This is a genomic window from Stenotrophomonas sp. AG209 (genome assembly GCF_003550055.1).
GTDB lineage: Bacteria > Pseudomonadota > Gammaproteobacteria > Xanthomonadales > Xanthomonadaceae > Stenotrophomonas.
In genome coordinates this window covers 2391761-2447890 of record NZ_QXDB01000001.1, presented here as the reverse complement: position 1 = coordinate 2447890, position 56130 = coordinate 2391761, and the positions used below count along the sequence as shown (strand labels likewise).

50 protein-coding genes and 1 tRNA gene (2 of these 51 only partly in view) are annotated in these 56130 nt (G+C 68.2%); 29 read left to right on the top strand and 22 right to left on the bottom strand.

The annotated features are described in order from the left end of the window. The 10 genes from DFO63_RS11320 to DFO63_RS11275 form a co-directional block, all read left to right on the top strand. On the top strand, positions 1 to 1647 hold the 3' portion of the coding sequence (locus tag DFO63_RS11320; protein ID WP_119006922.1) for a hypothetical protein. 729 nt of this gene lie to the left of the window's left edge; 1647 of the gene's 2376 nt are visible here — the last part of the coding sequence; the start codon falls outside the window, past its left edge; the stop codon is at positions 1645 to 1647. Positions 1648 to 1700: 53 nt separating this feature from the next. After that, positions 1701 to 2951, top strand: coding sequence for an NAD(P)/FAD-dependent oxidoreductase (locus tag DFO63_RS11315; protein WP_014038928.1), 1251 nt, complete (start codon positions 1701 to 1703; stop codon positions 2949 to 2951). Further along, on the top strand, positions 2939 to 3496 hold the full coding sequence (locus tag DFO63_RS11310) for a DUF3261 domain-containing protein (RefSeq protein ID WP_014038927.1): 558 nt from the start codon (positions 2939 to 2941) through the stop codon (positions 3494 to 3496). Before DFO63_RS11315 ends, DFO63_RS11310 begins: the two co-directional genes overlap by 13 nt. Then, positions 3493 to 4677 (top strand): beta-ketoacyl-ACP synthase, encoded by a 1185-nt coding sequence (locus DFO63_RS11305; RefSeq protein ID WP_101766300.1) that lies wholly within the window; start codon positions 3493 to 3495, stop codon positions 4675 to 4677. The genes DFO63_RS11310 and DFO63_RS11305 overlap by 4 nt, the downstream gene beginning before the upstream one ends. Further along, on the top strand, positions 4674 to 5129 hold the full coding sequence (locus tag DFO63_RS11300) for a hypothetical protein (protein WP_014038925.1): 456 nt from the start codon (positions 4674 to 4676) through the stop codon (positions 5127 to 5129). The genes DFO63_RS11305 and DFO63_RS11300 overlap by 4 nt, the downstream gene beginning before the upstream one ends. Beyond that, positions 5126 to 5857, top strand: a complete 732-nt coding sequence (locus tag DFO63_RS11295; protein ID WP_049447005.1) for a 3-ketoacyl-ACP reductase FabG2 — start codon at positions 5126 to 5128, stop codon at positions 5855 to 5857. Before DFO63_RS11300 ends, DFO63_RS11295 begins: the two co-directional genes overlap by 4 nt. Further along, positions 5857 to 7095 carry a beta-ketoacyl-ACP synthase gene (locus DFO63_RS11290; RefSeq protein WP_014038923.1) on the top strand — a complete coding sequence of 413 codons (1239 nt, stop codon included), beginning with the start codon at positions 5857 to 5859 and terminating at the stop codon, positions 7093 to 7095. The genes DFO63_RS11295 and DFO63_RS11290 overlap by 1 nt, the downstream gene beginning before the upstream one ends. A 61-nt stretch (positions 7096 to 7156) precedes the next feature. Then, positions 7157 to 7597: a hypothetical protein gene (locus DFO63_RS11285; RefSeq protein ID WP_032960605.1), complete on the top strand. Its 441-nt coding sequence runs from the start codon at positions 7157 to 7159 to the stop codon at positions 7595 to 7597. 160 nt (positions 7598 to 7757) lie between these two features. Continuing rightward, on the top strand, positions 7758 to 8018 hold the full coding sequence (locus DFO63_RS11280) for a YcgL domain-containing protein (RefSeq protein WP_014648833.1): 261 nt from the start codon (positions 7758 to 7760) through the stop codon (positions 8016 to 8018). Further along, positions 8011 to 11349 (top strand): ankyrin repeat domain-containing protein, encoded by a 3339-nt coding sequence (locus DFO63_RS11275; protein ID WP_049447016.1) that lies wholly within the window; start codon positions 8011 to 8013, stop codon positions 11347 to 11349. The genes DFO63_RS11280 and DFO63_RS11275 overlap by 8 nt, the downstream gene beginning before the upstream one ends. Before the next feature lie 124 nt (positions 11350 to 11473). Here the strand turns inward: DFO63_RS11275 and DFO63_RS11270 are convergent, their stop codons facing one another. Further along, positions 11474 to 13252, bottom strand: a complete 1779-nt coding sequence (locus DFO63_RS11270) for a monovalent cation:proton antiporter-2 (CPA2) family protein (RefSeq protein ID WP_101766297.1) — start codon at positions 13250 to 13252, stop codon at positions 11474 to 11476. Positions 13253 to 13593: 341 nt separating this feature from the next. On the opposite strand from DFO63_RS11270, the gene mgtE reads away from it, so the two are divergent. Beyond that, positions 13594 to 14964, top strand: a complete 1371-nt coding sequence (gene mgtE / locus DFO63_RS11260; protein ID WP_014038917.1) for a magnesium transporter — start codon at positions 13594 to 13596, stop codon at positions 14962 to 14964. 133 nt (positions 14965 to 15097) lie between these two features. After that, on the top strand, positions 15098 to 17824 hold the full coding sequence (locus DFO63_RS11255; RefSeq protein WP_014038916.1) for a bifunctional acetate--CoA ligase family protein/GNAT family N-acetyltransferase: 2727 nt from the start codon (positions 15098 to 15100) through the stop codon (positions 17822 to 17824). 24 nt (positions 17825 to 17848) lie between these two features. Here DFO63_RS11255 and DFO63_RS11250 read toward each other — a convergent pair whose 3' ends face one another. Further along, complete coding sequence (locus DFO63_RS11250; RefSeq protein WP_014038915.1) at positions 17849 to 18229, bottom strand: YbjQ family protein; 381 nt, start codon at positions 18227 to 18229, stop codon at positions 17849 to 17851. Positions 18230 to 18352: 123 nt separating this feature from the next. Between DFO63_RS11250 and DFO63_RS11245 the strand changes: the two genes are divergently transcribed. Continuing rightward, complete coding sequence (locus DFO63_RS11245) at positions 18353 to 19066, top strand: alpha/beta hydrolase (protein WP_119006921.1); 714 nt, start codon at positions 18353 to 18355, stop codon at positions 19064 to 19066. Positions 19067 to 19157: 91 nt separating this feature from the next. On the opposite strand, the gene dkgB is transcribed toward DFO63_RS11245, so the two are convergent. Both dkgB and DFO63_RS11235 read right to left on the bottom strand, forming a co-directional pair. Beyond that, positions 19158 to 19967 carry a 2,5-didehydrogluconate reductase DkgB gene (gene dkgB / locus DFO63_RS11240; protein ID WP_049447028.1) on the bottom strand — a complete coding sequence of 270 codons (810 nt, stop codon included), beginning with the start codon at positions 19965 to 19967 and terminating at the stop codon, positions 19158 to 19160. 207 nt (positions 19968 to 20174) lie between these two features. Continuing rightward, on the bottom strand, positions 20175 to 22295 hold the full coding sequence (locus DFO63_RS11235) for a methyl-accepting chemotaxis protein (RefSeq protein ID WP_049447030.1): 2121 nt from the start codon (positions 22293 to 22295) through the stop codon (positions 20175 to 20177). 183 nt (positions 22296 to 22478) lie between these two features. On the opposite strand from DFO63_RS11235, the gene DFO63_RS11230 reads away from it, so the two are divergent. The 4 genes from DFO63_RS11230 to DFO63_RS11215 all read left to right on the top strand — a co-directional run bounded on the left by DFO63_RS11230 (position 22479) and on the right by DFO63_RS11215 (position 26261). After that, positions 22479 to 22934, top strand: a complete 456-nt coding sequence (locus tag DFO63_RS11230) for an Rrf2 family transcriptional regulator (RefSeq protein WP_014038911.1) — start codon at positions 22479 to 22481, stop codon at positions 22932 to 22934. Then, entirely contained in the window at positions 22924 to 23829 is a 906-nt protein-coding gene (locus DFO63_RS11225; protein ID WP_119006920.1) for an NAD(P)/FAD-dependent oxidoreductase, read from the top strand. The genes DFO63_RS11230 and DFO63_RS11225 overlap by 11 nt, the downstream gene beginning before the upstream one ends. Before the next feature lie 144 nt (positions 23830 to 23973). Continuing rightward, on the top strand, positions 23974 to 25644 hold the full coding sequence (locus tag DFO63_RS11220; protein WP_119006919.1) for a SulP family inorganic anion transporter: 1671 nt from the start codon (positions 23974 to 23976) through the stop codon (positions 25642 to 25644). After that, entirely contained in the window at positions 25641 to 26261 is a 621-nt protein-coding gene (locus DFO63_RS11215) for a ParB-like protein (RefSeq protein ID WP_119006918.1), read from the top strand. Before DFO63_RS11220 ends, DFO63_RS11215 begins: the two co-directional genes overlap by 4 nt. A gap of 286 nt (positions 26262 to 26547) precedes the next feature. Here the strand turns inward: DFO63_RS11215 and DFO63_RS11210 are convergent, their stop codons facing one another. The 4 genes from DFO63_RS11210 to DFO63_RS11195 form a co-directional block, all read right to left on the bottom strand. Further along, entirely contained in the window at positions 26548 to 27768 is a 1221-nt protein-coding gene (locus DFO63_RS11210) for an RtcB family protein (RefSeq protein WP_049413214.1), read from the bottom strand. 56 nt (positions 27769 to 27824) lie between these two features. After that, a complete protein-coding gene (locus DFO63_RS11205; RefSeq protein ID WP_101766291.1) occupies positions 27825 to 28949 on the bottom strand; it encodes a slipin family protein in 1125 nt (374 codons plus the stop codon). A 357-nt stretch (positions 28950 to 29306) separates the two neighbouring features. After that, a tRNA-Gln gene (locus tag DFO63_RS11200) sits at positions 29307 to 29377 on the bottom strand. Between the two features lie 644 nt (positions 29378 to 30021). Beyond that, complete coding sequence (locus DFO63_RS11195) at positions 30022 to 30978, bottom strand: aldo/keto reductase (RefSeq protein ID WP_014038907.1); 957 nt, start codon at positions 30976 to 30978, stop codon at positions 30022 to 30024. Positions 30979 to 31147: 169 nt separating this feature from the next. Between DFO63_RS11195 and DFO63_RS11190 the strand changes: the two genes are divergently transcribed. The 3 genes from DFO63_RS11190 to DFO63_RS11180 all read left to right on the top strand — a co-directional run bounded on the left by DFO63_RS11190 (position 31148) and on the right by DFO63_RS11180 (position 32975). Continuing rightward, positions 31148 to 32005, top strand: coding sequence for a class I SAM-dependent methyltransferase (locus DFO63_RS11190; RefSeq protein WP_119006917.1), 858 nt, complete (start codon positions 31148 to 31150; stop codon positions 32003 to 32005). A 101-nt stretch (positions 32006 to 32106) separates the two neighbouring features. Continuing rightward, positions 32107 to 32367, top strand: coding sequence for a hypothetical protein (locus DFO63_RS11185; RefSeq protein WP_119006916.1), 261 nt, complete (start codon positions 32107 to 32109; stop codon positions 32365 to 32367). Between the two features lie 68 nt (positions 32368 to 32435). Next, positions 32436 to 32975 carry a pseudouridine synthase gene (locus DFO63_RS11180; RefSeq protein ID WP_119006915.1) on the top strand — a complete coding sequence of 180 codons (540 nt, stop codon included), beginning with the start codon at positions 32436 to 32438 and terminating at the stop codon, positions 32973 to 32975. 136 nt (positions 32976 to 33111) lie between these two features. Here the strand turns inward: DFO63_RS11180 and DFO63_RS11175 are convergent, their stop codons facing one another. After that, a complete protein-coding gene (locus DFO63_RS11175) occupies positions 33112 to 33486 on the bottom strand; it encodes a hypothetical protein (RefSeq protein ID WP_005420251.1) in 375 nt (124 codons plus the stop codon). 214 nt (positions 33487 to 33700) lie between these two features. Then, entirely contained in the window at positions 33701 to 36205 is a 2505-nt protein-coding gene (gene hrpB, locus DFO63_RS11170; protein WP_119006914.1) for an ATP-dependent helicase HrpB, read from the bottom strand. 67 nt (positions 36206 to 36272) lie between these two features. Here hrpB and DFO63_RS11165 point away from each other — a divergent pair, with 67 nt between their 5' ends. Next, on the top strand, positions 36273 to 37070 hold the full coding sequence (locus DFO63_RS11165) for a TatD family hydrolase (protein ID WP_101766459.1): 798 nt from the start codon (positions 36273 to 36275) through the stop codon (positions 37068 to 37070). Positions 37071 to 37146: 76 nt separating this feature from the next. On the opposite strand, the gene DFO63_RS11160 is transcribed toward DFO63_RS11165, so the two are convergent. From DFO63_RS11160 to DFO63_RS11140, 5 genes are all read right to left on the bottom strand, one after another. Beyond that, positions 37147 to 37992 carry an epimerase gene (locus tag DFO63_RS11160; protein WP_182474418.1) on the bottom strand — a complete coding sequence of 282 codons (846 nt, stop codon included), beginning with the start codon at positions 37990 to 37992 and terminating at the stop codon, positions 37147 to 37149. A gap of 35 nt (positions 37993 to 38027) precedes the next feature. Continuing rightward, positions 38028 to 38966 (bottom strand): 2-dehydropantoate 2-reductase, encoded by a 939-nt coding sequence (gene panE / locus DFO63_RS11155; protein ID WP_101766286.1) that lies wholly within the window; start codon positions 38964 to 38966, stop codon positions 38028 to 38030. A 297-nt stretch (positions 38967 to 39263) separates the two neighbouring features. Continuing rightward, entirely contained in the window at positions 39264 to 40031 is a 768-nt protein-coding gene (locus tag DFO63_RS11150) for a hypothetical protein (protein ID WP_119006912.1), read from the bottom strand. Between the two features lie 172 nt (positions 40032 to 40203). After that, positions 40204 to 40995 (bottom strand): ABC transporter permease, encoded by a 792-nt coding sequence (locus tag DFO63_RS11145; protein ID WP_049443488.1) that lies wholly within the window; start codon positions 40993 to 40995, stop codon positions 40204 to 40206. After that, on the bottom strand, positions 40992 to 41960 hold the full coding sequence (locus DFO63_RS11140) for an ABC transporter ATP-binding protein (RefSeq protein WP_075675879.1): 969 nt from the start codon (positions 41958 to 41960) through the stop codon (positions 40992 to 40994). The genes DFO63_RS11145 and DFO63_RS11140 overlap by 4 nt, the downstream gene beginning before the upstream one ends. 84 nt (positions 41961 to 42044) lie before the next feature. On the opposite strand from DFO63_RS11140, the gene DFO63_RS11135 reads away from it, so the two are divergent. After that, on the top strand, positions 42045 to 42794 hold the full coding sequence (locus DFO63_RS11135) for a ferredoxin--NADP reductase (protein ID WP_101766284.1): 750 nt from the start codon (positions 42045 to 42047) through the stop codon (positions 42792 to 42794). A 75-nt stretch (positions 42795 to 42869) separates the two neighbouring features. On the opposite strand, the gene DFO63_RS11130 is transcribed toward DFO63_RS11135, so the two are convergent. The 3 genes from DFO63_RS11130 to DFO63_RS11120 form a co-directional block, all read right to left on the bottom strand. Then, positions 42870 to 44045 carry a lytic polysaccharide monooxygenase gene (locus DFO63_RS11130; RefSeq protein WP_014038895.1) on the bottom strand — a complete coding sequence of 392 codons (1176 nt, stop codon included), beginning with the start codon at positions 44043 to 44045 and terminating at the stop codon, positions 42870 to 42872. A gap of 178 nt (positions 44046 to 44223) precedes the next feature. Next, positions 44224 to 45396 (bottom strand): lytic polysaccharide monooxygenase, encoded by a 1173-nt coding sequence (locus tag DFO63_RS11125; protein ID WP_101766283.1) that lies wholly within the window; start codon positions 45394 to 45396, stop codon positions 44224 to 44226. Between the two features lie 233 nt (positions 45397 to 45629). Beyond that, positions 45630 to 46115, bottom strand: a complete 486-nt coding sequence (locus DFO63_RS11120) for a DUF1203 domain-containing protein (RefSeq protein ID WP_049442826.1) — start codon at positions 46113 to 46115, stop codon at positions 45630 to 45632. Positions 46116 to 46270: 155 nt separating this feature from the next. On the opposite strand from DFO63_RS11120, the gene DFO63_RS11115 reads away from it, so the two are divergent. The 4 genes from DFO63_RS11115 to DFO63_RS11100 all read left to right on the top strand — a co-directional run bounded on the left by DFO63_RS11115 (position 46271) and on the right by DFO63_RS11100 (position 50992). Continuing rightward, positions 46271 to 47473, top strand: coding sequence for a GGDEF domain-containing protein (locus tag DFO63_RS11115; protein ID WP_049442827.1), 1203 nt, complete (start codon positions 46271 to 46273; stop codon positions 47471 to 47473). A 68-nt stretch (positions 47474 to 47541) separates the two neighbouring features. Beyond that, positions 47542 to 49068 (top strand): alpha/beta fold hydrolase, encoded by a 1527-nt coding sequence (locus tag DFO63_RS11110; protein ID WP_119006911.1) that lies wholly within the window; start codon positions 47542 to 47544, stop codon positions 49066 to 49068. Further along, positions 49065 to 49811, top strand: coding sequence for an ATP-binding cassette domain-containing protein (locus tag DFO63_RS11105; protein WP_014038890.1), 747 nt, complete (start codon positions 49065 to 49067; stop codon positions 49809 to 49811). Before DFO63_RS11110 ends, DFO63_RS11105 begins: the two co-directional genes overlap by 4 nt. Beyond that, on the top strand, positions 49808 to 50992 hold the full coding sequence (locus DFO63_RS11100; protein ID WP_014038889.1) for an ABC transporter permease: 1185 nt from the start codon (positions 49808 to 49810) through the stop codon (positions 50990 to 50992). The genes DFO63_RS11105 and DFO63_RS11100 overlap by 4 nt, the downstream gene beginning before the upstream one ends. A gap of 22 nt (positions 50993 to 51014) precedes the next feature. Here DFO63_RS11100 and DFO63_RS11095 read toward each other — a convergent pair whose 3' ends face one another. Together DFO63_RS11095 and DFO63_RS11090 are read right to left on the bottom strand one after the other, a co-directional pair. Beyond that, entirely contained in the window at positions 51015 to 51725 is a 711-nt protein-coding gene (locus DFO63_RS11095) for a transposase (RefSeq protein WP_119006910.1), read from the bottom strand. A 99-nt stretch (positions 51726 to 51824) separates the two neighbouring features. Next, entirely contained in the window at positions 51825 to 52622 is a 798-nt protein-coding gene (locus tag DFO63_RS11090) for a helix-turn-helix transcriptional regulator (RefSeq protein WP_049442830.1), read from the bottom strand. 78 nt (positions 52623 to 52700) lie between these two features. On the opposite strand from DFO63_RS11090, the gene DFO63_RS11085 reads away from it, so the two are divergent. After that, positions 52701 to 52955: a hypothetical protein gene (locus tag DFO63_RS11085; RefSeq protein WP_049442831.1), complete on the top strand. Its 255-nt coding sequence runs from the start codon at positions 52701 to 52703 to the stop codon at positions 52953 to 52955. A gap of 83 nt (positions 52956 to 53038) precedes the next feature. On the opposite strand, the gene DFO63_RS11080 is transcribed toward DFO63_RS11085, so the two are convergent. Together DFO63_RS11080 and DFO63_RS11075 are read right to left on the bottom strand one after the other, a co-directional pair. After that, positions 53039 to 54052 carry an energy transducer TonB gene (locus DFO63_RS11080; protein WP_049442832.1) on the bottom strand — a complete coding sequence of 338 codons (1014 nt, stop codon included), beginning with the start codon at positions 54050 to 54052 and terminating at the stop codon, positions 53039 to 53041. A 199-nt stretch (positions 54053 to 54251) separates the two neighbouring features. Beyond that, positions 54252 to 54872: a TIGR00645 family protein gene (locus DFO63_RS11075; RefSeq protein WP_014038884.1), complete on the bottom strand. Its 621-nt coding sequence runs from the start codon at positions 54870 to 54872 to the stop codon at positions 54252 to 54254. 112 nt (positions 54873 to 54984) lie between these two features. On the opposite strand from DFO63_RS11075, the gene DFO63_RS11070 reads away from it, so the two are divergent. Then, positions 54985 to 55674: a glutathione binding-like protein gene (locus DFO63_RS11070; protein WP_049442833.1), complete on the top strand. Its 690-nt coding sequence runs from the start codon at positions 54985 to 54987 to the stop codon at positions 55672 to 55674. A 162-nt stretch (positions 55675 to 55836) separates the two neighbouring features. Further along, positions 55837 to 56130 carry the 5' end (the start) of a DPP IV N-terminal domain-containing protein gene (locus DFO63_RS11065; protein WP_119006909.1) on the top strand. It continues 1932 nt past the right edge of the window, so the window shows 294 of its 2226 coding nt (coding positions 1-294); it begins with the start codon at positions 55837 to 55839; its stop codon lies beyond the right edge, outside the window.

The window sequence follows — 56130 nt, the reverse complement described above, 5'->3', positions numbered from 1 at the left end:
GCCAGGGCGGCAGCACCGGAGATGGAAATCCTGCATGCCGGCGTGCCGCTGCACGCCGAGGCGGCCGCGGTGCAGGCCAACCAGGAGATCAACACCATCGGCTGGGGCTCGCTGGCCGCGGTGCTGCTGCTGGTGTGGCTGGCGTTCCGTTCGCTGCGGCCGATCCTGCTGGTGGCCGCGTCGTTGCTGATCGGCTGTGGCGTGGCGCTGGCGGTGACCGTGCTGGTGTTCGGCAAGGTGCACGTGCTGACCCTGGTGTTCGGTGCGTCGCTGGTGGGCGTGGCCGAGGATTACGGCATCCACTGGTTCGCTTCGCGCCAGGCCGAGCCGGCCGATCGCCGCTGGAAGCTGCTGCGGCACCTGCTGCCGGGCCTGTGGCTGGCCCTGCTGACCAGCGCGCTGGCCTATCTGGCGCTGGGCCTGGCCCCGTTCCCGGGCCTGCGCCAGATGGCATTGTTCTCGGTGGTCGGCCTGGCCGCTGCTTTCCTCACGGTGATCTTCTGGTTCCCGTGGCTGGATGGCGGTGAGATCCGCCAGACCCGTTTCTCGCAGTGGCTGGGCAACACGCTGGAACGCTTCCCGCGTCTGCATGGCCGTCGCCCGGTGACGGTGTTCGTGCTGATTGCCCTGGCGTTCTCCGCCATCGGCATCGCCCGCCTGCACAGCAACGACGACCTGCGCAGCCTGCAGTCCTCGCCGCCGGCGTTGATGGCGCAGCAGATCCGCCTGAGCCAGCTGCTGGGCATGCCCAGCCCGGCGCAGTTCTACCTGGTGCAGGGCAGTGACGCTGCCCAGCTGCTGCAGCGCGAAGAAGCGCTGACCGAACGCCTGCGTGCGCTCGCCCACGACCAGCGCATTGGTGGCTACCGCGCGATCAGCGACTGGCTGCCGTCGCCGGCACGCCAGCAGGCCGATGCCGCGCTGACCGCGAAGGTGGAACCGGGCGTGCTGGATGCGGTGTCCGAGGCGGTCGGTGAACCGCTGCCGCGCCCGGACTTCGCCGCTGCGCCGCTGACCGCCGAGGCATTCCTGGCCTCGCCGGCCTCGCAGCCGTTCCGCCACCTGTGGGTGGGCGAGGTCGGCGGGCAGATGATCAGCGTGGTGATGGTCGATGACCTGTCGCGCGCTGATGCGCTGGCCACCCTGCGTGGGGCGGCCGAAGGCCTGCCGGGTGTGCGCTGGGTGGACCGCACCGCCGACTTCTCGCAGCTGCTGGGCCACTACCGCAAGCTGATGGGTGGGTTGCTGCTGGTCGGCATCGTGCTGGTGTTCGGCGCGCTGTGGCTGCGCTACCGCCGCCAGGCCTGGCGCGTGTTCGCGCCGACGCTGATTGCCGGTGCGCTGACCCTGGGCCTGCTGGGCCTGTTCGGCCAGCCACTGCAGCTGTTCAACGTGCTGGCACTGATGCTGCTGCTGGGCATGGGCATCGACTACGGCATCTTCCTGATTGAGCACCGCGGCGATGCCAGTGCCTGGCTGGCGGTGTGCGTGGGCGCGGCCAGCACCTGGTTGTCGTTCGGCCTGCTGGGACTGTCGCAGACCCCGGCGCTGCGCGCGTTCGGCCTGACCCTGCTGTTCGGCATCGGCCTGGTCTGGCTGATCTCGCCGCTGTTCCGGCCGCCGCCGCACGATCTGCCGCCGGCCTGAGCCTGTTTTCCGACTTCCTTCTTTCCACTTGATCGAGCAACAAGGACGCACCGATGAATACTGCTGTGGATGCTGTCGAACGTACTGAAATCCTGATCATCGGTGCCGGCCCGGCCGGCTCCGTGGCTGCGGCGATGCTGCGCCAGCAGGGCCGCCAGGTGCTGATGCTGGAGCGCCAGCAGTTCCCGCGTTTCTCCATCGGTGAAAGCCTGCTGCCGCAGAGCATGGAGTACATCGAGGCTGCCGGCCTGTTGCAGGACGTGGTCGAAGCGGGCTTCCAGCACAAGAACGGCGCGGCCTTCGTGCATGGCGAGGCGCGCACCGCGTTCGACTTCAGGAAGAAGTTCTCGCCGGGTTGGGGCACGACCTACCAGGTGCAGCGCGCCGACTTCGACAATGTGCTGGCGCGCGGCGCCGAACGCATGGGCACCACGCTGCGCTTCGGTGATGAAGTGCTGTCGGTCGAAGCGGGCGAGCAGCCGGCGGTGACCGTGCGCCGCCCGGACGGCAGCGAGTACCGCATCGAGGCCGATTTCATCCTCGATGCATCCGGTTTCGCGCGCTTGCTGCCGCGCCTGCTGCAGCTGGAATCGCCATCCAACTTCCCGGTGCGCGGGGCGATCTTCTGCCACGTGCGCGACAACATTCCGGCTGAAGCGGACTTCGACCGCAACAAGATCCTGATCACCACCCATCCCGAGCACATCGACGTCTGGTATTGGACGATCCCGTTCTCCAACGGCTGCTGCTCGCTGGGCGTGGTCGCCGAGCCGTCGTTCTTCGAACGCTACGAGGGCGACGACCTGCAGAAGCTGCAGGCCATCGTCGGCGAGGACCCCAACCTGACCCGCCTGCTGGCCAACGCCGAATGGGCGGTGCTGCCGGTGCGCCGGATCACCGGTTACTCGGCCAATGTCAGTTCGCTGTGGGGCCCGGGCTACGCCCTGCTGGGCAATGCCGGCGAGTTCCTCGACCCGGTGTTCTCCTCCGGCGTCACCATCGCCTTCAAGTCCGCGCAGCTGGCGAGCGAGTGCCTGGCGCGCCGCTATGCCGGCGAAACCGTCGACTGGGAAACCGAGTTCTCGATCCCGCTGCGCGCCGGCGTGAAGACCTTCCGCCGCTTCGTCGAAAGCTGGTACGAAGGCGGTTTCCAGAAGATCATCTACCACCCGCAGCAGCAGCCTGAAGTGCGCGACATGATCAGCTCCATCCTGGCCGGCTACGCCTGGGACACCAACAACCCGTACGTGGCCGATGAAAGCGGCCGCCGCATGCGCGTGCTGGAGCAGCTGTGCAGCGCGTGATCGCCCGTACTGCAGCGCTGTTGCTGTGCCTGCTGCTGGCCGCCTGTGCCGGCCGCATGCCGAAGCCGCAGGTGGAACTGCCGCCGCTGCGCCTGTCGCCGGCCAGCCTGCCGGCGCCGCTGGCACTGCAGCAGCAGCTGCATTTCCGCTTCGGCACGCATGAGCGCGACCTGGATGCTCTGCTGGAAGCCGATGCGCAGCAGGTGCAGCTGGCGGTGCAGGCGATGGGCCAGACCGGCGTGCGCCTGCAATGGGACGGCCAGCAGTTGACCCAGCAGCGCGCGCCGTGGCTGCCGCCGCAGGTGCGTGCCGAGCGCGTGCTGGATGACCTGCAGTTCGCGCTGTGGCCGACCGCGGCCATTGCCGCCGCGTTGCCGGCCGGTTGGCAGGTCAGCGATGACGGCCATCAGCGCAGCCTGTCGCGCGACGGCACGGTGTGGCTGCAGCTGCAGCGCCTGGACGACGGCAGCGTGCAGCTGGACAACCGCGCCGAAGGCTACGCCCTGCGCATCGAATCGATCGACATGGCCGGGCCGGACCGATGAGCGCACCGATCTACCTGAACGACCTGGGCGTGGTCTGTGCGCTCGGCGATGGCCGCGCCGCTGTGACGTCGGCCATGTTCGCCGACGCGCCGGGCGGGCTCAGTGACAACGACAGCCTGTTGCCGGGACGCACCCTGGCGCTGGGAGAAGTGCGCACGCCACTGCCGACGCTGGATGACCTGCCGGTGGCCCTGCGCGGGCGCAACAACGCGCTGCTGGACGTGGCACTGGCACAGATCGCACCGGCCGTGGCCGCCGCGATCGCCCGCCATGGCGCCGAGCGCGTGGCGGTGGTGCTGGGTACCAGTACCTCGGGCATCGGTGAATCCGAGCAGGCCCTGCGCAGCCACGCCGAACAGGGCCAGTGGCCGCAGGGCTTCGACTACGCCCAGCAGGAAATGGGCACTGCCGCGCAGTTCGTGCGCCAGCGCAGTGGCGCACAGGGGCCTGCATGGACGCTGTCCACCGCCTGCTCGTCCAGCGCCAAGGCGCTGATGTCGGCGGCGCGCATGCTGCGCGCCGGCATCGTCGATGCGGTGATCGCCGGTGGCGCCGATTCGCTGTGCCGCTTCACCGTGGCCGGCTTCAGCGCGCTGGAATCGGTCTCGGCGCTGCGCTGCAATCCGTTCTCGCAGCATCGCGCCGGCATCAACATCGGCGAGGGCGCCGCGTTGTTCCTGCTCACCCGCGAACCCGGTCCGGTGTGCCTGGCCGGGTGGGGCGAATCGGCCGACGCGCACCACATGTCCGCCCCGGACCCGCAGGGGCTGGGCGCCATCGATGCCCTGCAGCAGGCGTTGCTGCGTGCCGGATGGGCCGCCGACGAAGTGGACTACGTGAACCTGCATGGCACTGCGACCGGCCACAACGATGCGATGGAAAGCCTGGCGGTCTCGCAGGTGCTGGGCAACGGCGTGCCGGCCAGTTCAACCAAGCCGTTGACCGGCCATACGCTGGGCGCCTCGGGTGCGATCGAGGCGGCGCTGTGCTGGATCCTGCTGGCCGAGAACCCGCAGCAGCAGCTGCCGCCGCACTGGTGGGACGGCGTGGCCGATCCCGCGTTGCCGGTGCTGCCGCTGGTGGCCCCGGCCACCCGCCTGGCGCAGCCGCCGCGACGGGTGCTGAGCAATTCGTTCGCCTTCGGCGGCAGCAATGCCGTGCTGGCGCTGGAGCGTCGATGAACACGCTGTACGCGATCGAGGACGTGGTGCCGCACCGCCAGGACATGTGCCTGCTGGAGCGCATCACGCAGTGGGACCAGGACGCCATCGAGGCCGAACTGGTGGTGCCCGGGGCCGGCCTGTTCGTCGAGGATGGCCAGGTGCCGGCCTGGGTCGGCATCGAATACATGGCACAGGCCATCGCGGCCTGGGCCGGCTGCCGCGCACGCGCCGCCGGCAGGCCGCCGCAGCTGGGCTTCCTGCTCGGCAGCCGCCGCTACAGCAGCCTGCGCAGCAGCTTCCCCAGCGGTTCGCGGCTGCGCGTACAGGCGCGCTGCGAGCTGTTGGGTGACAATGGATTGGGGATGTTCGCCTGCCGCATCCTGGCAGGCGAGGAAGAATGGGCGACAGCCAACGTGTCGGTGTTCGAACCGGCCGACGCGATGGCCTATCTGGAGAGTGGACAGGCATGACAGGGAATCGAAGCGTGCTGGTGACCGGCGCCAGCCGGGGCATCGGCCGGGCCATCGCGCTGCGCATCGCGCGCGACGGCTTCGACGTGGTGGTGCATTGCCGCAGCCGCGTGGAAGAGGCGCAGGCGGTGGTGGCCGAGATCCAGGCACTGGGCCAGCAGGCCCGCGTGCTGGTGTTCGACGTGGCCGAGCGCGAGGCCGCACGCGCCGCGCTGGAGGCCGATGTCGACGCGCATGGCGCGTACTACGGGGTGGTCTGCAATGCCGGCATCGCCCGTGATGGCGCCTTCCCGGCGCTGTCGGCGGAGGATTGGGACCAGGTCATCCACACCAACCTGGATGGCTTCTACAACGTACTGCATCCGCTGATCATGCCGATGGTGCGGCGGCGCAAGCCGGGCCGCATCGTCACCCTGTCGTCGGTGTCCGGGCTGGCCGGCAACCGCGGGCAGGTCAACTACAGTGCCGCCAAGGCCGGCATCATCGGTGCCACCAAGGCCCTGGCGCTGGAACTGGCCAGCCGCCAGATCACCGTGAACTGCGTGGCCCCGGGCCTGATCGAGACCGAAATGCTCAACGACGAAGTGGTTGAACACGCGCTCAAGCTGATTCCCGCCGGCCGCGTCGGCCGTCCCGACGAAGTGGCGGCGACGGTGGCGTTCCTGCTGTCCGAACCGGCCGGCTACATCACCCGCCAGGTGATTTCGGTGAACGGGGGCATGCTCTGATGGCCGCCGATCGTCGCGTGGTGGTCACCGGTGCCGCCGCCATCAGCCCGCTCGGCCACGACTGGCCGACCATCGAGGCGCACCTGCGCAGCTGCCGCAATGCGGTGCGCGCGATGCCCGAGTGGGATGTCTATGCCGGGCTGAACACCAAGCTGGCCGCGCCGGCGCAGGATTTCGAGCTGCCGCCGAACTACAACCGCAAGACCACCCGCTCGATGGGCAAGGTCGCGATCATGTCGGTGCGCGCCACCGAAGTGGCGCTGCGCGAAGCTGGCCTGCACGAGCACCCGGTGCTGCGCAGTGGCCGTACCGGCGTGGCTTACGGCTCGTCCTCGGGCAGCCACGAGGCCACGGGTGAATTCGGGCGCATGCTCAACGAGTTCACCACCGAAGGCATCAGTGCCACCACCTACCTGAAGATGATGAGCCACACCGCGCCGGTCAACATCGGCGTGTTCTTCGGCCTGTCCGGGCGCGTCTACACCACCTCCAGCGCCTGCACGTCGGGCAGCCAGGGCGTGGGCGCGGCCTATGAGGCCATCCGCAGCGGCAAGCAGACGGTGATGGTGGCCGGCGGTGCCGAGCAGCTCGATGCCACCGCCGCGGCGGTGTTCGACACCCTGTTCGCCACCAGCGTGCGCAACGATGCGCCGCAGACCACCCCGCGCCCGTTCGATGCCGGCCGTGATGGCCTGGTGCTGGGCGAGGGCGCCTGCACGCTGATCCTGGAAGACCTGGAGCACGCGCAGGCGCGCGGCGCCACCATCCTTGCCGAGGTGGTCGGCTACGGCACCAACAGCGATGGCCAGCATGTCACCCAGCCCAGCGCCGACACCATGGCCCAGGCCATGCGCCTGGCGCTGGAGGATGCCGGCCTGGACGCGGCGCAGATCGACTACGTCAACGCCCACGGCACCGCCACCGACCACGGTGACATCGCCGAAACCCAGGCGACCGCGCAGGTGTTCGGCAACCGCGTGCCGATCAGCTCGCTGAAGAGCTATGTCGGCCACATGCTGGGTGCCTGTGGTGCGTTCGAGGCCTGGCTGAGCATCCAGATGATGCGCGCCGGCTGGTTCGCGCCGACCCTGAACCTGGCCGAGGTCGATCCGCGCTGTGGCCAGCTCGACTTCATCACCGGGCAGGGCCGCGAACTGCAGGCCGAATACGTGATGAGCAACAACTTCGCCTTCGGTGGCATCAACACCTCGCTGGTGTTCCGCCGCTGGAGCGAGTGATCCACCGCCCCACCGCACTGTTTCCGCTATCCACCCGCACCCTCGACAAGGAGATGTTCCGATGCGCCGCACCCTGATGATCGCCACGGCCACCGCGCTGCTGGCCCTGACCTCCACCGCCTCCGCCCGCGATACCCGCGTCGAGCAGTCCCTGCAGGAGCTGGTCAGCTCGCAGGCTGCCAAGGACGCCGGCATCGACGGCAGCGTGCGCTTCTACCTGGCCGGACAGCCGGTGAGCGTGCAGCAGCGCCTGGGCGAAGACGTGACCAACAAGAAGACCAACGCCGCCAACAAGAGCGACGCCGAGGCCTGCCGCTGGGTCGCGCTGTCGGCGCTGCGCGCGCTGCAGGACGGCGCCAGGTCGCGCGGCGCCAACGCCGTGGTCGACATCGTCAGTTACTACAAGAAGAACGAGTTCAAGAGCAGCACCAATTACGAGTGCTACGCCGGCACCATCCTCGCCGGTGTCGCGCTGAAGGGCACCTACGCCAAGGTCAAGTAAGCGCCCGTGTGGCGGCGGCGTTGGCTGAACGTCGCCGCCACATTGCTGAACCCCGCAGTGGAAACGCCGCCGATCGCGCCGCCATCGTCGGCTGACGGCTTTCCCCGGTGTCGGCTTTCCGACACAATCATGGCTCTTCCCGGGTTATCGTCCCGCGGACATGCACGCCTACGTCTATAAAAGCCAACTCAAGCCGGACACCTACGTCTACGTTCCCCGACGCGATGATTTCAGCGCGCTGCCTGCGCCGCTGCTCACCTCGCTGGGTACGCTTGCCTTCGTCCTGGAGGTTGCCCTGGATGCCCAGCGCCGCCTGGCCCAGGCCGATCCCGAAAAGGTCCGCAGCGAAATGAGCGAACGCGGGTTCTACCTGCAGGTGCCGCCGTCGGTGGCCAGCCTGATGCCGCGACACTATGACTGACACCTCCCGACCGCGCGCCCTGTCGATCGCCTTCGCCGTGGGTGCCGTGCTGGCGCTGGGCGCCGCCGTGGGCGGTGTGCCGGGTGCCATCCTTGCCGCACTGGCGCAGCCGGCGTTTGCGCTGGGTGTGTCGTGGTGGCGTCGCAGCCGTGCGCTGCTGCCGCTGAAGGTGGTCGCACGCCAGGACCTGCCCGCGCTGCTGGCATTGTGGGCGGCCGCGCCGCTGTTGCTGGCGCTGCTGCTGGCCTGGCCGCTGGCGGCACTGCGTGACAGCGGCAGCCTGGCGGCAGTGCTGGGCCTGAGCGTGCTGGTCAGCGCCGGCCTGCTGGCGGCCTGGCGCACCTGGCCGTTGTGGAACGATGTCGAGCGCCTCGATGGCAGCCTTGCCCAGCACTGGCAGGCGCTGGCCGGGCGCGACCTGACCGCTTGGCGTGGCCTCGGCGTGGCTGCGTTGGTGATCGCACTGGCCGCACTGGTGGTGCTGCCGGCCTGGCCGGGCCTGTTGCCGGAAAGCGCACGCTGGCCCGCCGCACTGGCGGTCGTGCTGCTGTCGCCGGTGCTGCACCTGCTGCTGCAGCGGGTGGCGCCCGCGCCGCTGGTGTCGCTGCGTCCCAGCCCGTTCGCAGCGGCCAGCAGCGAACAGGAACCGATGTTCCCCGCTGCGGCCGAAACCGCGCCGCTGGAGGCGATGGCGCCGCAGGAACTGACACCGGCGCTGTATGAAGCCGCGCGCCAGGGCCGCATCGACCGGGGCCTGCAGCTGCTGCAGGCCGGTGCCGATCCGTATGCGCTGCCGGACCCGAACTGGCGTGACCAGCGCAGCCTGGCGGTGCTGGCCGCGGTGCTGCCGGACCTGCGCCTGCTGCGCGAACTGATTGCCCGCGGCGTCGATGTGAATGCGCCGCACCGGGGCATGACCCCGCTGCTGGCCGCGACCCGCGACAGCTGGCATGGCCGCCCCGAAGCGGTGATGACCCTGCTCGCCAACGGCGCCGATTCGCGCGCCACCGACAGTGATGGCAACACCCCGCTGCACCATGCCGCACGCAGTTCCGACCCGGGCGTGGCCGCGCTGCTGCGCGATGCCGCCGCTGAAGTCGATGCGCTGAACCGCGAGGGCTGGTCGCCGCTGGCGGTGGCCTGCCAGGTCGGCAACTGGCGCCTGGCCCGCTTCCTGCTCGAACGCGGTGCACGCAGCGAACCGGCCGAAGGCACCCCAGTGCTGCTGGCCGCTGCCGCCACCGAGGACGACGATCCGGCTGGCGTGCAGCTGCTGCTCAAGCACAAGGCACGGGCCGATGCGCGTGATCGCCAGCGCCGCAGTGCGTTGCACGAGGCGGCCCTGGCCGGCCACGTGGAGATCATCGGCGTGCTGCTCGGCGCGGGTGCCAATCTGGAAGCGCGCGATGCACTGGGGCGCACGCCATGGCTGGAAGCGGCCCGTGCCGGTCGTGCCGCCGTGGTCGAGCACCTGCTGCCGCACAAGCCGGACCTGGTCGCGGTGGACGGCGAAGGCCGCAATGCGGTGCAGCTGGCAGCGATGGCCGAGGATGTCTCGCCGCTGCTGATCAAGCGCCTGGTCGAGCTGGGCATCGCCGCCGATGCGGCTGATCCGGTCGGCCGCCGCGCGGTGGACTACGCCGCTGAAGCCGGCCGCTGGGCGATCGTCGCCCTGCTGGACCCGTCCTATCCGTTGCCGGCCGCCGTCAGTGATGGCCTGGCCGAGCGCGGCGAAGCCGCCAGCGCCAGCGGCCTGCTGCCGGACCGTCCGCCGCTGACCCTGCTGCGCGAAGCACTGGGCTTCGGCAACACCGAAGGCATGACCGCGCTGGCCAGGTTGTGCCAGCCGGAAGAACTGGGCGGCCTGCTGCTCGATCCGGAGCTGGCACTGGAGCCGCGCGCGGTCGATTGGCTGCTGGGCCACGGCGCCGATCCCTATGTGCGTGACGCCTGCGCCGACACGCCGATGTTCGCGCTGCTGTCGCGCGGCATCGATGCGGTGCCAGCGCTGCAGGTGATGCTGCAGCGTGGCCTGTCGCCGGCGGGCCGTGGCGGCCTGGCGCGCTTCCTTGCCGCCTGTGCACAGCACGACCAGGCCGCCCGTGGCCTGGAGCAGCTGGCGCTGGAACTGCTGGAGCGTGGCGCCGATCCATTCGCCGCCTCGCCGGCGGGTGACCCGCCGTTGTCGCTGGCAGTGCGCCTGGGCTGGCTCCGCCTGCAGCAGGCCCTGCTGAAGGCCGGCGTCGATCGCGAAGCGCGCGACAGCCACGGCATGACCGCCTTGCATCTGGCCACCGCGCTGGCCCGCGAAGGTGCACTGAAGCTGCTGGTGCAGCACGGTGCCTCGCCGGAAGCCCGTGCCGCCGACGGCCAGACGCCGCTGGGCGTAGCGTTGTCGATCGGTCGCCGTGACCTGGCCGACTGGCTGGACTGGCGGGTGTGGCCGTTGCCGCGCCGTACCCTGCGCGAGGCCGATCTGCCGGCCGCCGCGATGGCCGGTGATGTGGACGCCGTGCGCCGCCTGATCGATCTGGGGTTCGCCGTCGACGCGGTCGATGCACAGGGCTGCACCGCGCTGCTGCGTGCGGCCGGTGGTGGCCATCTGGCGGTGACCGACCTGCTGCTGGCGCGTGGCGCCGATCCGCAGCACGCCGCGGCCAGTGGTGCGACGCCGCTGTCGGCGGCGGTCAGCATGCGCCAGGTGGATATCGTGTCGGCCCTGCTCGATGCCGGCGCCAAGCTGGAACACCGCCTGCCGGGTGGGGTGACCGTGCTGATGCTGGCCTCGGCGCTGGGCCTGCCGGACATCGTCGCGCGCCTGCTCACTGCGGGTGCCGACGTGCATGCCGGTGACGCGCAGCAGCTGGGGCCGCTGCATTGCGCTGCCCTGTACGGCTTCAGTGCGCGCGACCGCTCGCGCCTGCTGGCCCTGCTCGACACCCTGCTGCTGGCCGGTGCCGAACCGGACCAGGCCGCTGCCGGTTCGGTCACGCCGCTGCTGCTGCTGCTGGGCGCACGCGCCGAGCCGGGTACCGCCTGCGACGAGCAGGTGGTGATGGCGGCGGTAGAGCGCCTGCTGGATGAGGACGTCAGCCTGGACGTGCGCGATCCGCGCGGCTTCGGCCCGCTGCATCTGGCCGCGCTGCATGGATTGCCGCTGCTGGTGCAGCGCCTGCTGCGCGCCGGTGCCGATCCGGAAGTGCGCGACAGCCTCAACCGCAGCCCGCGCGAGATCGCAGTGATGCGCGGCTTCATCGACGTCGCTGGCGAGTTCGAACCGCGCGTGCCAGGTGTTTCGTCGATGGCGCGGTTCCTGCGCGACAACGGCTGAGAGGCCGGGGTCGGATCCCTTTCCAACGGAAAGGGCTCTGACCCCAATATCGCGCCATCCACGCATGGCGTGGATCTACTGCCGGAATCCGCAGCGGGTGGGTGCCGACCGTTGGTCGGCACGCCTACTCGCCGTCGCTCTCCGCGTCGGCCTCGAACAGGTGCATCAGGTCGTTGCGTGCATCGCGCGAGGTCTGGATCACCGCGGCCTCGTCGTCGTACACCAGGTACTGGTCGCGCAGCAATTGTTCGTCATGCTCGCGGAAGCGCTGCACATGGCGTTCGGCCACGTCCGGTGCCACGCCCAGCGCGGTCAGCACGCGCCCGCTCATCTCCAGGCTGGTGCCGAACACTTCGCGGAACGGCTCGGCCGACATGTCCATCAGGCGCCACGCATGCTGGCGGTTGCGCGCACGCGCCAGCACCTTCGCGTCCGGGTACAGCCGGCGCACCATGCGCACCGCGCGCAGGTTGGTCTCCGGATCGTCCACGGTGATCACGAACACATCGATGTGCTCGCCGCCCGCAGCGCGCAGCATCTCCGGCCGGGTCGGGTCACCGTAATACAGCTGGTTGCCGAAGCGGCGCAGGTCGGCCACGGTGTCCGGGTTCGCCTCCAGCGCGACGAACGGCACCTTCTGCGCGGTCAGCAGGCGTGCAATTACCTGGCCGAAGCGTCCCATGCCGGCGATCAGCACCTTGGGCCGGTTGTCCGGCGCCACCTTGTCGGCCTCGGCCGCCTGGCGCGGTGCGGCCTTTTCCTGGCCGAGCAACCTGAGCAGCGCGATCATCAGCAGCGGCGTGATCGCCATCGACAGGCCGACGATCGCCACCAGCCGGTCGTGGTTGGCGTTGCCCAGCAGGTGCGCGCGCTGCGCTTCGTTGAACACCACGAAGGCGAATTCGCCGCCCAGCCAGAGCACGCTGCCCAGCAGCAGCGACTGCCGTGAACTGAGTTTGGCGATACGCCCGATTGCGTACAGCAGGCCGAACTTGACCACCAGCAGGATCGCCACGCCGGCCGCGATCAGCCACGGCTCGGCCGCGATGCGGTCGAGGTCGATGCCCATGCCGACCGCGATGAAGAACAGGCCCAGCAGCAGGCCCTTGAACGGCTCGATCTGCGCTTCCAGTTCGTGCCGGAACTCCGAATCGGACAGCAGCACGCCGGCCAGGAACGCGCCCAGGCTGGGGCTGAGGCCGGCTTCCTGCATGAACCAGGCGGTGCCGAGCACCACCAGCAGGGCGGTGGCGGTGAACACTTCCGGGCTGCGGGTGCGCGCGATGATGCTGAACACCTTGCGCAGCACCGGTCGCCCGCACAGGATCACCAGTGCCAGCGCGCCCAGCGCCACCATCGCATCCTCGATGCGCAGGGTCTCGTTCTTCACCCCGCCCAGCAGCGGGATGGCCGCCAACAGTGGGATCGCGATCAGGTCCTGGAACAGCAGGATGGCAAAGCCCAGCCGGCCATGGTCGCTGTTGATCGCCTTGTGCTCGGACAGCAGCTGCAGGCCGACCGCGGTGGACGACAGCGCCAGTGCAACGCCCACCACCAGTGCGCTCTTCCACTGGAAATGGTCGAGCAGCAGCAGGCCGCCCAGCACCAGCCCGGACAGCGCCACCTGCGCCGCACCGGCACCGAACACCGAGCGCCGCATCACCTTCAGGCGCGCCGGCGACAGTTCCAGGCCGATCACGAACAGCAGCATCACCACGCCGATCTCGGCGGCGCCGAGGATGCGGTCGGCGTCCTGCACGAAGCCCAGTCCGTCCGGGCCCAGCACCACGCCGGCCGCCAGGTAGCCCAGTACCGCGCCGAAGCCGAACTTCTTGAACACCGGCACGGCGATGACCGCCGCCAGCAGCAGCACCAGGGCCAGTTCCAGACCACCGCTATGCATGGGAATACCTGGTCATCGGGGGAGCCCGCTGCGCGTCCGTTCGGGTGGGGAAGGGCGTGGCGAGCGCCACCACGACATTATGCGCGCCGGTCTGTGTACGCACGAGAACAACCGGCCGGGCTTCGGCGCGGGGCGGCCGGGTTGACCTGCATGGCCCACGGGTCCAGACTGCCCGCCGCTGGCGGCGCGTCCGTCGGCATACGCATCCCGGAGTCCCCAACCCATGTCCAGCGACAGTAGAAGTCGACCTCGTTCGACGCCAGCGATGGCCACCGCCTGACATCGGGACGGTTTGCCTGCGTTGGCGTTGCGCGAGGTCGCACCCCCACAAGGCAAAACCGATGAACCAGAAGCAATTGCTGCGCCCGGTGGCCGATGCCGCCGCACTGGCCGCACCGCTGGCGAACTACAACACCGCTGACGCGGTGGAATTCCTCAACACGCTGGAACTGACCCGCGCCGCGGAAACGCTGGCTGCGCTGCCGTTGCCGCGTGCAGTGAAAATGCTCGAAGCGCCGGAGCTGCACCGCAGCGGTGAGCTGGTGGCCGCGCTGCCACCGGCGCGGGCTGCGGCTCTGCTGGGCCTGATGGCCGACGACCGCGCCACCGACATCGTCCACGAGCTGGACGAAGAAGAGCGCGCGCGGCTGATTCCACTGCTGGGCACCGACGCCCGCCAGGCCATCCAGAAGCTGCTCAGCTACCCGCCGAACACGGCCGGTGCGCTGATGACCACCGAGTACGTGGCGGTGCCTGCCAGCTGGACCGTGGCGCAGACCCTGCAGCACATCCGCCAGGTCGAACGCACCCGCGAGACGGTGTACGCGATCTACGTGCTGGAGCCGGCCAGCCAGCAGCTGCAGCAGGTGGTGACCATGCGCCGGCTGATCACCGGCCTGCCCGAGGAATCGATCCTGGACGTGGCCCAGGTCAATCCGCCGGTAACGGTGGATGCGCTGATGGACCAGGAAGAAGTGGCACGGCTGATCCGCCGCCATGATCTTCTGGCGATCCCGGTGGTCGACGCGCAGCAGCAGATGCTCGGTATCGTCACCGTGGACGACGTGCTCGATGCGCTGATCGAGGAATCCACCGAGGACGCGCACAAGTTCGGCGGCATGGAAGCGCTGGACAAGCCGTACATGCAGATCGGCTTCTTCGAGATGCTGCGCAAGCGCGCCGGCTGGCTGAGCGTGCTGTTCCTGGGCGAGATGCTGACCGCCAGCGCGATGCAGCACTACGAAGACGAACTGGCACGCGCGGTGGTGCTGACCCTGTTCATCCCGCTGATCATGAGCTCGGGCGGCAACTCCGGCTCGCAGGCTACCTCGCTGCTGATCCGCAGCCTGGCGCTGCGCGAACTGCGCTTGCGCGACTGGTGGAAGGTGGCCCTGCGCGAGATCCCGACCGGCATGGTGCTGGGCGCGATCCTTGGCTGCCTGGCCATCGTGCGTATCGTCATCTGGCAGCTGGGCGGCCTGCATGACTACGGCGAGCACTGGATCCTGCTGGCGATCACCATCGGCGCCGCGCTGGTCGGCATCGTCACCTTCGGTTCGCTGTCCGGCTCGATGCTGCCCTTCATCCTGAAGCGGCTCGGTTTCGACCCGGCCAGCGCCTCGGCCCCGTTCGTGGCCACCCTGGTGGACGTGACCGGCCTGGTGATCTACTTCAGCATCGCCGCGATGATCCTGCACGGCACGCTGCTGTAAGCCGGAACCACCGTGCTCCGGTAGGTGCCGACCTTGGTCGGCACGCAGAACAAAAAGGGGACGGAGGGGATTAAGTCGTTTGTGCACAAACGACTTAATCCCCTCCGTCCCCTTTTTTGGGTACCGTAGGCGCATGAGTACCTACCACCTGCAGTCCGTGTTCCGTCCTCAGTCGGTCGCGGTGATCGGCGGCAGCCCGCGCGAGCGCTCGGCCGGGCGTGCGGTGATGCGCAACCTGCGCGGTACCGGCTTCCCCGGCAAGGTGGCGTGGATCAATCCGCGGCATGCCGAGATCGATGGCATCCGCACGGTCAAGCGGCTGAAGGACCTGGACTGGGTGCCCGACCTGGTGGTGATTACCGCACCGGCAGCGATCGTGCCGCAGGTGGTGCGCACTGCCGCCGAACGTGGCGTGCAGGCGGCAATCATCCTCACCGCGCACCTGGGCGAAGGCCCGGGCTCGCCGTCGGCACAGGTGGAAGCGGTGGCCCGCAAGCATGGCCTGCGCATCCTCGGCCCGCACTGCCTGGGCGTGATCGCACCGCATGCACGGCTCAACGCGAGCATCGCCGCGCACTTCCCGCAGGCCGGTGACCTCGCGCTGATCTCCGAATCCTCGGCCATTGCCGCCGCGCTGGTGGAATGGGGCGTGGCGCGCTCGGTCGGCTTCTCCGCCGTGGTCTCGCTGGGCGACACCATGGATGTCGACTTCGGCGACCTGCTCGACTACTTCGCCACCGACTACCGCACCCGCGCCATCCTGCTCTACGTCGAGCAGATCAAGGACGCGCGCAAGTTCATGTCGGCCGCGCGTGCCGCCGCCCGCGCCAAGCCGGTGGTGGTGGTGAAGTCCGGCCGCGCCGAGCGCGTGCAGCCGGGCAGCCGCGATACCCATGTGCAGGCCCTGGCCCGCGCCGATGATGTGTACGGTGCGGCCTTCAACCGCGCCGGCCTGCTGCGCGTGGGGGCGCTGGACGAGCTGTTCACCGCCGCCGAATCGCTGGGGCGGCTGGGCACCTTCCCCGGTCGGCGCCTGGCCATCCTCAGTAACGGCGGTGGCGTTGGTCGTCTTGCCGTGGACCAGCTGATCGCATTGCGTGGCACGCTGGCCAACCTGTCCGACAGCACCATCGAGAAACTCGACGCGGTGCTGCCGCAGGGCTGGTCGCGCAGCAATCCGGTCGACATCGTGGTCGACGCCGATGGTGACCGCTATGCCGCGGCCATCGAAGCGCTGCTGGCCGACAACGAGAACGACGCGGTGATGGTGGTCAACGTGCCGACCGCGTTCACCTCATCGGCGGACGCTGCGCAGGCGCTCACCCGCACGCTCGGCCTACGCCCGCGCCACCATCGCGACAAGCCGGTGTTCGCGGTGTGGCTGGGCAACGACGACCAGGCTACCGCCACGCTCAACGCGGCACGCGTGCCGACCTACCCGACCGAGGCCGAAGCCGTCCGTGGCTTCCAGCACCTGGTGCGCTACCGCGAAGCGCAGAACGCGTTGATGGAAACGCCGCCCAGCCTGCCGCAGGACTTCAGCGTCGACACGGCCGCCGCGCGCACGCTGGTCGATGCCGCACTGGCCAACGGCCAGCAGTGGCTGGACCCGCTGGCCACGCATGAACTGCTCAAGGCCTATGGCATTCCCTCCGCGCCGGTGATGCACGCGCGTGATGCGCACGAGGCGATGGACCTGGCGCAACCGCTGCTGGAGCGCGGTGCCACGGTCGCGCTGAAGATTCTCTCGCCGGATATTCCGCACAAGTCGGAAGTGGATGGCGTGCGCCTCAACCTGTCCACGCTGCCGGCGGTGCAGAGCGCGGCCAACGCGATCCTGTCGCGCGCACGGCAGCTGCGGCCGGATGCACGCATCGATGGCCTGCTGGTACAGCCGACCATCGTCCGCCCGAAGGCGCGCGAGCTGATTGTCGGCATCGCCGATGACGCGACGTTCGGTCCGGTGATCGTGGTCGGTCGCGGCGGCACTGCCGTCGAAGTGATCAACGACAAGGCACTGGCGCTGCCGCCGCTGGACCTGCGCCTGGCCCACGAGCTGATCGGCCAGACCCGCGCCTCGCGCATCCTCAAGGCCTACGGTGACGTGCCCGCCGCCGACGAGCGTGCACTGGCGCTGGCGCTGGTCAAGCTGGCACAACTGGCCGCCGACATTCCCGAAGTGCGCACGCTGGACATCAACCCGCTGCTGGTCGACGGCAAGGGCATCCTTGCCCTCGACGCGCGCGTGGCAGTGGCGCCGTCGCGCATCCTGCACAAGGGCCGCGGCCATCCGCGTTTCTCGGTGTTCCCATACCCGAAGGAGTGGGAGCGCACCATCGAACTGTCCGATGGCGGCCGTGCCTTCGTGCGCCCGGTGCGGCCGGAGGACGACGCACTGTTCCGCGCGTTCTTCGCTCGTGTCAGCGACGAGGACCTGCGCCTGCGCTTCTTCCAGTCGGTGAAGCACTTCAGCCACGAGTTCATCGCGCGCCTGACCCAGCTCGACTACGCACGTTCGATCGCACTGGTGGCGATCGAACCGCGCAGTGGCGAAATGCTGGGCGCGGTACGCCTGCACGCCGATGCCGATTACCACCGTGGCGAGTACGGCATCCTGATCCGCTCGGACCTGAAGGGCCACGGCATCGGCTGGCGGTTGATGGCGATCATGATCGAGTACGCCAAGTGGCTGGGCCTGGACGTGGTCGAAGGCCAGGTGCTGCGCGAGAACAGCACCATGCTGGCGATGTGCCAGAGCCTGGGCTTCAAGACGAAGCTGGACCCGGACGATCCGACGGTGATGATGGTGACCCTGCCGGTGCAGCAGGTCGAGGTGCCCGACGTGCCGCCGGCGGCGTGATCCGCGCTCGACGATGCACCGGTCTCACCGCATCGGTTCCACCACCACCGCCGTGCCATAGCACAGCACCTCGGTCAGCCCGGTCATCACATCGGTGGCGTCGTAGCGCATGCCGATGATCGCGTTGGCACCCAGCTGCCGCGCGTGCTTGACCATGTCGCGGTAGGTCTCCTCGCGGGCCTGTTCGCACAGCTCGGTGTAGATGGTGATGTTGCCACCGAAGAGCGTCTGGATACCGCCCAGGAAGTTGCCGACGATCGAACGCGAGCGCACGGTGATGCCACGTACCACGCCGAGGTTGCGCACGACGCGATGGCCGGGCAGTTCGAAGGCGGTGGTGACCAGCGCATCGTCGAAGCGCAGTGCCGGCGGGGAGGGGGTGCCGCTGTTGTAGGGGTCTGCCATGGTCGCGTCCGTGTCGCTGCCTTCTGTAGAGTCGAGCCATGCTCGACTGGCTGTGCTCGACTCTACAACGCAATCGCCCGTTGCGGCATGGTTCCGTCACCGTGCTGGCGCGACAATAGCCCCATGACCGACCGTATCCCCCTGTTGCTGCTGCCCGGCCTGCTCAACGATGCCGAGCTGTGGCGCGCGCAGCTGGCCGACCTGGCCGATATCGCCGACTGCACCGTGGGCGACCAGACCCGTGGTGAGACCCTGCAGGCGGTGGCCGAGGACGTGCTGGCGCAGGCACCGGAGCGCTTTGCGCTGGCCGGGTTCTCGCTGGGTGGCTTCGTGGCCCAGCAGATCCTGCGCATCGCGCCGGAGCGGGTACTGCAGCTGGCGCTGATCGACACCTCGATCCATGCCGACTCACCCGAGCGCGCCGAGCAGCGCCGCAGCCAGCGCGCCAGCGTGCGCCTGCCGGGGAAATTCCACGGCTTCGGTGATGTGCTGATGCGCAGCTACATCGATGCTTCGCGGCTGGACGACTACGTGCTGGTGCAGCGCGTGCGCGACATGACCGCGCGGTTGGGCGCTGAAGTGTTCCTGCGCCAGAGCGCGCTGGAGCGCCGCGATGGCCATGACGTGCTGGCCGGTTACCGCGATCCGCTGCTGATCGTGTGCGGCGCGAACGATCGCATCACGCCGCTGGCGGTGAGCGAGGAGATGCACGCGATGGTGCCGCACTCGCAGCTGGTGGTGGTGCCCGACTGCGGGCACCTGGCACCGATGGAGAAGCCGGACGAGGTCAGTGCGGCGATGCGTGGGTGGTTGCTGCAAGGCGATAGGCAGCCCTGACTCTGGTAGGTGCCGACCTTGGTCGGCACGGTGTTTCATCGATCGATCCGACGTCTGCGCCGACCAAGGCAGTTGCGTGCCGTCGTTGGAATCAATCCCAGGCCGGGGCAATCCCTTCGGGGTTGGCCAGGCGATGGCCGCGATCCAGCTTGGCGATCTGTGCCATGTCTTCGTCGGTCAGGCGGATCGCTGCCGCTTCCAGGTTGCTCGACAGGTTTTCGCGCCTGGTCGACGACGGGATCACCGAGAAGCCCTGCTGCAACGCCCACGCCAGTGCGATCTGCGCCGGGGTGGCCTGGTGCCGGCCGGCAATGGCCTGGATCACCGGGTCCTTGATCACTTCGCCATAGGCCAGGCTCATGTAGGCGGTGATATGGATGCCGTTGTCCTGCAGGAACTTCACCAGCAGGCGGTTCTGCAGGTACGGGTGGATCTCGATCTGGTTGGTGGCGATGGCGTCGGCACCGAGGATGCCGATCGCCTTGCGGATCTGCGCGATGGTGAAGTTCGAGATGCCGATCTCACGGGTCAGGCCCTGTGCCTTGGCTTCGGCCAGTGCGGTCAGGTACTCCTCCATCGGCACGTCGACCTTGTCGTTCGGCGACGGCCAGTGGATCAGCGCCAGGTCCACCTGGTCGGTGCGGAGCTTTTCCAGGCTGGTGCGCAGGCTGGCCAGCAGCGCATCGCGCTTGAACGCGGTGATCCAGACCTTGGTGGTCAGGTAGATCTCACCGCGTGGCACGCCGGAGTCGGCGATGGCCTGGCCGACTTCGGCTTCGTTGCCGTAGATCTGCGCGGTATCGATGGCGCGGTAGCCGACCGCCAGCGCGTTGCGCACGGAGTCGATCACGGTCTGGTCTTTCAGGCGGAAGGTGCCGAGACCGAAGGCGGGGACAGTCATGGGGGGCTCCAGCAGAGGGGGAGGGAGGCGGGAATATCCGGCAAAGGGTAGGCCAGTGACCGCGTGCATGCCGGCAACGGTGCATTGCATCACCGTGTATGACCGCGAGGCCGCTGCCAGCCAGCGACCGGCACGGCCCCTATGGTGGGTGCGGACCGTTGGTCCGCACGGATTCTGCTGCCGGCCGCTGGCCGGCAACCGCATCAATCAGGCCGCGCGTGCCAGCCCGCCCTTCGCCGCCGCCGTGGTCGACAGATCGAACACGTCCACCGCATCGATCAACCGGTTCGCCTGCTGCTCCAGGCTGCGCGCGGCGGCGCTGGCCTCTTCCACCAGCGCGGCGTTCTGCTGGGTGGTGCCGTCCATCTGGATCACGGTCTGGCTGACCTGTTCGATGCCCGCGCTCTGCTCCTGCGAGGCTGCGGAGATCTCGGCCATGATGTCGGTCACGCGCTGCACCGATGCAACGATCTCGGCCATGGTGTCGCCGGCCTCGCGCACGCGCTGCGCGCCATGGCCGACCTGTTCCACCGAGGCTTCGATCAGTGACTTGATCTCCTTCGCGGCCGCCGCCGAGCGCTGCGCCAGTGTGCGCACTTCGCTGGCGACCACCGCGAAGCCGCGGCCCTGTTCACCGGCGCGCGCCGCCTCCACCGCGGCATTCAGCGCCAGGATGTTGGTCTGGAACGCGATGCCATCGATCACGCTGATGATCTCGGCGATCTGCCGCGACGAGGTTTCGATCGCGCCCATCGTTGCCACTACCTGGCCGACCACGCTGCCACCGTGCGAGGCGACCGTATGCGCGCCGATTGCCAGCTGGTTGGCCTGGCGCGCATGTTCGGCGTTCTGGCGCACGGTGGAGGTCAGTTCCTCCATCGACGCCGCCGTCTCTTCCAGGTTGGCGGCCTGCTGTTCGGTGCGGCGCGACAGGTCATTGTTGCCGGCGGCGATCTCCGCCGCAGCGGTGTGGATGTTGCCGGAGGCGTGCTTGATGTCGGTGACGATGGTCGCCAGCTGCGCGGCGGTGGTATTGGCATCGCCGGCAATACGCGCGAACACGCCCTGGAAATCCCCATCCATGCGCGCGCCGAGACGGCCATCGGCGATGGCGCGCAGCATGCTGGAGACCTCGCCCAGGTTCAGCTCGGTGGTCTGCATCAGGCGGTTCAGGCCCTCGACCATCGCGCGGAAATCATGCTCGAAGCGGGCACTGTCACCACGCTGGCTGAAGTCACCGGCGGCCGCCGCTTCGGCCAGGCGGCGGATTTCGCCGTTGATCGCACCGAGGTTGTGCTTGACCGCATCCAGCGCTTCGGTGATCACCGCCTTCTCGCCGGGCAGGCGCTCCATGTCCTGGCTGAGGTCGCCGACGGCATAGCGGCCCATGATCGAGATCGCGCGCATCTTGACCTGGATGTGCGCGTCGACCAGCGTGTTGCAGTCGGCCACCATGGTGCCAAACGCGCCGGGGAACGCAGCGGCGTCCATGCGATGGCTGATGGTGCCGGCTTCGTGCGCCTGCGCCATCGCGGTCTGTGCATCCAGCACGCCGCGCAGCGTGGATTGCACCGCCTGCATGGCCTGCGCGAGGCGACCGATCTCATCGCGGCTGCGCACCTGTACTACGTGCTGCAGGTCACCGGCGGCCACTGCGCGCGCCGCCGCTTCCACTGCCAGTACCGGCTGCACCACCGCACGCCGCAGCCACCAGGCCAAGCCCATCAGCAGTAGTACCGCGGCCAGCACGGTCAGTGCCGCGCACAGCAGCAGGGTCTGCCGCGCCTGGTGCGAGCGTGCCGCCAGCGCCGCTTCGGCCACCTGCGTGGCGTGCGTGCTCAGGGCGTCCAGTGCCGCCGCCACCGGACGATCCTTGCCCCGCACGAGGGTGTCGCCGGCGGCGGGATCGTAGCTGGCCTCGGCAAACGCCTGCAGCGCCGCGTGATAGTCCTGCTGCAACTGTGCGTGCAGGCCGATGAACGCCTGTGCCAGTTCACGCGTGCGCGCGTCCGGGCTGGTCACCAGGCCCTTGGCCAGTTGCTCGACCAGATGGCCTTCGCTGTCGAAGACCTCCAGGTGGCGCTGACGCAACGCGTCGTCGTGGCCGCGCAGCAGCACGTTCTTCCATTCCTGCACCTGGCCGCGGAACTCACGCTGCAGGCGTTCGGCATCGCGGCTGTGCGCGACTTCGGGCGGAACCTCGGTGGACAACTTCAACCAGGCGGAGGCCAGGCCCGCCAAAGCGCACAGCAGGACCACGGCCAGACCAACAGAAACCGCGCCGAGCAGCTTGGACTGCAGGCGCGGAGCACGGACAGACGCATTCATGGGGAAGAACTCTCGGGAAGGGGCACTGCGGTATCGACCCGTCGCACACACACTGAAGTGCGACGCGCATCACATTCGCGTTTCGTTTAGTGATGTGAAGAAACTATTTCATAGGACAAATGTGTCCATATGGAACGAATGCGGACCCTCGACAGGAGAATTAAATGTAACTATTGTTGTTACATGAAATCCGCGAACCCGCTCTCCGATGCCCTGCACGTGATGGCGCACCTAGTCGGCCAATCCGCCCCGCGCACCTCCGAGCAGCTGGCATCGTGCCTGCCGACCCACCCGGTGGTGATCCGCCGCCTGCTGGCGCAGCTGCACAAGGCCGGCCTGGTGCACAGTGCCCGCGGCCATGGGGGCGGCAGCCAGCTGGCCCGCGACGCCGCAGCCATCACCCTGCATGACATCTACCTGGCGGTGGGCGCACCGCCGCTGGTGCAGGTCGGTACCCGCGATACGGGCGGCGGCTGCCCGATCCAGCAGCTGGTCAACAGTGCCCTGCTGGAGGGCGCACGCGAGGCGCAGCGGCTGCTCGAACAGCGCCTGCAGGCGACCACGCTGGACCAGCTCGGCGCCGATTTCGCCCGCCATCTCGCCCATCACCGTTCCCTGGAAGGTCATCATGAATCCTGATGTGCTCATCGTCGGCGGCAGCTATGCCGGCATCGCCGCCGGCCTGATCCTGGCCCGTGCCCGTCGCCCAGTCACCGTGATCGACGCCGGTTCGCCGCGCAACCGCTTCGCCAGCCATTCGCACGGGGTACTGGGGCTGGATGGCATCAGCGGCGCCGAGCTGCTGAAAACCGCGCGCCAGCAGTTGCTGGACTACCCCAGCGTGCGCTGGGTGCATGCCGAAGCCGTGCAGGCCACCGCCAGCGCCGATGGCGTGGAAGTGCGCACCGCCGATGGCCAGGTGCTGGCCGCGCGCAAGCTGCTGCTGGCCAGCGGCATCGCCGACCAGCTGCCGGACCTGCCCGGACTGGCCGAGCGCTGGGGCAGCACCGTGCTGCACTGCCCCTACTGCCACGGTTATGAGGTGGGTGGTGGTGCCATCGGCCTGCTCGGCGGCCATCCGATGTCGGCCAGCAAGGCGCCGCTGTTCGCCGACTGGGGCAATGTCACCTTCTTCAGCCAGGGCCTGCCGATCACCGACGAGGAGCAGGCGGCCATGCAGCAGCGCGGCGTGCAGATCGAGACCTCACCGGTGCTGGGGGTGCAGGGCGACCAGCCGACCTGGCTGGAAGTGGAGCTGGCCGATGGCCGCCGCATCGCCCAGCGTGCGCTGTTCGTGCCGGCCACCCAGGCGATGGCCACGCCGCTGGTTCAGCAGTTGGGCTGCGCGCTGGCCGAGAGCCCGCTGGGCGTGCTGATCGAGGTCGATGCGATGAAGCAGACCTCGGTGTCGAACGTGTATGCCGCAGGCGACGCGACCACGGTCGGCAACATCACCCTGGCCACCGCCGAAGGCGTGCGCGCGGGGATCGGCATGCACCATGCGCTGGTGGCCGAGGACAGCGTGCCGCGCTGAACGGGCTTGCTCTGGTAGATGCCGACCTTGGTCGGCGCCCTTGGGGTCAGATCCCTTTCTGCGAAAGGGATCTGACCCCTGACACCATTTCCACTTCCCCACGCCGATAGTGGACGCAACGCACCCACGCAGCCCGGGCCCGGCATGGACGAAGCAAACCGCCTCAGATCGCTGCTGGCCCCTTTGCAGGGGCTGCGTGGCTGGCGACCGGCACAGGCCACGTGTGATGCCATCGCCGGCGTGACCCTGGCGGCGATCACCCTGCCCGAACAGATGGCGACGGCGCGGTTGGGCGGCTTCGAGCCGCAGGTCGGCTTCTACGCCTTCTTCGGCGCCACGCTCGGCTTCGTGCTGCTGGGCCGCAACCGCCGGCTGACGGTCGGTGCGGATTCCACCATCACGCCGATCTTCGCGCTCACCCTGGCTGGACTGGCTGCGCAGCAGGCCAGCGCACTGGCCGGAAGTGCCGTGCTGCTGGCGCTGCTGGTCGGCGTGTTCCTGGCACTGGCGGCACTGCTGCGGATCGGCGTGGTCGCCGCGCTGCTGTCGGTACCGGTGGTGACCGGCTTTCTGGGCGGCATCGCCGTGCATATCGCGGCCTCGCAGTTGCCGGTGGCACTGGGCGTCAGCCTGCCGTCCAGCGAGCTGCCCGAACGCCTGTACGCGCTGCTGCAGGCACTGCCGCATGCGCAGCTGCTGCCGACCCTGATCAGCTTCGGCGTGTTGCTGGCGATGGCGCTGTGCGACCGCATCAATCCGCGCATTCCCGGCGCGCTGATCGCGGTGGCCATCGCCACGCTGCTGGTCGCCTGGCTCGGTGCCGAACGGCTGGGTGTGGCGACGCTCGGCGCGGTGTCACCGTATCCTCCGGCCTGGCAACTGCCCCCGCTGGCAACGCTCACCACGCTGGTGCCGCTGGCGCTGCTGCTGACCCTGGTCATCATCATGCAGGTGGCCGCCGTCGACCGCGCGTTCCCGGGCGAGGAAGAACCTGACGTCAACAAGGATTTCCTCGGTGTTGGTGCCGGCAACCTGCTGTCGGCTGCGTTCGGGGCGTTCCCCGTCAATGCCAGCCCGCCGCGCACCGCGGTGGTGGTGGAAGCCGGCGCGACGTCGCAGCTGGGCGCACTGATCGCGGCGGCCCTGGTGATGCTGCTGGCGTTCTGTGGTGGCAGCGTGCTCGGTGCCATTCCCGATGCAGCGCTGGCCGGCGTGCTGCTGTTCGTGGCGGTACGCCTGTTCCGCCTGCGCGTGCTGATCGACATTGCCCGCCGTGCACGCGGCGAAGCACTGCTGGCGGTGCTGACCTTCCTGGCGGTGGTCTGCCTGCCGATCCAGTCGGGCATTGCGATGGGTGTGGGCCTGGCCCTGCTGCATGGCGTGTGGATGATCGCGCACAGTCCAATGCTGACACTGACCCGCCTGCCGGGCAGCACGGTCTGGTGGCCGGGCAGCCGTGGCGAGACCGAGCCGGGTGTAACCGTGCTGGCGTTCCAGGCACCGCTGCTGTTCGCCAACGCCGACAGCTTCAAGCGGCAGCTGCTGGCCAGCATCGATGCGACTCCGGCGCCGGGGTTGATCGTGCTGGAAGGCAGCGCGATCGTCGAGATCGACTACAGCGCTGCGCAGACCCTGCGCGAGGTGATCGGCCTGTGCCAGCAGCAGGGCATCGCGTTCGTCATCGCGCGGTTGGGCTCGGTACGCGCGATGCAGGCGCTGGAACGCTTCGGCATCGCCGCGTTGCTGGGGCCGGACGGAACCACCCACAGCGTGCAACAGGCCGTTGACCACTACCGCACACGAGGTACGCCATGACCCGCATTCCCGAACCGCGGCTTTCGCCGGTCGCCATCCTTGAGCTGCGGCCGACGCAGATGAGCGTGGGCCTGCTGGAAGTGCAGCGCAAGCGCGCGCAATGGAAGCACCTGCCGAAGGAAGGTGAGGAGCGCTACCTCGGGCGGCACATGGTGCCGGTGGTGGTGGGACCATCGAACCGGCTGTACCTCATCGACCACCACCATCTGGCGCTGGCCTTGCACGAGGAGGGTATCGAGCACGTGCTGACCGTGGTGCAGGCGGATCTGTCACACCTGCCGAGAAAGCTGTTCTGGACGGTGATGGAACGCTATTGCTGGGCGTATCCATTCGATGCCGAGGGCGTGCGGCAGCCGCCCTCGGCGACGCCGAAATCCTTGCTGGACCTGGCTGATGACCCGCATCGCTCGCTGGCCGGCGAGGTCCGCCGTCGGGGCGGCTATGCCAAATCGGTGCAGCCGTTCGCCGAGTTCCTGTGGGCTGACCATTTCCGCCAGCGCATGACCCGCAAGCTGATCCGCCGCGATTTCCAGCAGGCGGTAACCACCGCCACCGAACATGCACGGCACGCCGACGCGCGCTATCTGCCGGGCTGGTGTGGGATCGAGCACGATTGAGCTGCGGCGGGTGCCGGGGTTGGTCGGCGCCGTTCCATCCACGCATGGCGTGGATCTACTGAAGAGCGAACGCGCGCGATTGAGCTGCGGCGGATGCCGGGCTTGGTCGGCGGCGCTCCATCCACGCATGGCGTGGATCTACTGCAAAGCGGTCGCGCACGATTGAGGCGCGGTGGGTGCCGGGGTTGGTCGGCGCCGCTCCATCCACGCATGGCGTGGATCTACTGCAGAGCGGTCGGGCGCGATTGAGGCGCGGTGGGTGTCGGCCTTGGCCGGCACCGCTCCATCATCCCTTCACGCACAGCACCTGGCGCAGGGTGTGCACCACGTCGACCAGGTCCAGCTGTGCGGCCATTACATCGTCGATCGACTTGTACGCGGCCGGCGACTCATCCAGCACGCCGCTGTCCTTGCGGCATTCCACGTGCGCGGTGGCCTCGCGGTGCTGGGCCAGCGTGATCTGCTGGCGCGCAGCGCCACGGCTCATTACCCGGCCGGCACCGTGGCTGCAGCTGTGGAAGCTGTCCGCGTTGCCCTTGCCACGCACGATGTAGCTGCGCGTGCCCATGCTGCCGGGAATGATGCCCAGCTCGCCCTCGCGGGCGCTCACTGCACCCTTGCGCGTCACCAGCAGTTCCTGGCCGTGGTGCGTCTCCTTCTGCACGTAGTTGTGGTGGCAGTTCACCGCCATCGCTGCCAGCTGGAACTTCGGCAACCGGTGGCGCATTTCGGCCAGCACCCGCGACATCATCGCCTCGCGGTTCTGCCGGGCGTAGTCCTGCGCCCACGACACCGCTTCAACGTAGTCATCGAACAGCGGCTCGCCTTCCATGAAGAACGCCAGGTCCTTGTCCGGCAGGTGGAAGCCGAGCACGCGCCGGGCCAGTTCCTCGCGCGCCTTCTCGATGAAGTACGTGCCGATCAGGTTGCCGGTGCCACGCGATCCGCTGTGCAGCATCACCCACACCGTATCCGTCTCGTCCAGGCACAGTTCGATGAAGTGATTGCCGCCGCCCAGCGTACCCAGCTGGCGGTCGAGCTTGTCGGTGCGGATCCTGCGGTGCCTGTCCTTGATCTTCTCCAGGCCGGCGGCCAGCCCGGACTGCACCAGCCGGGTGTGGATGCTGTCCGGCATGCGCTGATGCTCGCCGCCGCGCCCGTTGCCGACCGGGATGCTGCGCTCGATGCTGTTGCGCAGCTGCCGCAGGTCATCGGGCAGGTCATTGGCGCGCAGCGTGGTACGCACGGCGGCCATGCCGCAGCCGATGTCGACGCCGACCGCGGCCGGGATGATCGCACCGCGGGTCGGGATCACCGAGCCCACGGTCGCGCCCTTGCCCAGGTGCACGTCCGGCATCACGGCCACCCACGGCCCGACGAACGGGATCGCGGCGATGTTGCGCAGCTGCTCATGCGCCTGCGCTTCCAGCGGCACACCGTTGACCCAGCCCTTGATCGGCGTGGTGCCCTCGGCGTGCAGCCATTGATAGTTGTGTTGAGTGTCCATGTCTTCGTCTATGTCCTTGATGGGCCGGTGGCGCGTCCCTGCGCCACCGCTACCCCCTACCTGATCGTCACCAGCTGCTTCAGCACGCCATCCAGGCCGCCGAACACGGTGAGCTTGTCGATCTTCTCGGTGACCTTCTCCAGCGCCTCCAGCTCCTTCAAGCGCATCAGCACCGGGTTGTCCTCGATCAGCTTTGCGGTGTTGAGCTGCGAACGCGTGGCGTTGGCCTCCTCGCGACGGCGGATCACGCTGGCCTGGGCCTGCTTCTCGGCCAGCACCACACCGTTGAGGATCTCCTTCATCTCGCCCGGCAGGATCACGTCCTTGATGCCCACGCCGAGCAACCGTACGCCGTGGCCCTCGATCGCCGCCTGCACATGGGCGGCAATCTCGCCGTCCAGTGCCGCCTTGTCACCCAGCAGCTCGTCCAGGCTGCGTGCGGCAATGGCCTGGCGCAGGCCGAACTGCAGCTGCCGATAGACGAACTCATCGGCATTGCTGAGCGTGCGGTGTGCACGCACCGGGTCGACCACCTGCACGGTCGCAGCCAGGTTCACCCGCAGGGTCACCTTGTCGCGGCTGAGCAGTTCCTGGCCGGACACGTCCAGCGAGCGCGCACGCAGCTCCACGCGCTCCACCGATACGTTGCCGTTGAAGTTCCAGAACGCGTGCAGGCCGGCGTCCAGCGTCTGCCGCAGCGTGCCATCGATGAACAGCAGGCCGACCGACTCGCTCGGCACGGTGCTGATCACCGCCACACGCGGCAGCACGCCCAACTGGCCCAGGCGCTGCTGCACGTCCGCCGGAATGCGCGGCTCGTCACCCAGCGCCATCACGCGTACCTGGGTGTCGACCGAACCCCGCCAGTACAGACGGCGGCTGCCCGGCGGCAGCACTTCATCGATGCGGCCATTGCGCAGCAACAGGCCGACTTCGGCAGCACCGACGTTGGCCAACACGAAGTGCGTGTCCAGCCGTGCGCCCAGTGCCTCGATCAGGCTGTCCTGGTCGCTGCCGGTGTAGGCCGCGCCCTTCGATGCAGTGTGGATGTCCACGTGCGGGCGGCCGCCGAACGGCGACAGGCGGTGCACGCCCGGCAGCAGGATCTGCTGGAAACGACGGTTGCGATACACCAGGCCGCGCTCGCCGTCGCCGATCACGACCTTGATGGTCCAGAACATGGGAGTCTCTCCTTGTATGGCTCTGGTGGTTCGACCCGTTGCGGATGAATCGCCATGACCCGGGTCGATCAGGTCGTGGCGAGGCCGCCTGCACACCACGTGCAGGCAGCGGAAGAGGGCGGCCACCGGCGGACGGTCCGCGCACGGAGCCTTCGGTGCACCGGCTCTGCTGCCATCGTCGTTCCCGGCAGGCAGCGCCGGTGCGGAACGTGGCTGGCAGTGGCGGCGGGCCGGGGCCCGGCGAGCGGTCCGTTGCCTTCCACGTTCCTGCCCGAAGGCGGTGTCCGTGGATGGCGACGATGGCCGCTGGGGCTTGCGCCCCGGGTGTTGCTTCAAGTCATGACGTGACAGGTCATGTGGTTGGAGTGGGAGTCGAACCCACGACAGACGGAATCAGGATCCGTTGCTCTACCCGACTGAGCTATCCAGTGGTGAACCGCGCGGAATCGAACCGCGTACCGGCGAACCGGTGCCTGCCCCCAGCAGGCGATCCAGGCGATGGCATGTCCGCGACCTCCGGCATACGCCACGGCAACGCCGCGCGCACCAGCCCGTGGTTGAAACGGGACCGTTGGAGAATCGAGGGTGCAGGCCGCCGACATTATCGCGAGCGATAATGTTTGGGTGCGATGCAGATAATGTCCAGGCGTCGCCACTCGCGCGAAGTAAATCCTCCGGCGGGGCGGAAAAACCTGGGTCAGTGAGCGGCGGGTTGCCGCGCGGGGTGCAGTTCTGGCATCGCGGGTCCTTGTGCCGACGCAAACGAAAACGCCCCCGGGACTTGCGTTCCGAGGGCGTCGTCAAGCCTCGGAGATCGGGGTGGCCGATCTCCGCAGGGCGGGTATCAGGCCGTTGTCAGCTGGACTTCCTTGCCGAACGCGCGCGCCAGCACGTCCATGCGCAGGCATGGCAGCAGTTTGGCGATGGCGACGGAATGCGCGTTCAAGGGAAGTTTCCAGTGGTTGTTGAAACGAGGTGCGCACGATAAACCACGATTTACTCGTGCGCAACCATTTTGTTCAATTATTTTCTTCGGCAGTGTGCGATGCCGGCCAGCGGCCGGCACTACACCTCAGCCTTCTTTGCTGGCGGCATCGAGTTGCGCGACATCCTGCACGCTCAGCGACACGTTGGCCGCCGCCAGCAGATCGTGCAGCTGCTCGACGCTGGTGGCGCTGACGATCGGCGCGGTGATCGACGGCCGTGCGATCTGCCATGCCAATGCAATCTGTGCAGCGCTGGCGCTGTGCTTGCTGGCCACGTCATCCAGCGCCTGCAGGATGCGCAGGCCACGCGGATTCAGATAGCGCTTCACCACCGTTTCGCCACGTGCCGGGCTCTTGGCTGCATCGGCCGGTGTGCGGTACTTGCCGCTGAGGAAGCCGCTGGCCAGGGCGTAGTAGCCGATCACGCCGATCTGTTCGCGCTGCACCAGCGGTTCCAGCTCCTTCTCGTAGCCGGCACGGTCGTACAGGTTGTACTCCGGCTGCAGGGTTTCGTAGCGCGGCAGTTTGTAGTCGGTGGACACCTTCAGCGCATCGGCCAGGCGCGTGGCGCTGTAGTTGGAGGCACCGATCGCGCGCACCTTGCCGGCTTCGATCAGGCGGCCGAACGCGGCCAGGGTCGCTTCCAGCGGCGTCGACTCATCATCCTCATGGGCCTGGTACAGATCGATCACGTCGGTCTGCAGGCGGCGCAGTGAATCCTCGACCGCGGCGTTGATGTTGTCCGGGGTCAGGCCGGGGCGCTCGGCCCACTTGGCCACCTTGGTCGCCAGCACCACCTTGTCGCGCTTGCCACTACGGGCAAACCACTTGCCGATCAGCGTCTCCGATTCGCCGCCGGCATTGCCCGGCACCCAGGCCGAGTACACATCGGCGGTGTCGACCAGGTTGAAGCCGGCATCGACGAAGGCATCGAGCAGGGCGAAGCTGGCCTTTTCATCGGCGCTCCAGCCGAACACGTTGCCACCGAAGGCGAGCGGACGTACATGCAGGCCGGAACGGCCCAGTTCGCGGGTTGCCGTCATGGGCACGGACTCCTTGGGGGAAGTGTTCCAGAATAGAACGCGTTGTGTGACCGTGCTGCGGCGGCGACCACAAAACAGTGTTCCGCGATACGCACGCAGCTAACGTTTTGTGAACACCTGGGACGCCGCGGCTGCTAGTCTCGCCGCATCTTCCGCTGGAGTCGCTCCGATGATGCCTGCTTCGTCCCTGCGTGGTTGCCGCCTGCTGCTTGCTTCGGCCCTGCTTGCCGCTGTTCCCGCATTCGCCGCACCGGCCACGGTGGCACCGGCGAAGATCCAGGTCTCACCGGCCATCGATGCGGCGGTGAAGGCGTCGACCCGTGATGCCAACAACGTCAAGCGCGATGGCTTCCGCCATCCGGCGCAGACGCTGTCGTTCTTCAAGGTGACGCGGGAGAAGACCGTCATCGAGATCACCCCCGGCAACGGCTGGTACTCGGAAATCCTGGCGCCGCTGCTGCATGACAAGGGTCATTACGTCGCCGCCGTGGTCGATCCGATGGCGGTGCCCGAAGGCCGCGGCCGTGACTACCAGCAGCGCAGCCGCGACAGCCTGGAAAAGAAGTACGCCGCTGCGCCGGCACAGTTCGGCAAGACTGCGGTGGTGGCCTACGATCCGGCCAAGCCGGTGTTCGGCCCGGCCAGTTCAGCCGATGTGGTGCTGACCTTCCGCAACGTGCACAACTGGCGCAAGGCCGGCCAGGCGCAGGGCATGTTCCAGGGCTTCTTCAACGTGCTCAAGCCGGGCGGCGTGCTGGGCGTGGTCGAGCATCGTGCCAAGGCCGACGTGGCCGACGACGATGACACCGGCTATGTCGGCCAGCAGCAGGTAATCGCGATGGCCGAGGCCGCCGGCTTCAGGCTGGACGCGCGCAGCGAGGTCAACGCCAACCCGCGTGACACCAAGGACCACCCGAACGGCGTGTGGACGCTGCCGCCGACCAACCAGCACGACAAGGCCGATGATGCGAAGTACCAGGCGATCGGCGAAAGCGACCGCATGACCCTGCGCTTCATCAAGCCGTAGCCGGAGACGCCGGGCTGCGTCCGGTCAGCGCGCAGCGCGGTGTTGGATGGAATGGGTAGCCGCCGGGCAATGCCCGGCGCTGCCGTCAATGGAGTGTGCTGTTGAAGAAAGTGCTGTACTTCGCCTTCGCATTGATGGCGCTGCCGCGGTTGTACGACTTCGTGTTCCATGCGGGTCACGTGCATGACCTCGTGGCGGCGGCAGGTTTTGCGGCGCTGCTCGTTGGTGGCCTCTGGGATGAGCGTGCGCGCAGGGCCTGCCCACCGGTAGCGCGGCTGCGGTACCAGGCCAACGCTGCCGCCACGTGCGGCGTCGTGCTGGTGCTCGTCGCGCTGTTGATGGAAAGGAAGGTCTTCGGCTGAGTAGCCGGTGATCGCGGCGGCGATGCGGGAATGGGACAATGCCCCACCCGCCGCCCGCCGTGCCCGCAATGCTGATCGCCTTCAACAAGCCCTTCAACGTGCTCTGCCAGTTCACCGACCGCAGCGTGCCGCCGCGGCCGACCCTGGCCGGGTTCGGCCTGCCGCCGCGCGTGTATGCCGCCGGTCGCCTGGACCATGACAGCGAGGGCCTGCTGCTGCTGACCGACAATGGCACGCTGGCGCACAAGCTGACCGACCCGAAGCACAAGGCTGACAAAACCTACTGGGTGCAGGTGGAAGGCATGCCCAGCGACGAGCAGCTGCAGCAGCTGCGCGACGGCGTGGTGCTCAATGATGGGCCGACCCTGCCGGCGAAGATCGAACGCCTTGATCCGGCGCCGTCGCTGTGGACGCGCGATCCGCCGGTACGTTTCCGCAAGACCGTGCCTGACAGCTGGCTGGCGATCACGATCCGCGAGGGCCGCAACCGCCAGGTGCGGCGGATGACTGCAGCGGTGAACCTGCCGACGCTGCGGCTGGTGCGGGTATCGATGGGACCGTACCGGCTCGATGACCTGCAGTCTGGGCAGTGGCGGCAGATCGGTTGATACAGAAAGGGCCGGAGGCCTTGCGGCGTCCGACCCTCATGCAGTGCCTTGGGGTCAGAGCCCTTCCTGCGGAAGGGATCCGACCCGGGATCGGGGTCAGACCCCTTCCGCAGGAAGGGCTCTGACCCGGGCAGACTCAGGCGTCGCTGCCGATATCGCTGTGCTCGTCCACCACGGTGTCGTTGCGGCGGTCGCGTGCGCTGATGCGCTGCGCCTGCCCATTCACCACGTGGCCATTGGCGGCCTTCTTCTTCTGCTGCTTGCGGTACAGCGCATAGCCGAGCAGGCCGACACCCACCGCGGCAGCGGCCACGGCCACCGCCGGATTGCGGCGCACGAACTTGGTGGCGGCCTTGCCGCCGGTCTTCACTGCGCCGATGGCGGCGCCGGTCTTGATCCAGTCCGCATTGCGCAGGCTGCCACCGGCGCTCTTCAGGCCATCGCCGGCGGTGTGGGCCAGCTCCAGGGCGCGCTCCAGAGCGCGGTCGGTGATTACGGTCAGCTTGCTCATGCGGGGGGTCCTTTGCCTCGGGTCGAAGTCCAGTGTCGCGTGTTGCCCGTAAACGGTATGTCAGCCGGGGTGGCACGTGGTGTGACTCTACCCCAGCCATTCAGGATCAGGCAGGGTGGGGTCGGATCCCTTTCCTTTGGGAAAGGGCTCTGACCCCAGCACGATGTACGGGGGTCAGAGCCCATTGCAATGCAATGGGATCCGACCCCACCCTTCAGGTGCCGCGCGGCTTGGCCCGGTGCGTGGCTGTGGCCGTCCACGGATCATCCGGCCAGGGATGCCGCGGGTAGCGGCCCTTCATTTCCTTCTTCACCTCGGCGTAGGTGTTTTCCCAGAAATTGCGCAGGTCCTGGGTGACCTGCAGTGGGCGGCCCCCGGGGGAAAGCAGGTGCAGGGTCAGCGGCACGCGGCCATCGGCGATGCGCGGCGTGTCGGCCAGGCCGAACAGTTCCTGCAGTTTCACCGCCAGCACCGGCGGCAACGGTTCGCCGCTTTCGCTGTCCAACGCGTAGGTGATCGGCCGCTCCAGTCCGGACGGCACGGTGATGCGGGTGGGCGCATGTCGTTCAATCAGTTGCCGCTGCGACCACTCCAAGGCCGACTTCAGCGCCTCGCCGAAGCTGGACTCGTCCAGCGCATCCAGTCGCGTCTTGCCGGCGAACGCGGGCTGCAGCCACTGCGCGCGCGTGGCCAGCAGGGCGTCGTCGCTGCAGTCGGGCAGGCCGAACTCGGGCATCCAGCGGCGCAGCGATTCCACCCGTGCCTGCCACTGGCGCAGGCCGTCGGTCCACGGCAGCGCCTGCAGGCCGAGCTCGGCCACCGCGTCGGTCAGCGCCTGGGCCGCGTGCTGCGGATCGACCCGGCCGGCCGAGCGGCTGTCCAGCACGATCCGGTCGAAACGGGTCTCGCGCAGTGCCACCAGGGCGCGTCGCTCGCTGTCCCAGCGCACCACGTCTTCGGTCACGAAGCGCTCCGGCCAGGCCTTGCGCAGCTGGGCTTCGTCCACCGGTGCGGCACGCAGCAGCAGCGCGTCGCGTGCCTCGAAGCGCAGTTCACTGGCTACCAGCCACGGTTCGCCACGCAGGTCGCTCAGCTCGTGCAGGCGTGCGCTGCGACCATTGGCCAACAGGTAGCGCAGCGGATCGCCGGGGTGCTGGACACCGATGCGGTCCGGGAATGCATGTGCGAGCAGGTCACCCAGCTCGTGCGCCTCGATGCTGGTGGGCGGCGTGGCATCGCAGCGCAGGCGACGTCGCCATTGTTTGGCCGCCGCATCGATGGCGGCCAGCCCGCTGCGGTTGGCGTCACCCGGCGCGCGGCCGTTGCGGAACGCGGCCAGCGCCCGCCAACGCGCGGCCAGCGCGTCACCGCCCTGGCGCAGCGGATCGCGCGCCTCCAGCAGGGCGGCCAGATCGGCGGCCAGTGCCTGCGTGCGGGCATCGGGCGCGGCCAGCAGCATCGCTGCCATCCGCGGATGCGTGCCCAGTGCCAGCACGCGGCGGCCGAGCGCGGTGATCGCGCCGCTGCTGGACAGCGCGCCGAGCCGCTGCAGCAGTTCGCGCGCTGCGCCCATCGGGCCCGCCGGCGGCGGATCGAGGAAGCGCAGGTCGCTGCTGCCCCAGGCGGCCAGTTCCAGCGCCAGCCCGGCCAGTTCCACCTGATCGATCTCGGCACGGCGCTGCGGCTCCAGCCGCTGTGACTGCGGCCACAGCCGCCATGCCACGCCTTCGGCAACGCGGCCGGCACGTCCCGCGCGCTGGTCGGCCGACGCTTGGGCGATGGCCACCACGTCCAGCCGGGTGAAGCCACTGTTGGGGTCGTAGCGCGGTTCGCGTGCCTGGCCGCTGTCGATCACCACGCGCACGCCAGGCAGCGTCACCGAAGACTCGGCCACGTTGGTGGCCAGCACCACGCGGCGGCGGCCATCACTGGCCGCCTGCAGCACGCGCGCCTGCTGCTCCACCGGCAGTTCGCCGTGCAGGGCCAGCACTTCAACACCCGCATCCAGCGATTCCTGGAGCCCGGCCTGCACCCGCGCGATCTCGCGCTGGCCGGGCAGGAACACCAGCAGGTCACCGGGATGCTCAGCCAGGGCCTGCTGCACTGCGCGGCGCACCTGCAGTTCCAGCGCCTCATCGCGGCGCGCCGGGAAATGGCTGATCGCCACCGGGTAGCTGCGGCCTTCGCTGCTCAGGCGCGGTGCATCGAGGAAGCGGGCCAGGCGCTCACCATCCAGCGTTGCCGACATCACCACCAGGCGCAGGTCATCGCGCAGCTGTGCCTGCACGTCCAACGCCAGCGCCAGGCCCAGATCGCCACTGAGGTGGCGTTCGTGGAATTCGTCGAACAGGATCACGCCGACCTCTTCCAGCATCGGGTCGTCCTGCAGCATGCGGGTCAGGATGCCTTCGGTGACCACCTCGATGCGGGTGCGCGCCGAGACCTTGTTCTCGAAGCGGATGCGGTAGCCGACGGTGCCGCCCACCTCTTCGCCCAGCTGCCGCGCCATGAACAGCGCGGCGCTGCGCGCGGCGACCCGGCGCGGTTCCAGCAGGATGATCTTCCGCCCTTGCAGCCACGGTGCATCGAGCAGCGCCAGCGGCACCTGGGTGGTCTTGCCGGCGCCGGGCGGCGCCTCCAGCACCAGCCGCGGCTGTGCGGCCAGGTGCTGCTGGATCTGTGGCAGCAGCGGGGAGATAGGGAAGAGCGGGGCGTTCATGTGCAAAGGATAAGGGGCCACGGCGGGCGCAGGTACAATGCGCGGGCACTTTTCCCCCGCGATGACCATGCACCTGATCGATATCGGCGCCAACCTGACCCACGACTCCTTCGACCGCGACCGCGATGCCGTGCTGGAGCGCGCGCGCCAGGCCGGCGTGGTGCAGATGGTCATCACCGGAGCCAGCCGTGAGCACTCGCCACTGGCCCTGCAGCTGGCGCAGCAGCACCCGGGCTTCCTGTACGCCACCGCCGGCGTGCACCCGCACCATGCGGTGGAATACACCGAGGAATGCGACGCCGAGATGCGCGCGCTGCATGCCCACCCGGAAGTGGTGGCGGTGGGCGAGTGCGGGCTGGACTACTTCCGTGATTTCTCGCCGCGCCCGGCCCAGCACCGCGCGTTCGAACGGCAGCTGCAGCTGGCCGTTGACAATGGCAAGCCGCTGTTCCTGCACCAGCGCGAAGCGCATGCCGATTTCATGGCACAGATGAAGAACTTCGAAGGTCGCATCGGCCCGGCGGTGGTGCATTGCTTCACCGGTGAGCGTGACGAGCTGTTCGATTACCTGGACCAGGACTGGTACATCGGCATCACCGGCTGGCTGTGTGACGAGCGCCGCGGCGCGCACCTGCGCGAACTGGTGAAGAACATCCCGGCCAACCGCCTGATGATCGAGACCGACGCGCCGTACCTGCTGCCGCGCACGCTGAAGCCGATGCCGAAGGATCGCCGCAACGAACCGATGTTCCTCTCGCACATCGTGGAGGAACTGGCACGTGACCGTGGCGAGGACGTGGCGGTGACGGCGGCCAATGCGACTGCCGCGACGCGTACGTTCTTCCGCCTGCCCGACGCGGGTTGATTGGGTAGTGCCGGCCGCTGGCCGGCAGCAGCATGAACGCCGCAAACATCGCGCGATTGCCGGCCAGCGGCCGGCACTACCGGAGCAGGTCGCGCAGGCCCTCACGGTAGCTGGGGAAGCGCAGCTGCCACCCCAGTGCTTCACGCGTGCCGCGACTGTCGATGCGCTTGTTGCTCTCGTAGAAGCGGCGCAGCGTCTGGCTCAGTGCAGGGTCGTCCCAGGCCACGGCAGGTGGCATCGCAAAGCCGCCCAGCTGCGCGGCGAAGGCCAGTACCTCCTTCGGCGGTGCCGGCTCGTCATCGGCCGGCAGATACAGCCCATCCACGCACGGCCGCTGCATCGACGCGATAACGACCGTCGCCAGGTCATCCACGTGCAGTCGGTTGAACACCAGGCCAGGGCGAACTACGTGGCGTGCGCGGCCCTGTGCCAGCTGCAGCAGCGCATTGCGCCCCGGCCCATACAGGCCGGGCAGGCGGAACAGCGCCGATGCGATGCCGCGTTCTTCAGCAAGCGCACGCCATTGTGCTTCGGCCCGCAGGCGCCGCACGCCGGCTGCCTCAGTGGCATCGGCTGCACTGCGCTCGTCGACCCAGCCGCCAGCGCGGTCGGCATACACCGAGGTGGATGACAGATAGCCCACCCAGCGCAATGCCGGGCTGGCCTGCAGCGCGGGCAACAACAGGCGCAGTGCCGGGTCACCCTCGGCATCGGGCGGCACGCTGCACAGCACGGCCTCGGCCTGCGCGATCTCATCGAGAAGGGTAGGCGATGGCGTGGCATCGGCACGCAGCGCGTGGCGACGCAGACCATCGCGTGGTGCCGATGCTGGATCGCGTACGGTGCCGGCGACGTGTACGCCCAATGCCCGCAGATGTTGGGCCAGCACACAGCCGCTCCAGCCCATGCCAAGGATCAGCATCCGCGAGGGCAGCGTGCTGGCCTGCAACGTCTGGCTCACGCGCCGCGCAGTGCCTGGTAGGCCTGCAGGCTGCTGTAGGCGACCTGCAGCAGCAGGGCTTCCTGGTCGGCCTTGCGCGCGCGGGCCAGCATGTCGCCCACGATCTGTTCGGCCTCCACCTGCTGGCCGGCTTCCAGGTCACGCAGCATCGATGCCTTCAGTGCCGAGCCGGCCTGGGTCAGGGTGCCGCGCGCGGTGTCCTGCGCGGCCTCGGGAATCGGTTCACCGGCGGCCTCGGCCACGGCCAGGCATTCGTCGTACAGGCCACGCACGATGGCCTCGCCGTCATCGGTGGCGACGATGGTGCCGATATCCGCGCGCAGCAGGCAGGTGGCGGCGGCCAGGGCGGTCAGGAAGGTGTACTTGATCCATTGCTCCTGGCCGATGTGTTCGCTGGCCAGGTGATCAAGATCGGCCTGCGCACAGACCGCAGCGAAGGCGCGCACGCGTTCGGAGACCGCGCCGCCGTCGCGCTCGCCGAAGGTGAGCTTGGCCGGTTTACCGAGGTGCAGCACCGCACCGTCGGGCGCCTTGGTGGCGCTGATGAAGCACAGGCCGCCAAGCACAGCGTCGCGGCCGAAGCGCGCATCCAGTGCGTTGTAGTGATGCAGGCCGTTGAGGATCGGCAGCACGGTGGTGCCTGCGCCAACGGCTGGGGCAATGGCGTCGATCGAACTGGACAGGTCATAGGCCTTGCAGCTGAGGATGACCAGGTCGAACGGCTTCTGTGCGGCGAGCGCAGGCAGCGCGTCGGCGGTGACGTGCTGCACCGGGAAGCTGGCATCGCCGAGCGGGCTGCGGATGACCAGGCCGTCGCGATCCAGTTGGGCGGCACGTGCGGGGCGCACGAGGAAGGTCACGTCCACGCCGGCCTGGGCCAGGCGACCGCCGAAGTAACCGCCGGTACCGCCGGCGCCGAGGATCAGGATGCGCATTGCACGTTCACCGTTTTCTGGGGAATCAGGATTTCGATTGTGCCGGAGATTGCGGCCAACGGCGGTGCCCCTCGTGGTGGTTCGCGCAGTTGGTTTCATGAGCCGGGTCGTGTGCGCCGGGTTCGCGGGGGACGCCGTGAACCCGTCCATGGGGGCTTAGCCGCGCCATCCCTGGCGCGGATACCCCCGCGAGCCCGGCGCACACGACCCCTGACAGTTTCCGGGTGCGGCCACCACGGAAAGCAGATCAAGAGAGGAAGCGGGTCGCTCGCTGCGCGAGCTCGTGTAGAGCGGTGCTCAGGGCAGCTGTTCGCTGAAGTCTTCGGTGTAGCCCAGCAGCAGGGTAGTGCGGGAGACCAGCGTTGCAGCCAGCTTTGACCAGGTGTCGTGCGTTCCGGCCGCGTAGATGCGTTGCAGGTCCGCGACCAACGCGCTCGCCTCTGCAGGCGACGGTGCGCGGTCGCGCTGGAAGCCGAGCCACGACGCACCGAGTCCGAACAGGCGGTAGTCGTAGTGCTGCTGCAGGTGCCGGATCAGGGCGTGGTTCTGGAAGAGGTCCCAGTCCGCACTGAAGTAGCCATTGGGCAGGGCGGCGATCAGCAGGTCGTCACGTGTCACGGGCACCTGCTGCACGCAGACGACGTCGTCGACGATGAGATCCGGTGTCGCATTGGCGGCGACCAGCGCCTCGATGTCCTCGTCGCTGCACATCAACGTGCCCGCCAGCGCTGTCCACTCCAACCGATGCGTGGAATGCTCGAGCTGCGCGACCACATGCGCCAGCAACCGCTCGCGTGCCGCCAACGCATCTTCCGGCGTCGCCGGGTCTTCGTCCTCGTACAGCGCGATGCGCTCGTTGTCGGACGCATGCATGCTGGTGTAGCGGCACTGGCCGACATCGTCGAGCGTGCACAGGTAGCGATGGCGGGGATCGGCCATGTGCAGCGAGGCCAGGCAATCCAGCACCTCATCCAGCGTGGGCGACTCGCTCAGCAGGACATGGCTGAAGGCATCGATCGGGCCATCCGATACGGCCTTGTCCAACGCAATGGAAGTGATCTTCATCGCCACAGCCTAGCCGTATTCCGAAACGAAAAGAGCCAAGCATTGGCTTGGCTCTACAGGGAACGCTTCATCCACGCATGGCGTGGACCCACCCCGCCAACCCAAGGAATGCCAGCTTTTGACGTTGACGTTGATTCGGCGGGTGCAGGGCCGCAGGCCCTGCAGGCACCCCTCAGCTGCGCATGCCCACGCCGCGACGCAGCAGCCACAGCGCCAGCGCCGTCAGCGCCACCACGAATCCGATCATCAACCCGTAGGCCACCGGCAGCGGCACGTCACTGCTGCCCAGCAGGCCATAGCGGAATGCATTGACCATGTAGAAGATCGGGTTCGCGTGGGTGGCCGCTTCCGCCCAGCCCGGCAGCAGTTGCACCGAATAGAACACGCCACCCAGGTAGGTCAGCGGGGTCAGGATGAAGGTCGGCACGATCGCCACGTCATCGAATTTCTTCGCATACACCGCATTGATGAAACCGGCCAGCGAGAAGATCGTCGCACCCAGGATCACCGTGGTCAGCATCACCAGCGGGTGCGGGATGCGCACCGGGGTGAAGAACATCGCGATGATCAGCACGATCACGCCCACCATCAGGCCGCGCAGCACGGCACCGGCCACGTAGCCCCACAGGATCACCCAGTTCGGCATCGGGCTGACCAGCAGCTCTTCCACGTGGCGGCCGAACTTGGCACCGAAGAACGAGGAACTGATGTTGCCGTAGCTGTTCTGGATCACGCTCATCATCACCAGGCCCGGCACGATGAACTGCATGTAGGTGTAGCCGCCCATGTCACCCACGCGCGACCCGATCAGGTTGCCGAAGATCAGGAAGTACAGGGTCATGGTGATCGCCGGCGGCACCAGGGTCTGGCCCCAGATGCGCATGATGCGGGCGACTTCGCGGCGCACGATGGTCATCAGTGCGATGCGGTTGCGCTGGCCGTCGGTCAGCTCGGTGGTGCTCATGCAGGCTTCTCCAGGTTGCCGGTGAGGCGCACGAACAGCTCCTCCAGGCGGTTGCTCTTGGTACGCATCGAACGCACGCGGATGCCGGACTCGTTGAGCGTGGCGAACACGCGGTTGAGGTCCATCGCGCGCGGCATGTCGATGTCCAGCGTATGCGGGTCCGGCGCGGTCAGCGTCGCGCCTTCGATCACCGGCAGCTGCGCCGGCAGGTCACCATCGATGTCCAGCAGGAAGCCTTCCACGTCCAGCTTGGCCAGCAGCGTGCGCATCGGCCCCTGCTCGACGATCTGGCCATGGTTGATGATCGCCAGGTGGCGGCACAGGTACTCGGCTTCTTCCAGGTAGTGCGTGGTGAGGATGATCGTGGTGCCGGCAGCGTTGATCTCCTTCAGCACGCGCCACATGTCGCGGCGGATCTCGATGTCCACGCCGGCGGTCGGCTCATCCAGGATCAGCAGGCGCGGGCGGGTCATCATCGCGCGGGCGATCATCAGCCGGCGCTTCATGCCGCCGGACAGCGTACGGCTCATCACCTGCGCCTTTTCCCACAGGTGGGCCCGCTTCAGTTCCTCTTCGGCGCGCTGCTCGGCCTCCTCGCGCGGCACGCCGTAGAAGCCGGCGTAGTTCACCAGGATGTCGAAGGGCTTCTCGAACAGGTTGAAGTTGATCTCCTGCGGCACCAGCCCGATCAGGCGCATGGTGGCGCTGCGGTTGCGAACCAGGTCGCTGCCGAACACCTCCACCTTGCCCTCGCTGAGGTTGACCAGGGAGCTGATGATGCCGATCAGGGTCGACTTGCCGGCACCGTTGGGGCCGAGCAGGGCGAAGAAGTCGCCCGGGGCCACTTCCAGGGAAACCCCCTTCAGGGCCTGGGTGCCGTTGTCGTAGGTCTTGCGCAGGTCGCGCACGCGCAGGGCGGGCGCCGTATCGTTCTGGGATGCCAAGCTCGAAGCCTTCGCGCCCATGGGCTGGCGCTGGAGAGGGGCGGGGAGGGGCTATTATAGAAGACCCCGAGGGCTTGCCCCGGCTACACACTGTCCCGAAAAGTCGTGCCTGTTCAATTCCCCCTCAAGCTGGTCGGCTGCCGCATGCTGGCCCCGACCGTCGGCCACTACCAGTTCGTGCGTGACGATGGACAGCCGCTGGATTTCCAGCCCGGCCAGTTCATCCAGGTCCATTTCAGCTACGCCGACGGCACCGAAACCAAGCGCAGCTACTCGCTGGCGACCATCCACGACCACGCGCTGGGCCCGGGCGAGGCGGTGGATATCGCAGTCAGTTTCGTGCCCGGTGGCGCCGCCACCGCGCTGTTCGAGGCGCTGGAGCAGGGCGGCCAGATCAGTGCGTCCGGCCCCTACGGCCGGTTCTGCCTGAATCCCGGTGACCACAACGCCCGTTACCTGCTGATCGCCACCGGCACCGGCGTTACCCCGTACCGCTCGATGCTGCCGCTGCTGGAAAAGGCCATGGCCGAACGCGGCGTGCAGATCGTGCTGCTGCAGGGCGCGCGCAGCCCGGGCGAGCTGCTGTACAGCGAAGACTTCTACAGCTTCGCCGAAAAACACCCGAACTTCCGTTATGTTCCGTGCCTGTCGCGCGAACTGCCGGTCGATCCGCACCCGGACGTACAGCACGGCTACGTGCAGCAGGCGCTGTCCGGCTTCACGCCGGACCCGGCCACCGACATCGCCTACCTGTGCGGCAACCCGGACATGGTCGACGCCTGTGCCGAACTGCTGAAGGCCGCCGGCCTGGGCAATCCGCAGATCCGCCGCGAGAAGTACGTCAGCAGCAAGTAAACCAGGGTAGTGCCGGCCGCTGGCCGGCAACCCCATGAACCGGAGGCGGCATCGCGCCGCCCCCGGTGCCCTGCCTCAGTACGCGATCCAGGCGTCGCGCCAGGCAAAGCCGGTGCCCGGGCGGTAGGCATCGGCGTTGATATTGCACCAGGCGCCTTCCGGGAACGGGCGGCAGGCGTACAGCTTGCCGTCGGTGCCCTTCACCACGGTCTCGCCCGGCTTGTAGCTGCCGAGGCCGGCCGGATACACGAAGTCGAAGTCGCCGCCCGGCGGATCGACCGGATCGATCGGGCCGGGCCCCGGCACCTGGGTTTCCAGCTGGAAGCGGTTGCCCGGCTTCAGGTACACGCGGTTGTCGGTGGCCGACGCGACCGGCGTGATCACGCCGTTCTTCATCACACCCACGCGCGCGTGCTGTGCGCTGGCGTTGACCTTGCGGGCCAGGGCCAGCGGCCACTGCGTTGGGCTGGTCTGGCCGGTCGCCAGCTTGGTTTCCACACGCTCCAGGTCATTGCCGTTGGCATTGAACACGCGCAGGGTCACGGTGCTGTCCACGTCCAGCGCACCATTGGCGGTCACCGCGCCGGCATCCTGCCACTGCGGCGGCGGAACCACGCCACCGCCACCTTCGAAGCGCACGTCCATGCAGGTGTAGAACGCTTCCTGCGAATCCGAGCGCTGCCAGGTGTTGTAGATGATGTGCTGGCCACTGCGCTTGGGCAGCGGGCAGTCCAGCTTGTAGACACCGCCTTCGGACAGCGGCACGTTGCCCAGGGTGCAGAATTCCTGCAGGTCGGCCCAGCGCAGCGGGCTGCCCGGCTGCCAGCCATCACGGGTGACGTAGAACTTCCACTCGCGGGTGGCGTGCGGCGCCGGCGCCCGGAATTCGAAGGTGTAGCGGCCGCGCGAATCGGCGCGGACCGGCGTGGTCGGCCAGTCGCTGCGGTTCAGATCGAGGCCGCGGTACTTGGGGATGCTGGCACTGCACAGTTCGCCATCACGCACCAGGTCGCGGTGGTTGCCATTGGCGTTGCCGTGGGCGATTGCACTCCAGTCATAGAACGGCTGCGCGCCGCCGATGGCCTTGGCCGCGGCACAGGCCGGGTTGGTCGGGTTTTCCGGATTGCCTTCGTGGCACTGCTTCACGCGGCTGAGCGGCTTGGTCATGGTGCCGTGGGCGAAGGCGCTGCCGGACAGGGCCAGGCCGGCAACGACGGACAGAGCGAGGACTGCCCGATGGGACAGGTGCATGCAGGAACTCCTTTGCGAAGTGTGGGAAACCTCGCGCAGTCTTCACATGCAGGCCCGTCGGCAACATCGGATAAGTTCGAATTCGATGACGGCCGTGTTCGATCTGCAACACGGTGCTCACTGTGCCGTTTTGCAGGCAGAAGGCGGTGCACGCTGCACCGCCTCCCGCGTCACCGCCTCAGTACGCGATCCACGCATCGCGCCAGGCCGCACCCACGCCCGGCCGGTACGCCTCGGCGTTGACATTGCACCATGCACCTTCCGGGAACGGGCGGCAGGCGTACAGCTTGCCGTCGCTGCCCTTCACCACGGTCTGGCCCGGCACATAGCTGCCGATGCCCGCCGGGTACACGTGGTCGAAATCACCGCCCGGCGACGGCGTGCCCGGGTCCGGCACCTGGGTGTCGAGCTGGAAGCGGTTGCCGTCCTTCAGGTACACGCGGTTGTCGGTGGCCGAAGCGGAGGGTGCGATCACGCCGTTGTTGAGCACGCCCACGCGCGCGTGCTGGGCACTGGCATTGACCTTGCGGGCCAGCGCCAACGGCCACTGCGTGGCCGCAGTCTGGCCGCTGGCCAAGGTGGTTTCCACGCGTTCGACATCATTGCCGTTGGCGTTGAACACGCGCAGTGCCAGCGTCGTGCCCACCGGCAGCTCGCCGCGTGCGGTGACCGGGCCGGCATCCTGCCACTGCGCAGCGGGCGGGGTGCTGCCGCCGCTTCCTTCAAAGCGCACGTCCATGCAGGTATAGAACGCCTCGGTCGAATCCGAGCGCTGCCAGGTGTTGTAGATCACATGCTGGCCGGTGCGCTGCGGCAACGTGCACTGCAGCTTGTAGGTGCCATCGGCCGACAGTGGTGTATTGCCCAGCGTGCAGAACTCCTGCAGGTCGGCCCAGCGCAGTGGGCTGCCCGGCTGCCAGCCTTCGCGGGTGACGAAGAAGCGCCAGTCGCGCGTGGCGTGTGGTGCGGTCGCCTTGAACACGAAGGTGAACCTGCCATTGGCATCGGCCTGGATCGGCGTGGTCTGCCAGTCACTGCGGTTCACATCCAGCCCGCGGAAGGTCGGGTTGTTGCCGCTGCACAGCTTGCCGTCGGGCACCACGGCCTGATGGTTGCCGTTGGCGTTGGCCTGGTTGATGCCGTTCCAGTCGTAGAACGCCTGCGAACCGCCAATCGCTTTTGCAGCGGCACAGGCCGGGTTGGTCGGGTTCTCGGGATTGCCCTGGAAGCAGGCATAGACACGGCTGACCGGCGTGGTCATGGTGCCGTGGGCGAACGCGCTGCCGGCCAGGCACAGGCCCGCAGCGGCGAACGAGGTGGCCAGCAACAGCGGTGTGGATCGGAATGACATGGCGCATCCTTGTGATCGTCGAAAGGGAACGGTGACCGCAGGAGCTGCGCTGCGCGGCGGACTTCCGGCGGCACCACGGCGAGTATCGAGTCGCGCTGCAGGCGACGGAACTCTCGCAGTACCGATCCGTGACTGCGCATGTGAAGCCCTTCCCGCAGGCTTCACGCAGGGCTGAACGGATGCGCTGGACGTCACGTGACCGGCGTGGCATCGATCACGTCATGGAGATCACGCTACGCAGTCTCGGCACCCACCCGATCTGCCTGGCACGAGAAACAGCCATGCGCCGCGTTGTGCAGCTGGACGAACGCCACCGACGGGTCGGCGAACAGGGCATCCAGGTGGTCCGCCACCTCGGTGCCCGCACAGACCTGGGCACCGCACATCAGCGCGGCGTGGTCATAGGCACGCACCGAAATCATCCGGCGCTGTACATACGGGGGCACTTCGCCCGGCGGCAGGACGCAACGGGTCACGCCGCGCTGCACGAAGATCGGGCCGGCGGCGCGGTACGGCGAATGCAGCGGCAGGTGGACGTGGGACAGCAGGAGCAGTTCGCTGCCAGGTGCGGGATCGCTCAGGCTGATCCGGCAGGGATGGCCGCCATTGGCGCCGGCCCAGCGACGCTGGATGCCGCGCGCGGCGAGCGCGCTGTCGCTCATCTCGAACAGGTGCAGGAACGGGCGGTGGTCGATGCCGCCGAGGTACCACGCGTGCATGGGCGTCTCCTTGGGTTTTCCGCGGATTGTGCGCATGCGCCGGTCGCCATGCTCGCCGTTTTCAGACCCCACACCGGCATCGGGCAGGAGGACGCCACGGGGATCGCGCAACAAGGCGCTAAGATGCGCGCGCCGCCCCGGCCGACGAGCGCCGCATGTCCCTGGATTTCCCCACCATCACCGTGCTTGGCTTCCTGCTCTGCATCGGCATTGCCGTGGGGTTCTCGCTGTTGCTGGTCGTACTGCGCGGGCAACCGGTGCTGCGGCAGTGGACCATCAGCCTGTGGCTGCTGACCCTGGGGGTGACCCTGCTGGCCTTGCGGCCCTACCTGCCACTGGTCCCGGCGGTACTGGCCGGCAATGCAGCGATGGCCGGCTGCGGGCTGATGATGCTGCGCGGCGTAGCCCTGCATCTGGAGCAGCCGTTGCCGCTGTGGCGGCCGTTGCTGATGGCGGCCGCGTTCATGGCCTGCATCTTCGCGTTCCTGGTGCTGTGGCCGAACCTGGCCCTGCGCCTGCAGGTGTTCAGCGTGTTCGCACTGATTGTCGATGGCTGGATCGCCGGGTTGCTGCTGCGGCATGCGCCGCCCCAGCAGCGCACCAGCTGCCGCCTGGCCGCCACCGTGTTCCTGGCGGAGGCCGCTCTCTATGGGGGGCGCCTGTTCCTGCCGGTGGCACCGGATGCCGGGGAGGACATTATGCGCACTGGCTCGCCGATGTTCGCCACGTACATCGCCGGGGTGATGCTGGAACTGGCCCGTTGCTTTGCGATGGTGCTGCTGCTGGTCGAGCGCATGCTGGTCGACCTGCGCCATGCCGCCCGTACCGATGGCCTGACCGGCCTGCTCAACCGCAGCGCGGTGCTGGCCGACGGCCAGGCGCAACTGCTGAAGCTACGCCGGCAGCGCCGCCCGCTGGTGCTGCTGCTGATCGACGTGGACCACTTCAAGAAGATCAATGATCGGTGGGGCCACCTGGCGGGCGACCAGGTGCTGCGCCATTTTTCGGCGACGCTGCAGCACTGCGTGCAGGGCCACGAGCACCTGCTGGGCCGTTACGGCGGCGAAGAGTTCGTGCTGGTGCTGGCCGGAAGCACGCGCGACGATGCGGTGGAGCGGGCCGCCGCGATCCGCGCACGCCTGCAACAGCGGCCGGCAGTGCTGGCCGAGGGACGGGTGCCGGTCACCGCCAGCGTCGGTCTTGCGATGGATGCAGGGCAGGGCGATCTGTCGACCCTGCTGGCCGCCGCCGATGCCGCCCTGTACCGGGCCAAGGCCGAGGGGCGGGACCGCCTGGTCTGTGCGCCGTCGGCGGCGGATTCGTCATTGCCCATCGCCGTTGGCGCGCTGCCCGTGTAAGTTGGGTCACATCTTCCGCGGCAGCCCGTCGTGGTCGACAGGAACGTCCTCCAGGGGAAACGAGCACGATGCAAAGACACCACCTCGCGCTGGCCGGGATGCTGGCCAGCCTGATGATTGCCGGGTGCAGCCAGCCACCGCCGGCCGACGCCGGAAATGCCAGTGATGCACCCAGCCGTCGTTTCGGCACGATCGACTTCCAGCCCTGCACGCTGTCCACCGAAGGCGCCAGCGCCAACGTGGAGGCGCAGTGCGCCACCCTGCAGGTACCGGAGGACCGGGCCCAGCCCGATGGCCGCCGGATCGGCCTGCGCATTGCCTGGCTGGAATCGGGCAGCAGTGGTGCCAGCCAGCCCGACCCGGTGTTCTTCCTGGCCGGCGGCCCCGGCCAGGCGGCCAGCGAGGTGGCGGTCATCGTCGATACCGCGCTGCGCCAGGTGCGCAAGCAGCGCGACGTGTTCCTGATCGACCAGCGCGGCACCGGCGGCTCCAACCCGCTCAGCTGCCTGGGCGCGGACGGCAAGCCGCTGCAGATGGACGAGGATGCAGCGCCTTCAGAGGCATCGCTGCGCGACTACGCCCAGCGCTGCGCGGCGTCGCTGCAGGGGCGTGCCGACGCGCGCTTCTACACCACCACCGAGGCCATCGCCGATCTGGACGCGGTGCGTGGTGCGCTTGGCGTGGATCAGGTCAACCTGGTCGGCGGCTCCTACGGCACCCGTGTGGCCCAGCGCTATGCCGGCGCCTATCCGCAGCACACCCGCAGCATCGTCATCGATGGCGTGGTGCCGAACGAGCTGGTGGTCGGTGGTGACTTCGCGACCACGTTCGAGGATGCGATCGCCCTGCAGTCGGCGCAGTGCCGCAAGGACGCCGCGTGCAGCAAGCGTTTCCCGGCCGATACCCGCGCGCAGCTGCGCAGCGTGGTCGATACCCTGCGCCGTGCACCGGTCTCGGTCGAATATCGCGATCCGGGTACCAACGCACCGCGGCAGGATGTCCTGACGCCGGACAGCGTGGTCGGCCTGGCCTTCGCCTTCTCTTACGTGCCGCAGTATTCCTCGCTGCTGCCACTGGTGCTGGATGAGGCCGCACACGGTCGCTACGCACCGCTGGCATCGCTGGCGCGGGGCGCGAACCGCAGCATGGATTTCCAGATCAACCGCGGCATGCAGTGGTCGGTGATCTGCAGCGAGGATGCACCGCGCTACCACGCGCCGGCCGAGGACCCCGAGCGGCTGTTCGGCAACGAAGTCGCCAGTGCCTTCTTCGCGGCCTGCCCGGTGTGGCCGCACCGTCCGGCGCCGGCAAGCGATGCCGTGCCGCTGCGCAGCGACGTGCCGGCACTGCTGCTGTCCGGTGAACTGGACCCGGTGACGCCGCCGCGCTACGCCGCACAGGTGCTCAAGGGCCTGCCCAATGGCCGTGCGCTGGTCGCCCGTGGCCAGGGCCATGGCACGTTGACCGCCGGCTGCATGCCGCGCCTGCTCGGCCAGTTCATCGACAAGACCGATGCCAAGGCACTGGATGCCGGCTGCCTGGACACGCTGAGCTACGTGCCGGCGTTCACCTCGTTCAACGGATGGGAACCATGATCGTCGCCGACAACCTGCACAAGGCCTTCGATACCCGCACGGGCCGCATCCAGGCGGTCGCCAACGTCGGCTTCCGCGCCGGGGATGGGCGGATCACCGGCCTGCTCGGCCCCAACGGTGCCGGCAAGACCACCACCATGCGCATGCTCTACACGCTGATGACGCCCGATCAGGGCAGCATCACCGTCGATGGCATCGATGCGGCGCGCAATCCGGTGGAGGTGCGTCGCCACCTCGGCGTGCTGCCTGATGCGCGTGGCGTCTACAAGCGCCTGACCGCGCGCGAGAACATCGCCTATTTCGGCGAGCTGCATGGCCTGTCGGCCGAGCGCATCCGCGAACGCATCGAGGTGCTGTCGCACGCGCTGGACATGGGCGACATCCTCGACCGGCAGACCGATGGCTTCTCGCAGGGCCAGCGCACCAAGACCGCGATTGCCCGCGCGCTGGTGCACGACCCGCGCAACGTCATCCTCGACGAACCGACCAACGGCCTGGATGTGATGACCACGCGCGCGCTGCGCCGCTTCCTGCTGGGCCTGCGCGAAGAGGGGCGCTGCGTGATCCTGTCCAGCCACATCATGCAGGAGGTGGGTGCGTTGTGTGACCACATCGTGATCATCGCCAAGGGCACGGTGATGGCTGCCGGCAGCGCCGACGAGCTGCGTGCGCAGGCCGGTGAAGCCAACCTGGAAGATGCGTTCGTGAAACTGATCGGCAGCGAAGAGGGCCTGCACGCATGAGCATGATGTCGACCCTGATGACGGTGATGCGCAAGGAACTGCGCGACCTGTCGCGTGACCGCCGCACGCTGCTGCTGACCCTGCTGTTCGGGCCGCTGCTTTACCCGGTGCTGCTGCTGGGCATGGGCAAGCTGGCCGAGAGCCGGGTGCGCACCCAGATCGAAGAGCCGTTGCAGATTCCGACCATCGGCGCGGAGAACGCACCGAACCTGGTGCGCTTCCTCGCCGCACAGGGCCTCAATGCCGCACCGGCACCGAAGGACCTGGCCGAGGCCATCCGCACCCAGGACATCGATGTGGCGCTGCGCATCAGCGATGACTTCGGCAAGGACTGGGCCGATGGCAAGCCGGCACTGGTGGAGGTGATCAAGGACAGCACGCGGCGCGCTGCCGAAGTGCCTGGCGCACGCCTGGAAGCGGCGCTGGCCACCTACAACGGCCAGGTCGGTGCACTGCGCCTGATGGCGCGCGGCATCGATGCACAGGTGGCACGCCCGCTGGACGTGGCACGCCAGGACCTGGCCAGTGCCGAGGCCAAGCGCGGCATGATCCTGTCGATGCTGCTGCCGGTACTGCTGACGCTGACCTCGTTCATCGGTGGCGCCTACCTGGTGATGGACGCTACCGCCGGCGAGCGCGAGCGGCAGTCGCTGGAACCACTGCTGGCCACGCCGGGCTCGCGCAGCGCGATCGTCAGCGGCAAGATCGCCGCCGCCTGCGTGGTCGGTTTCGTATCGCTGCTGCTGACTCTGGTCGCGTTCAAGGTGAGCGCGCAGATCGCGCCCGGCAACATCGGCCGACAGTTCAACATGAACGTCGGCTCGATGCTGCAGATGCTGCTGGTGATGTTGCCGATGCTGCTGATCGGCACCTCGCTGCTGACCTTCCTGTCGGCCGCGGCCAAGAGCATGAAGGAAGCGCAGAGCCACATGACCTGGCTGATGCTGTTGCCGATGCTGCCCGGCTATGCACTGGTGGCCTATCCGCTGAAGAGCGAGATGTGGCAGTACGCCGTGCCGTTCCTGTCGCAGAACCAGATGCTGCTGAAGGTGATCCGCCACGAGACGATCACCCCGGCGGTCTGGGCGATCTACCTGGGCGCCAGCCTCGGCCTGGCCGCGGTGCTGTGGTTCGCCGCCGTGCGCCGCTACCACAACGAGCGCCTGGCGATCTCCGGCTGACCCGAAAAGGGGACGGAGGGGATTAAGTCGTTTCTGCCTCCCCCGTCCCCTCCTTGCGCGGGCGCCCTCGTTTGCGTATCGCCACAGGGCGCCCCAGCGTCTGCTCCACCATCCGCAGGAATGCAGCGTCCCCCATCGGGCGTTGCCTGGCGCTGTGGTTGCGGATTGCGGGCAGGTCTGCGGATGCATTCACATCGCGCAGGAATTCGGCATACAACGTCGTCCTCTGCCGAGCGGTTCCTGCAAGCGCCTTGAACGCGGGGTGCAGGGTCAGCATTGGATCATTCCGTCGTTGAAGGTTGCCGTGCACGCTGGACCACGGGTGATCTTCGGCGCTCATAGCAATCCCGGCGCGAACCGGATTGCGTTCGATGTAGCGGTATACGCTGAGAAGATAAGCATCGCTGTCGATCATCGAGGAATGGAAGCGCCCCTGCCACAGAGGCCCACTGCGTCCGTGCCGCTGGTTGAAGGCCTGCACGTAGTTGTTGCCCTGCATGCGCATTGCGCCCGCCAGTCCCTGCTGTGTGGAAGGCGTGGCCAGCAGGTGGATGTGGTTGCCCATCAGTACATAGGCGTGCAGTGCGACGTGGTGCTTCAGGAATGCGCTGTGCAGCAGATGCAGGAACAGTTGGCGATCGATGTCGTCGATAAAGATCGCACCTTTGTTCACACCGCGCTGGATCACGTGATAGGCCTGGCCTGCCAGCATCAGGCGTGCTTGTCGGGGCATGGGATTCGGAGGCTGAAAGGGGCCTCAGCCTGTCATCGCGGCCGCGGAGCGGGGCATCAGGCAACGCCGCGAAGCAGTGTCGGATGAGTCAAAAGCGACTTAATCCCCTCCGTCCCCTTTTGCGTAGCGCGCGGGCGTCACCCCCATCTCGCGCTTGAACACGGTAATGAAGGCACTGGGCGTGTCGTAGCCCATCGACAGCGTGACGCTGATCACTGGTTCGCCAGACAGCAGACGGGGCAGCGCCAGCAGTACGCGCAGGCGCTGCCGCCACTGGCTCAGCGTCATGTGGGTTTCGGCTTGCCAACGGCGGGCGAGGCTGCGGCTGGACAGGCCGCAGGTGGCTGCCCACGCCTCGACACTGCGGAGGTCATCCGGCGAACGTGCCAGCACCGCCGCGATCCGCCGCAGGCGGCGATCCCGCGGTTGTGGCAGGGCAAGCGGCAGCGGCGTGCTGGCGGTGATCTCATCGGCGATCACGCCGGCCAGGCGTACCTGCGCGGGATCCAGTGCCTGGTGTGGCCAACCCAGTGCGCGCGTCATCGCGGCCTGCAACAGCGCGTTGGGCTGGAAAATGCGCGGCACGGCGGGCAGGTCCAGGCAGGCCCCGGCGCTGAAGTACAGGCTCCAGCCATCGAATCGCTCTGCCCCTACCAACGCGTGGGGCAGTGAGGGCGGAATCCAGGCGACGTGCCCCGCCGGCAGCAGCCAGTGCAGGTCGCCGGCCTCGATCCGCAGCAGGCCCTGGTGCGCGCCCAGCAGCTGGCCGCGGACGTGCTGGTGGCGCGCGGTGCGGCGCCGTCCGGGCACCCGCAGCTGGGCCGCCAGCAGCACTGGCCCGTCGCTGGCGTTGGCCAGTGCCGGGTCGATCAATGCAGTGGATGTCTGATCTGCCATATAAGGTGGCAGTTATACGGCAGAATCGCTATTGCGAGGCGTCCACACTGGAGCTCCCTTCCAATCGAGTACCTCGTCATGCAGCCGCAGGACATCCTTCCCGACCACCAGAACGACGTGCAGGTAAACGGCCTCACCGTGCGCAAGGGCAGCGTCGGTGCCTTCCTCGCCAGCGTCCGTGACTGGCAGGATCCCGCCAGCGATGACGCCACCCGCGCCACCGCCGAAGCCGACCTGCGTGCGCTGCTGCCGGGCCTGCATGCGCTGGGCCTGTTCCAGGTGTTGGCCGCACGCGATCCGGCACTGCAGCGCATGATCGACAGCCTCTCCTGAAACGAACACAGCCCGGACATGCCGGGCCGTGTCGTCATTGCGGGGCGGAAACGACTTAATCCCCTCCGTCCCCTTTTTTGCGGTCAGGTGCCGCCGGGAGCGAATACCAGGGTGCGGCGGGTGGTGACCGGCGCGCTGACCGGCTCGAAGCGCCAGCGCTTGACCGCGTTCATTGCTTCGCGATCGAAGACGCGCGACGGAGTTGCGCGCAGCACGCGGGCGTTGATCACCGAACCGTCGGTGCCGACGGTGATTTCCACCAGTACTTCGCCGGAGGTGCCTGCACGCAGTGCCTCGGACGGATAGCGCGGTGCCGGGGTGCTGACCGGGCGCAGGTTCGGCGCTGCAGCGGCCGCCGGAGCAGCAGCCTGGCGTGCGGCGCTGGCCTGCTGGGCGGCGGCCTGCTGCTGCTTCTGCTCGGCTTCGCGGCGGGCAGCGGCCTGGCGCTCGGCTTCCTGGCGCTCGTTGTCGCGGCGGGCGGCATCCTGCTGGGCGGCGATCTGCTTGGCCGCGTCGGCTTCCTTGGCGCGCTGCTCGGCCAGGCGCTGCTGTTCGGTCTGCTGCTTGCTGCGGTCCTCGGCGTCCTTCTTCGCCTTCTCGGCTTCCGCTTCGGTGCGCTTGGCAGCGTTCTGCACGCCCTTGGCCAGGCCGTCCTTCAGGCGCGGTAGCGCCGGCGCGGACGCATCCACCTTCTCGATCAGCGCCACCAGGCGCTGTGCTTCGGTGTAGTCCTCGCGGCCCAGGTGCTGTTCGGCAGCGATCAGGGTGTAGGGCAGCAGGTCGGTCAGCGCGCTCTTCACCGAGGCGTCGTCCGGGGTCTTGTCGCGCAGGGCGAGGTAGTACTCGATGGCGTTGTCGCCGGCCGGCGCGTACATGCGGTTCTCGCGCAGCGCCTGGCTGGCCGACTCACGCAGCTGCTCGGTGCCCATCGACTGCACCTTGGCGGCGACCACCGGTGCGGCCGGTGCAGCGGCGGTGGGTGCGGCGGCCGGGGCCGGTGCCGCGGATTCTTCCTTGCCCGAGCAGGCGGCCAGCGCCAGTGCCAAAGCAACCGGCAGCCACCGGCGCGCGGCGGTGATCGTTGAGACGTGCGACATCCTGCTCCCCTCTAGAAGACGACGTGACGTAAATCATTGATATGCATGGCCGGGACCTGCGGTCCGGGCGCGGCAGGGTGACGTTTCCCGACGCCACCGCCGGCAACGGCGAGGGTGCAATCTAGCATCCCGGCCACCGCCGCGTACAAGGGGCGGTGGCCGGGAGGGGCAACGGCCACCGCCGTTGCCTGCGACGACCTCAGTGGTCGTGCGCCTTGTCGTGCGACTTGCTGTGGCTGTTGGACATCAGCTTGTCGGTCCAGGCGATGCCGATCGCCGACAGGATGAACACGCAGTGGATGATGGTCTGCCACAGCACGCCTTCCTGGGTCAGCATCGAGCAGCGGGCGACGCCGATGTTGGCTGCGGCCACGCTCATCTGTTCCGGCGTGCACAGCGGAATGCCGCCCAGCGCACCACTGGCGATGAAGGTCTTCAGCAGGTGGATCGAGGAGATGCCGATGATCGCCATCGCCAGCTTCACCTTCAGCACGCTGGCGTTGACGTGGCTCAGCCACTCCGGCTGGTCCGGGTGGCCTTCCAGGCGCAGGCGCGAGACGAAGGTCTCGTAGCCGCCGACGATCACCATCACCAGCAGGTTGGAGATCATCACCACGTCGATCAGGCCCAGCACGATCAGCATGATCTGCTGTTCACCCATCGAGGCGGAATGCGAGATCAGGTGCCACAGTTCCTTGCCGAACAGGAACACGTAGACGCACTGCGCCACGATCAGGCCCAGGTACAGCGGCAGCTGCAGCCAGCGCGAGGCGAAGATCAGCGTGGACAACGGGGAGAGCGGCGGGCGGTTTGCACTCATGCGGGGGATGCTGCGTTTCGGGGGAGAGGCGAGGTTACCGGCCCGCCATGACGGTGCCAACCCAACTCTCGCACTAGACTTCAGGTTCCTTTCCGCACCCCGAGCCGACGCCATGATCGACCTGTATTACTGGCCCACCCCGAACGGCCACAAAGTGACCCTGCTGTTGGAAGAAACCGGCCTGGAATACCGCATCCACCCGGTCAACATCGGCTCGGGCGACCAGTTCAAGCCGGAATTCCTCGCCATTTCGCCCAACAACAAGATGCCGGCCATCGTCGACCAGGCCCCGGCCGATGGCGGCGCCCCGCAGAGCGTGTTCGAGTCCGGCGCGATCCTGCTGTACCTGGCCGAGAAGACCGGCCAGTTCCTGCCCCGCGACCCGCGCGGCCGCGTCACCACCTTGGAGTGGCTGTTCTGGCAGATGGCCGGCCTGGGCCCGATGAGCGGCCAGATGGGGCATTTCAATGTGTATGCGCCGGAAAAGATCCCGTATGCGATCGAGCGCTATGACAACGAAGTGCGCCGCCTGCATGGGGTGATGGACAAGCGCCTGGCCCAGCACGCCTTCCTGGCCGGCGACGAGTACACCATCGCCGACATGGCCAGCTACCCGTGGATCGGCGCCTACGACAAGCTGCCGGTGGATTTCACCGCATTCCCGAACCTCAAGCGCTGGCACGATGCCATCGCCGCACGCCCGGCCACCCAGCGCGCCTATGCGCTGCGCCAGCAGGTGAACCCCAACGCCGGCAAGCCGCTCAGCGACGAAGAGCGCAAGCACCTGTTCGGCCAGCGCTGACCCGTCGCGGGGTCGGATCCCTTTGCAGCGCAAAGGGCTCTGACCCCAGCACCGCGGCATGGGCGGAAGGTCATGCTGCCTTCCTGCACAGGCTTGGTTAGGATGGGGGACGACCGCCCGGCGCCCGCCGCGGGGCGGACCTGCCGTTTGACGGGATCCTCCATGCGCCACCTGTTCGCTTCGCTCGCCCTCATGCTCGCCACCAGTACCGCCGCCCACGCCGAAAAGCTGACCCTGGAAGCCATCACCGGCCCGCTGCCGCTGTCTGGCCCGACCCTGATGAAGCCGAAGGTGGCGCCGGACGGCTCGCAGGTCAGTTTCCTGCGCGGCAAGGACAGCGACCGCAACCAGCTGGACCTGTGGACGTACGACATCGGCAGCGGCCAGACCCGCCTGCTGGTTGATTCCAAGGTGGTGCTGCCCGGCACCGAGACCCTCAGCGACGAGGAAAAGGCC

Bases quoted from the DNA above. Each gene is read 5' to 3' on its own strand.
- DFO63_RS11080 (WP_049442832.1), bottom strand. From the start codon at position 54,052: ATGTCGCACGTCTCAACGATCACCGCCGCGCGCCGGTGGCTGCCGGTT.
- DFO63_RS11130 (WP_014038895.1), bottom strand. From the start codon at position 44,045: ATGCACCTGTCCCATCGGGCAGTCCTCGCTCTGTCCGTCGTTGCCGGC.
- DFO63_RS11315 (WP_014038928.1), top strand. From the start codon at position 1,701: ATGAATACTGCTGTGGATGCTGTCGAACGTACTGAAATCCTGATCATC.
- DFO63_RS11225 (WP_119006920.1), top strand. From the start codon at position 22,924: ATGAATCCTGATGTGCTCATCGTCGGCGGCAGCTATGCCGGCATCGCC.
- DFO63_RS11210 (WP_049413214.1), bottom strand. From the start codon at position 27,768: ATGGACACTCAACACAACTATCAATGGCTGCACGCCGAGGGCACCACG.
- DFO63_RS11105 (WP_014038890.1), top strand. From the start codon at position 49,065: ATGATCGTCGCCGACAACCTGCACAAGGCCTTCGATACCCGCACGGGC.
- DFO63_RS11115 (WP_049442827.1), top strand. From the start codon at position 46,271: ATGTCCCTGGATTTCCCCACCATCACCGTGCTTGGCTTCCTGCTCTGC.
- DFO63_RS11295 (WP_049447005.1), top strand. From the start codon at position 5,126: ATGACAGGGAATCGAAGCGTGCTGGTGACCGGCGCCAGCCGGGGCATC.
- DFO63_RS11230 (WP_014038911.1), top strand. From the start codon at position 22,479: ATGAAATCCGCGAACCCGCTCTCCGATGCCCTGCACGTGATGGCGCAC.
- DFO63_RS11085 (WP_049442831.1), top strand. From the start codon at position 52,701: ATGCAGCCGCAGGACATCCTTCCCGACCACCAGAACGACGTGCAGGTA.
- DFO63_RS11305 (WP_101766300.1), top strand. From the start codon at position 3,493: ATGAGCGCACCGATCTACCTGAACGACCTGGGCGTGGTCTGTGCGCTC.
- DFO63_RS11160 (WP_182474418.1), bottom strand. From the start codon at position 37,992: ATGCTGATCCTTGGCATGGGCTGGAGCGGCTGTGTGCTGGCCCAACAT.
- DFO63_RS11195 (WP_014038907.1), bottom strand. From the start codon at position 30,978: ATGACGGCAACCCGCGAACTGGGCCGTTCCGGCCTGCATGTACGTCCG.
- DFO63_RS11070 (WP_049442833.1), top strand. From the start codon at position 54,985: ATGATCGACCTGTATTACTGGCCCACCCCGAACGGCCACAAAGTGACC.
- DFO63_RS11180 (WP_119006915.1), top strand. From the start codon at position 32,436: ATGCTGATCGCCTTCAACAAGCCCTTCAACGTGCTCTGCCAGTTCACC.
- mgtE (WP_014038917.1), top strand. From the start codon at position 13,594: ATGAACCAGAAGCAATTGCTGCGCCCGGTGGCCGATGCCGCCGCACTG.
- DFO63_RS11150 (WP_119006912.1), bottom strand. From the start codon at position 40,031: ATGAAGATCACTTCCATTGCGTTGGACAAGGCCGTATCGGATGGCCCG.
- DFO63_RS11290 (WP_014038923.1), top strand. From the start codon at position 5,857: ATGGCCGCCGATCGTCGCGTGGTGGTCACCGGTGCCGCCGCCATCAGC.
- DFO63_RS11220 (WP_119006919.1), top strand. From the start codon at position 23,974: ATGGACGAAGCAAACCGCCTCAGATCGCTGCTGGCCCCTTTGCAGGGG.
- DFO63_RS11275 (WP_049447016.1), top strand. From the start codon at position 8,011: ATGACTGACACCTCCCGACCGCGCGCCCTGTCGATCGCCTTCGCCGTG.
- DFO63_RS11190 (WP_119006917.1), top strand. From the start codon at position 31,148: ATGATGCCTGCTTCGTCCCTGCGTGGTTGCCGCCTGCTGCTTGCTTCG.
- DFO63_RS11090 (WP_049442830.1), bottom strand. From the start codon at position 52,622: ATGGCAGATCAGACATCCACTGCATTGATCGACCCGGCACTGGCCAAC.
- DFO63_RS11120 (WP_049442826.1), bottom strand. From the start codon at position 46,115: ATGCACGCGTGGTACCTCGGCGGCATCGACCACCGCCCGTTCCTGCAC.
- DFO63_RS11075 (WP_014038884.1), bottom strand. From the start codon at position 54,872: ATGAGTGCAAACCGCCCGCCGCTCTCCCCGTTGTCCACGCTGATCTTC.
- DFO63_RS11125 (WP_101766283.1), bottom strand. From the start codon at position 45,396: ATGTCATTCCGATCCACACCGCTGTTGCTGGCCACCTCGTTCGCCGCT.
- DFO63_RS11140 (WP_075675879.1), bottom strand. From the start codon at position 41,960: ATGGGCGCGAAGGCTTCGAGCTTGGCATCCCAGAACGATACGGCGCCC.
- panE (WP_101766286.1), bottom strand. From the start codon at position 38,966: ATGCGCATCCTGATCCTCGGCGCCGGCGGTACCGGCGGTTACTTCGGC.
- DFO63_RS11270 (WP_101766297.1), bottom strand. From the start codon at position 13,252: ATGCATAGCGGTGGTCTGGAACTGGCCCTGGTGCTGCTGCTGGCGGCG.
- DFO63_RS11300 (WP_014038925.1), top strand. From the start codon at position 4,674: ATGAACACGCTGTACGCGATCGAGGACGTGGTGCCGCACCGCCAGGAC.
- DFO63_RS11215 (WP_119006918.1), top strand. From the start codon at position 25,641: ATGACCCGCATTCCCGAACCGCGGCTTTCGCCGGTCGCCATCCTTGAG.
- DFO63_RS11175 (WP_005420251.1), bottom strand. From the start codon at position 33,486: ATGAGCAAGCTGACCGTAATCACCGACCGCGCTCTGGAGCGCGCCCTG.
- DFO63_RS11250 (WP_014038915.1), bottom strand. From the start codon at position 18,229: ATGGCAGACCCCTACAACAGCGGCACCCCCTCCCCGCCGGCACTGCGC.
- dkgB (WP_049447028.1), bottom strand. From the start codon at position 19,967: ATGACTGTCCCCGCCTTCGGTCTCGGCACCTTCCGCCTGAAAGACCAG.
- hrpB (WP_119006914.1), bottom strand. From the start codon at position 36,205: ATGAACGCCCCGCTCTTCCCTATCTCCCCGCTGCTGCCACAGATCCAG.
- DFO63_RS11245 (WP_119006921.1), top strand. From the start codon at position 18,353: ATGACCGACCGTATCCCCCTGTTGCTGCTGCCCGGCCTGCTCAACGAT.
- DFO63_RS11095 (WP_119006910.1), bottom strand. From the start codon at position 51,725: ATGCCCCGACAAGCACGCCTGATGCTGGCAGGCCAGGCCTATCACGTG.
- DFO63_RS11255 (WP_014038916.1), top strand. From the start codon at position 15,098: ATGAGTACCTACCACCTGCAGTCCGTGTTCCGTCCTCAGTCGGTCGCG.
- DFO63_RS11100 (WP_014038889.1), top strand. From the start codon at position 49,808: ATGAGCATGATGTCGACCCTGATGACGGTGATGCGCAAGGAACTGCGC.
- DFO63_RS11280 (WP_014648833.1), top strand. From the start codon at position 7,758: ATGCACGCCTACGTCTATAAAAGCCAACTCAAGCCGGACACCTACGTC.
- DFO63_RS11205 (WP_101766291.1), bottom strand. From the start codon at position 28,949: ATGTTCTGGACCATCAAGGTCGTGATCGGCGACGGCGAGCGCGGCCTG.
- DFO63_RS11165 (WP_101766459.1), top strand. From the start codon at position 36,273: ATGCACCTGATCGATATCGGCGCCAACCTGACCCACGACTCCTTCGAC.
- DFO63_RS11285 (WP_032960605.1), top strand. From the start codon at position 7,157: ATGCGCCGCACCCTGATGATCGCCACGGCCACCGCGCTGCTGGCCCTG.
- DFO63_RS11110 (WP_119006911.1), top strand. From the start codon at position 47,542: ATGCAAAGACACCACCTCGCGCTGGCCGGGATGCTGGCCAGCCTGATG.
- DFO63_RS11145 (WP_049443488.1), bottom strand. From the start codon at position 40,995: ATGAGCACCACCGAGCTGACCGACGGCCAGCGCAACCGCATCGCACTG.
- DFO63_RS11235 (WP_049447030.1), bottom strand. From the start codon at position 22,295: ATGAATGCGTCTGTCCGTGCTCCGCGCCTGCAGTCCAAGCTGCTCGGC.